Annotated in this window: 56 protein-coding genes (1 of these 56 running past the window's edge); 21 read left to right on the top strand and 35 right to left on the bottom strand. The window is 64.1% G+C overall.

The genetic code is table 11. The features are described 5' to 3' along the window. The 4 genes from H8A95_RS04380 to H8A95_RS04365 form a co-directional block, all read right to left on the bottom strand. Positions 1–686, bottom strand: partial view of an efflux RND transporter periplasmic adaptor subunit gene (locus tag H8A95_RS04380; RefSeq protein WP_229182078.1) — the 5' portion only. It extends 421 nt beyond the left edge of the window; only the first 686 of its 1,107 coding nucleotides appear in the window; the start codon lies at positions 684–686; the stop codon falls past the left edge of the window. Between the two features lie 287 nt (positions 687–973). Beyond that, entirely contained in the window at positions 974–2,299 is a 1,326-nt protein-coding gene (locus tag H8A95_RS04375; protein WP_229182077.1) for an MFS transporter, read from the bottom strand. Positions 2,300–2,516: 217 nt separating this feature from the next. Continuing rightward, a complete protein-coding gene (locus tag H8A95_RS04370; RefSeq protein WP_229182076.1) occupies positions 2,517–3,680 on the bottom strand; it encodes a winged helix-turn-helix domain-containing protein in 1,164 nt (387 codons plus the stop codon). A gap of 68 nt (positions 3,681–3,748) precedes the next feature. Next, entirely contained in the window at positions 3,749–4,027 is a 279-nt protein-coding gene (locus H8A95_RS04365) for a hypothetical protein (RefSeq protein ID WP_229182075.1), read from the bottom strand. Positions 4,028–4,188: 161 nt separating this feature from the next. On the opposite strand from H8A95_RS04365, the gene H8A95_RS04360 reads away from it, so the two are divergent. Beyond that, the gene (locus H8A95_RS04360) at positions 4,189–4,818 is read left to right on the top strand and encodes an OmpA family protein (protein WP_229182074.1); all 630 of its coding nucleotides are present in this window, start codon (positions 4,189–4,191) and stop codon (positions 4,816–4,818) included. 61 nt (positions 4,819–4,879) lie between these two features. On the opposite strand, the gene H8A95_RS04355 is transcribed toward H8A95_RS04360, so the two are convergent. Continuing rightward, complete coding sequence (locus tag H8A95_RS04355; protein WP_229182073.1) at positions 4,880–6,139, bottom strand: phospholipid carrier-dependent glycosyltransferase; 1,260 nt, start codon at positions 6,137–6,139, stop codon at positions 4,880–4,882. A gap of 281 nt (positions 6,140–6,420) precedes the next feature. On the opposite strand from H8A95_RS04355, the gene H8A95_RS04350 reads away from it, so the two are divergent. Together H8A95_RS04350 and H8A95_RS04345 are read left to right on the top strand one after the other, a co-directional pair. Beyond that, positions 6,421–7,125 (top strand): FecR family protein, encoded by a 705-nt coding sequence (locus H8A95_RS04350; RefSeq protein ID WP_229182072.1) that lies wholly within the window; start codon positions 6,421–6,423, stop codon positions 7,123–7,125. 2 nt (positions 7,126–7,127) lie between these two features. Then, positions 7,128–8,294, top strand: coding sequence for a hypothetical protein (locus tag H8A95_RS04345; protein WP_229182071.1), 1,167 nt, complete (start codon positions 7,128–7,130; stop codon positions 8,292–8,294). Here the strand turns inward: H8A95_RS04345 and H8A95_RS04340 are convergent. Continuing rightward, complete coding sequence (locus H8A95_RS04340) at positions 8,284–8,460, bottom strand: hypothetical protein (RefSeq protein WP_229182070.1); 177 nt, start codon at positions 8,458–8,460, stop codon at positions 8,284–8,286. The two genes, H8A95_RS04345 and H8A95_RS04340, sit on opposite strands and share 11 nt — an antisense overlap. 391 nt (positions 8,461–8,851) lie before the next feature. Further along, a complete protein-coding gene (locus H8A95_RS04335) occupies positions 8,852–9,181 on the bottom strand; it encodes a hypothetical protein (RefSeq protein ID WP_229182069.1) in 330 nt (109 codons plus the stop codon). Between the two features lie 200 nt (positions 9,182–9,381). On the opposite strand from H8A95_RS04335, the gene H8A95_RS04330 reads away from it, so the two are divergent. Further along, positions 9,382–9,705: a hypothetical protein gene (locus H8A95_RS04330; protein WP_229182068.1), complete on the top strand. Its 324-nt coding sequence runs from the start codon at positions 9,382–9,384 to the stop codon at positions 9,703–9,705. 96 nt (positions 9,706–9,801) lie between these two features. Here the strand turns inward: H8A95_RS04330 and H8A95_RS04325 are convergent, their stop codons facing one another. Further along, positions 9,802–11,466, bottom strand: a complete 1,665-nt coding sequence (locus tag H8A95_RS04325) for a glycosyltransferase family 39 protein (RefSeq protein ID WP_229182102.1) — start codon at positions 11,464–11,466, stop codon at positions 9,802–9,804. 204 nt (positions 11,467–11,670) lie between these two features. On the opposite strand from H8A95_RS04325, the gene H8A95_RS04320 reads away from it, so the two are divergent. The 3 genes from H8A95_RS04320 to H8A95_RS04310 all read left to right on the top strand — a co-directional run bounded on the left by H8A95_RS04320 (position 11,671) and on the right by H8A95_RS04310 (position 14,113). Further along, positions 11,671–11,823: a hypothetical protein gene (locus H8A95_RS04320; protein ID WP_229182067.1), complete on the top strand. Its 153-nt coding sequence runs from the start codon at positions 11,671–11,673 to the stop codon at positions 11,821–11,823. A 179-nt stretch (positions 11,824–12,002) separates the two neighbouring features. Then, complete coding sequence (locus H8A95_RS04315) at positions 12,003–12,674, top strand: response regulator (RefSeq protein ID WP_229182066.1); 672 nt, start codon at positions 12,003–12,005, stop codon at positions 12,672–12,674. Continuing rightward, the gene (locus tag H8A95_RS04310) at positions 12,674–14,113 is read left to right on the top strand and encodes a sensor histidine kinase (RefSeq protein WP_229182101.1); all 1,440 of its coding nucleotides are present in this window, start codon (positions 12,674–12,676) and stop codon (positions 14,111–14,113) included. Before H8A95_RS04315 ends, H8A95_RS04310 begins: the two co-directional genes overlap by 1 nt. A gap of 70 nt (positions 14,114–14,183) precedes the next feature. Here H8A95_RS04310 and H8A95_RS04305 read toward each other — a convergent pair whose 3' ends face one another. Then, positions 14,184–14,621 carry a VOC family protein gene (locus tag H8A95_RS04305; RefSeq protein ID WP_229182065.1) on the bottom strand — a complete coding sequence of 146 codons (438 nt, stop codon included), beginning with the start codon at positions 14,619–14,621 and terminating at the stop codon, positions 14,184–14,186. 103 nt (positions 14,622–14,724) lie between these two features. After that, on the bottom strand, positions 14,725–15,735 hold the full coding sequence (locus H8A95_RS04300; protein WP_229182064.1) for an alpha/beta hydrolase: 1,011 nt from the start codon (positions 15,733–15,735) through the stop codon (positions 14,725–14,727). Between the two features lie 216 nt (positions 15,736–15,951). Here H8A95_RS04300 and H8A95_RS04295 point away from each other — a divergent pair, with 216 nt between their 5' ends. Continuing rightward, positions 15,952–17,478, top strand: a complete 1,527-nt coding sequence (locus H8A95_RS04295) for an amidohydrolase family protein (protein WP_229182063.1) — start codon at positions 15,952–15,954, stop codon at positions 17,476–17,478. 130 nt (positions 17,479–17,608) lie between these two features. Here the strand turns inward: H8A95_RS04295 and H8A95_RS04290 are convergent, their stop codons facing one another. Both H8A95_RS04290 and H8A95_RS04285 read right to left on the bottom strand, forming a co-directional pair. Then, positions 17,609–18,346 carry an enoyl-CoA hydratase/isomerase family protein gene (locus H8A95_RS04290; RefSeq protein ID WP_229182062.1) on the bottom strand — a complete coding sequence of 246 codons (738 nt, stop codon included), beginning with the start codon at positions 18,344–18,346 and terminating at the stop codon, positions 17,609–17,611. 140 nt (positions 18,347–18,486) lie between these two features. After that, on the bottom strand, positions 18,487–19,005 hold the full coding sequence (locus H8A95_RS04285) for a cupin domain-containing protein (RefSeq protein ID WP_229182061.1): 519 nt from the start codon (positions 19,003–19,005) through the stop codon (positions 18,487–18,489). A 162-nt stretch (positions 19,006–19,167) separates the two neighbouring features. Between H8A95_RS04285 and H8A95_RS04280 the strand changes: the two genes are divergently transcribed. Next, positions 19,168–19,383, top strand: coding sequence for a CsbD family protein (locus H8A95_RS04280; protein ID WP_229182060.1), 216 nt, complete (start codon positions 19,168–19,170; stop codon positions 19,381–19,383). Positions 19,384–19,440: 57 nt separating this feature from the next. Here H8A95_RS04280 and H8A95_RS04275 read toward each other — a convergent pair whose 3' ends face one another. From H8A95_RS04275 to ggt, 3 genes are read right to left on the bottom strand one after another with little or no spacing between them, the layout of a single operon-like run. After that, positions 19,441–20,448 (bottom strand): D-2-hydroxyacid dehydrogenase family protein, encoded by a 1,008-nt coding sequence (locus H8A95_RS04275; RefSeq protein WP_229182059.1) that lies wholly within the window; start codon positions 20,446–20,448, stop codon positions 19,441–19,443. A gap of 46 nt (positions 20,449–20,494) precedes the next feature. After that, on the bottom strand, positions 20,495–20,953 hold the full coding sequence (locus H8A95_RS04270) for an FKBP-type peptidyl-prolyl cis-trans isomerase (protein WP_229182058.1): 459 nt from the start codon (positions 20,951–20,953) through the stop codon (positions 20,495–20,497). A 35-nt stretch (positions 20,954–20,988) separates the two neighbouring features. Then, positions 20,989–22,575: a gamma-glutamyltransferase gene (gene ggt / locus H8A95_RS04265; protein WP_229182057.1), complete on the bottom strand. Its 1,587-nt coding sequence runs from the start codon at positions 22,573–22,575 to the stop codon at positions 20,989–20,991. 171 nt (positions 22,576–22,746) lie between these two features. On the opposite strand from ggt, the gene trhO reads away from it, so the two are divergent. Then, positions 22,747–23,499 carry an oxygen-dependent tRNA uridine(34) hydroxylase TrhO gene (gene trhO, locus H8A95_RS04260; RefSeq protein WP_229182056.1) on the top strand — a complete coding sequence of 251 codons (753 nt, stop codon included), beginning with the start codon at positions 22,747–22,749 and terminating at the stop codon, positions 23,497–23,499. Then, a complete protein-coding gene (locus tag H8A95_RS04255; protein ID WP_163160512.1) occupies positions 23,492–23,707 on the top strand; it encodes a SlyX family protein in 216 nt (71 codons plus the stop codon). Before trhO ends, H8A95_RS04255 begins: the two co-directional genes overlap by 8 nt. A 32-nt stretch (positions 23,708–23,739) precedes the next feature. Here the strand turns inward: H8A95_RS04255 and H8A95_RS04250 are convergent, their stop codons facing one another. After that, positions 23,740–24,627 carry a LysR family transcriptional regulator gene (locus H8A95_RS04250; protein WP_229182055.1) on the bottom strand — a complete coding sequence of 296 codons (888 nt, stop codon included), beginning with the start codon at positions 24,625–24,627 and terminating at the stop codon, positions 23,740–23,742. Positions 24,628–25,023: 396 nt separating this feature from the next. Here H8A95_RS04250 and H8A95_RS04245 point away from each other — a divergent pair, with 396 nt between their 5' ends. The 3 genes from H8A95_RS04245 to H8A95_RS04235 are packed head-to-tail and all read left to right on the top strand — an operon-like array spanning position 25,024 to position 27,426. Beyond that, positions 25,024–25,437: a TadE/TadG family type IV pilus assembly protein gene (locus tag H8A95_RS04245; protein ID WP_229182054.1), complete on the top strand. Its 414-nt coding sequence runs from the start codon at positions 25,024–25,026 to the stop codon at positions 25,435–25,437. A gap of 1 nt (position 25,438) precedes the next feature. Next, a complete protein-coding gene (locus H8A95_RS04240; protein WP_229182053.1) occupies positions 25,439–27,109 on the top strand; it encodes a pilus assembly protein TadG-related protein in 1,671 nt (556 codons plus the stop codon). Between the two features lie 26 nt (positions 27,110–27,135). Beyond that, entirely contained in the window at positions 27,136–27,426 is a 291-nt protein-coding gene (locus tag H8A95_RS04235) for a PilZ domain-containing protein (RefSeq protein WP_229182052.1), read from the top strand. Between the two features lie 94 nt (positions 27,427–27,520). Here H8A95_RS04235 and H8A95_RS04230 read toward each other — a convergent pair whose 3' ends face one another. Beyond that, a complete protein-coding gene (locus tag H8A95_RS04230) occupies positions 27,521–27,706 on the bottom strand; it encodes a hypothetical protein (RefSeq protein WP_229182051.1) in 186 nt (61 codons plus the stop codon). Between the two features lie 136 nt (positions 27,707–27,842). Between H8A95_RS04230 and hemE the strand changes: the two genes are divergently transcribed. Continuing rightward, complete coding sequence (gene hemE, locus H8A95_RS04225; protein ID WP_229182050.1) at positions 27,843–28,889, top strand: uroporphyrinogen decarboxylase; 1,047 nt, start codon at positions 27,843–27,845, stop codon at positions 28,887–28,889. An 80-nt stretch (positions 28,890–28,969) separates the two neighbouring features. Here the strand turns inward: hemE and H8A95_RS04220 are convergent, their stop codons facing one another. From H8A95_RS04220 to H8A95_RS04195, 6 genes are all read right to left on the bottom strand, one after another. Beyond that, positions 28,970–30,598, bottom strand: a complete 1,629-nt coding sequence (locus H8A95_RS04220; protein WP_229182049.1) for a GMC family oxidoreductase — start codon at positions 30,596–30,598, stop codon at positions 28,970–28,972. 220 nt (positions 30,599–30,818) lie between these two features. Then, positions 30,819–31,631 (bottom strand): GntR family transcriptional regulator, encoded by an 813-nt coding sequence (locus tag H8A95_RS04215; protein WP_229182048.1) that lies wholly within the window; start codon positions 31,629–31,631, stop codon positions 30,819–30,821. A gap of 127 nt (positions 31,632–31,758) precedes the next feature. After that, positions 31,759–32,088: a 2Fe-2S iron-sulfur cluster-binding protein gene (locus H8A95_RS04210; RefSeq protein WP_229182047.1), complete on the bottom strand. Its 330-nt coding sequence runs from the start codon at positions 32,086–32,088 to the stop codon at positions 31,759–31,761. 12 nt (positions 32,089–32,100) lie between these two features. Continuing rightward, entirely contained in the window at positions 32,101–32,397 is a 297-nt protein-coding gene (locus H8A95_RS04205) for a ferredoxin (protein ID WP_229182046.1), read from the bottom strand. 3 nt (positions 32,398–32,400) lie between these two features. After that, entirely contained in the window at positions 32,401–32,745 is a 345-nt protein-coding gene (locus tag H8A95_RS04200; RefSeq protein ID WP_163160520.1) for a 2Fe-2S iron-sulfur cluster-binding protein, read from the bottom strand. Between the two features lie 20 nt (positions 32,746–32,765). Continuing rightward, a complete protein-coding gene (locus H8A95_RS04195) occupies positions 32,766–33,533 on the bottom strand; it encodes an iron-containing redox enzyme family protein (RefSeq protein WP_163160521.1) in 768 nt (255 codons plus the stop codon). A 308-nt stretch (positions 33,534–33,841) separates the two neighbouring features. On the opposite strand from H8A95_RS04195, the gene H8A95_RS04190 reads away from it, so the two are divergent. Genes H8A95_RS04190 through H8A95_RS04180 form a run of 3 tightly spaced genes read left to right on the top strand, consistent with a single transcriptional unit; the run spans position 33,842 to position 37,412 of the window. Next, a complete protein-coding gene (locus tag H8A95_RS04190; protein ID WP_229182045.1) occupies positions 33,842–35,383 on the top strand; it encodes a hypothetical protein in 1,542 nt (513 codons plus the stop codon). A 10-nt stretch (positions 35,384–35,393) separates the two neighbouring features. Next, the gene (locus tag H8A95_RS04185) at positions 35,394–36,899 is read left to right on the top strand and encodes an aldehyde dehydrogenase family protein (protein ID WP_229182044.1); all 1,506 of its coding nucleotides are present in this window, start codon (positions 35,394–35,396) and stop codon (positions 36,897–36,899) included. A gap of 39 nt (positions 36,900–36,938) precedes the next feature. After that, on the top strand, positions 36,939–37,412 hold the full coding sequence (locus tag H8A95_RS04180) for a GlcG/HbpS family heme-binding protein (protein WP_229182043.1): 474 nt from the start codon (positions 36,939–36,941) through the stop codon (positions 37,410–37,412). Here H8A95_RS04180 and mhpA read toward each other — a convergent pair. Continuing rightward, positions 37,402–39,018, bottom strand: a complete 1,617-nt coding sequence (gene mhpA / locus H8A95_RS04175; protein ID WP_229182042.1) for a bifunctional 3-(3-hydroxy-phenyl)propionate/3-hydroxycinnamic acid hydroxylase MhpA — start codon at positions 39,016–39,018, stop codon at positions 37,402–37,404. The two genes, H8A95_RS04180 and mhpA, sit on opposite strands and share 11 nt — an antisense overlap. 1 nt (position 39,019) lies before the next feature. Next, entirely contained in the window at positions 39,020–40,015 is a 996-nt protein-coding gene (locus H8A95_RS04170; RefSeq protein ID WP_229182041.1) for a VOC family protein, read from the bottom strand. 298 nt (positions 40,016–40,313) lie between these two features. Between H8A95_RS04170 and H8A95_RS04165 the strand changes: the two genes are divergently transcribed. Beyond that, the gene (locus tag H8A95_RS04165; RefSeq protein ID WP_229182040.1) at positions 40,314–42,275 is read left to right on the top strand and encodes a putative bifunctional diguanylate cyclase/phosphodiesterase; all 1,962 of its coding nucleotides are present in this window, start codon (positions 40,314–40,316) and stop codon (positions 42,273–42,275) included. Positions 42,276–42,310: 35 nt separating this feature from the next. Here the strand turns inward: H8A95_RS04165 and H8A95_RS04160 are convergent, their stop codons facing one another. The 7 genes from H8A95_RS04160 to H8A95_RS04130 form a co-directional block, all read right to left on the bottom strand. Then, the gene (locus tag H8A95_RS04160) at positions 42,311–43,291 is read right to left on the bottom strand and encodes a PDR/VanB family oxidoreductase (protein WP_229182039.1); all 981 of its coding nucleotides are present in this window, start codon (positions 43,289–43,291) and stop codon (positions 42,311–42,313) included. A gap of 12 nt (positions 43,292–43,303) precedes the next feature. Then, positions 43,304–44,050 (bottom strand): GntR family transcriptional regulator, encoded by a 747-nt coding sequence (locus tag H8A95_RS04155; RefSeq protein WP_229182038.1) that lies wholly within the window; start codon positions 44,048–44,050, stop codon positions 43,304–43,306. 5 nt (positions 44,051–44,055) lie between these two features. Continuing rightward, complete coding sequence (locus tag H8A95_RS04150; RefSeq protein WP_229182037.1) at positions 44,056–45,105, bottom strand: aromatic ring-hydroxylating dioxygenase subunit alpha; 1,050 nt, start codon at positions 45,103–45,105, stop codon at positions 44,056–44,058. A gap of 324 nt (positions 45,106–45,429) precedes the next feature. Next, complete coding sequence (locus H8A95_RS04145) at positions 45,430–46,386, bottom strand: DUF2778 domain-containing protein (RefSeq protein ID WP_229182036.1); 957 nt, start codon at positions 46,384–46,386, stop codon at positions 45,430–45,432. Between the two features lie 302 nt (positions 46,387–46,688). Then, positions 46,689–49,070 carry a putative bifunctional diguanylate cyclase/phosphodiesterase gene (locus tag H8A95_RS04140; RefSeq protein ID WP_229182035.1) on the bottom strand — a complete coding sequence of 794 codons (2,382 nt, stop codon included), beginning with the start codon at positions 49,068–49,070 and terminating at the stop codon, positions 46,689–46,691. A 146-nt stretch (positions 49,071–49,216) separates the two neighbouring features. Beyond that, entirely contained in the window at positions 49,217–49,627 is a 411-nt protein-coding gene (locus H8A95_RS04135) for a DOPA 4,5-dioxygenase family protein (RefSeq protein ID WP_229182034.1), read from the bottom strand. A gap of 23 nt (positions 49,628–49,650) precedes the next feature. Then, positions 49,651–50,271, bottom strand: a complete 621-nt coding sequence (locus H8A95_RS04130; protein ID WP_229182032.1) for a class I SAM-dependent methyltransferase — start codon at positions 50,269–50,271, stop codon at positions 49,651–49,653. Between the two features lie 185 nt (positions 50,272–50,456). Here H8A95_RS04130 and H8A95_RS04125 point away from each other — a divergent pair, with 185 nt between their 5' ends. Continuing rightward, complete coding sequence (locus H8A95_RS04125; RefSeq protein WP_229182030.1) at positions 50,457–51,161, top strand: hypothetical protein; 705 nt, start codon at positions 50,457–50,459, stop codon at positions 51,159–51,161. A gap of 22 nt (positions 51,162–51,183) precedes the next feature. Here H8A95_RS04125 and H8A95_RS04120 read toward each other — a convergent pair whose 3' ends face one another. After that, entirely contained in the window at positions 51,184–51,837 is a 654-nt protein-coding gene (locus H8A95_RS04120) for a PilZ domain-containing protein (protein WP_229182028.1), read from the bottom strand. A 409-nt stretch (positions 51,838–52,246) separates the two neighbouring features. Between H8A95_RS04120 and H8A95_RS04115 the strand changes: the two genes are divergently transcribed. Next, positions 52,247–53,059, top strand: a complete 813-nt coding sequence (locus tag H8A95_RS04115) for an enoyl-CoA hydratase (RefSeq protein WP_229182027.1) — start codon at positions 52,247–52,249, stop codon at positions 53,057–53,059. A 295-nt stretch (positions 53,060–53,354) separates the two neighbouring features. Here H8A95_RS04115 and H8A95_RS04110 read toward each other — a convergent pair whose 3' ends face one another. Both H8A95_RS04110 and H8A95_RS04105 read right to left on the bottom strand, forming a co-directional pair. Beyond that, the gene (locus H8A95_RS04110) at positions 53,355–54,137 is read right to left on the bottom strand and encodes an SDR family NAD(P)-dependent oxidoreductase (protein ID WP_229182025.1); all 783 of its coding nucleotides are present in this window, start codon (positions 54,135–54,137) and stop codon (positions 53,355–53,357) included. 84 nt (positions 54,138–54,221) lie between these two features. Continuing rightward, entirely contained in the window at positions 54,222–55,145 is a 924-nt protein-coding gene (locus H8A95_RS04105) for a DUF1932 domain-containing protein (protein ID WP_233286907.1), read from the bottom strand. Positions 55,146–55,262 lie beyond the last annotated feature (117 nt).

Here is a 55,262-nt window from a genome sequence, read left to right as displayed (position 1 = left end):
GACCTGGCACGAGCGAGAAGCGTCTCGGGGATCGCGACGACGGCTTCCTTCTCACCAAGTCGGGCGACACGGATCGAGGCCTGGCCCGCGGCAACCACCTGGCCCGGCTCGATCATGGTCGCTGTGACGACACCCCGGGTGTCGGCCACCAGCGTTGCGTAAGAGAGGGAGTTCTTGGTCAGCTCGACCGAGCGCTCGGCGCGGTTCAGCCGCGCGCGCGCCTCGTCGCCGGCGGCCTTGGCGGAATCGAGCGCCGCATCGGTGGTCCAGCCCTTGACCTTCAGATCCTTGGCGCGCTGCTCGGCGGCCGCGGCCTGCGCCAGCACGCCGGTGGCAGCGCGAAATTCCGCCTCCGCCTGCTCGGCCTGCAGCTTCAGGTCGACCTCGTCGAGGGTGGCCAAGGGCTGGTCGACGTCGACTGTCTGTCCGACTTCGACCAGCCGCTTGGCCACCTTGCCGGCAACCCGGAAGCCCATATCGGCTTCGATACGGGGCTTGATGGTGCCGACAAAGCTGCGCTCGGGGGTTTCGGCTTCGTAATGGACGGTCGCCACCAGCACGGGGCGTCCCGGATCGGCGGTTTCGGCCGCCTTTTCGTTGCAGCCGGTCAATGCGAACACCGCAAAAGCTAACGATGCTCCCGTCAAGAGCCTGTAATAGCTCGAGAAAATGGAACGGCCGAACATCTGAAATCTCCATCGGGCTGACGATTGATGAAGAGTATCGATTTATCACTGATGAATGTCAATATTCATCAGTAGTAACCAATTCGTGAGATCGGCCTCGATCGGCACGGAATCAGCAAGGATTTGAGGGGGTGTAGCCCGGATGGAGCGGAGCGAAATCCGGGACGTCACCAATGCGGCGCGGTCCCGGATTACGCGGAGCCTGTCACCGGGCGCACATTCGCGCGACCGGTTGGCTCCATCCGGGCTACGACGACCCGGCGGACATATAGCTTGTGAGGCGCGAGTTACTTCGCTTCCACGAACTCGGTCTTGGTCTCGTGGCTGCCGAGGAACACCAGGAGCCCGCCGATCAGCGGCAGCAATGACAGCACCAATAGACCGGTCGAGGTGCTGCCGGTCGCCTCCTTGACCCAGCCGATCAGATAGGGTCCGCCGAAGCCTGCGAGGTTGCCGATCGAGTTGATCAACGCGATTGCGCCGGCGGCGGCAGTGCCGGACAGCCAGGCGGTCGGCAGCGTCCAGAACACCGCAAACGTGCAGAAGATTCCGATCGCGGCGACCGTCAGCACGACCATCGTCATGATCGGATCGGTGATGTAGCTGGAGACGGCGAGCGCCAGCGCCGTCAGCAGCAGCGGCGCGCCGACATGAAACACGCGCTCGCGCGCGGCATCCGAACGGCGTGCCCACAGGATCATCGCGACGGTGCCGAATGCATAGGGGATCGCGGTGACGAAGCCGGTCTGCGCGTTGGTCAGGCCGAACGCCTTGACGATCTGCGGCAGCCAGAACTGCATGCCGTAGAGCGCGGCGACGAAGCCGAAATAGATCGCGCTGAGCGCCAGCACCTTCGGCGAGGACAGGGCCTCGAACAGCGTGAAGTGCTTGGCCGCCTGCTTCGCCGCGACCTCGGCATCGAGCTTCGACTTCAGCCATGCCTTCTGCTCGGCCGAGAGCCAGTCGGCCTTCTCCGGCCGGTCGGTCAGATAAAACCAGGTGACGATGCCGAGCAGCACCGAGGGCACGCCCTCGATGATGAACAGCCACTGCCAGCCCTTCAGACCCATGACGCCGTCGAGCCCGAGCAGAAGGCCCGAGATCGGCGCGCCGATCGCCGTCGAGACCGGGACGGCGATCGCGAAGGCGGCGAGGAAGCGCGCGCGATATTCGGCCGGATACCAGTAGGTGAGATAGAGAATGATGCCGGGGAAGAAGCCGGCCTCGGCGACGCCGAGGAAAAAGCGCAGCGCATAGAAGCTGTGATCGTCATAGACCGCCGCCATCAGAGCCGAGAGGATGCCCCAGCTCACCATGATGCGGGCGATCCACTTGCTGGCGCCGAACTTCTCGAGCGCCAGATTGCTCGGTACCTCGAAGATGAAATAGCCGATGAAGAAGATGCCGGCGCCGAACGAGAACACAAGCGGTGAGAACTTCAGCTCCGCGTTCATGGTGAGCGCGGCGAAGCTGAGATTGACGCGATCGAGATAGGAGAAGAAGTAGGCCAGGATCAGGAACGGGATCAGCCGCCAGGAGATCGCGCGGATCGTGGACGTCTCGACCTCGCTGCGGGCGCCGCCATCAGGCGCAAGGGTTGCGGTCCGGCTCATCAGTTTCCCCCCAAAGCTGTGGCTTGCCCTGAGGATTATTGGCTGGCCCGGCATTGGGCAATGGCAAAAACTCGTAGCGCACAGCGCAATCGGGAACCCGGGCTTCCGCCCCGCCGGCCATCACCGAGCGAAGCGAAGCAATCCATAGCGCAGCAAATGGAGAGGTGGATTGCTTCGTCGCTCCGCTTCTCGCAATGACGAACGGAGAGGACCGCTCTCAATCCGCGAGCTGGAATCGCTCGAAGCGGTCGAGCTCCTCCTCGATACGGCGCTTCAGCTCCTTGCGCGAGGCCGGCTTCTTGCCGTTGCCGACCCAGCTCCATTTCTGCATCAGGAGCTTCTTGTTCTGCCGGTCGGTCTTCAGGTCGAGGGCGGCAACGATGTCGTCGCCGACCAGCACCGGCAGCGCGAAATAGCCGAACAGGCGCTTCTCCTTCGGCACATAGGCCTCGAAGCGGTGGCCGTAGCCGAAGAACAGCTCCGTGCGCTTGCGCTGGATGATCAGGGGATCGAACGGCGAGAGGATGTGAACCAGGGAAGGATCGCCCTCGCCGGCCGCCTCCAGCACCTCGGGCCGCGCCCAATGCTCCTGCTTGCCGGCGCCATCGAGCGCGATCCGGACCAGCTCCTTGCGGCGCACCCTCGCCTCGATCAGGCTGCGAACCGCCTTCTTGCTCGGCGCATCGAGATGGCAGATCGAATCCAGGCTGACGATGCCCTGCGAGCGCAGCGCGCGGTCGAGCAGATAGGTTGTCCGGGCCGAGGCCGGTGCGGGCTTCGGCGGCTCGTCCCAGCCGAAATGCCTGCTCATCAGCTCGTAGGTCTTCAGCATGCCGGCGCGCTCGCTGATCGTGACCACGCCGCCATAGAAGGCGAGCTGCAACGCGCGCTTGGAGGGTTTCCGGCTCTGCCAGAGATGCTCCTTCTCGGTCAGCACGTCGTCTTCGATGTCGCGGATGGTCAGTGGTCCCTCGCGCAGCAGCCGCATGATCTTGCGGGTATCCGCGGGGGTCACCGACGAGAACCATTTGTGGCCGTCGCGCTTGTGCGCCTTCATCGCCGGCAGGAAGATCCCGATATCTTTCGACGGCACGTAGGACAGCGCGTGCGTCCAGTATTCGAACACGCTCTTGTCCCGGCTCTGCGCCTGCTTGAGGTCGGCGCGGCGGTAATCCGGAATCCGGGTGAACAGGATGTGGTGATGGCAGCGCTCGATCACGTTGATGGTGTCGATCTGCACATAGCCGAGATGGTCGACAGCGGCCGCCACGGCTGACGCTCCTTCCCCGAACGGCGCCTGTGTATCGAGCCGCTGCGCGCGCAGCCAGATGTGGCGGGCGGCGGCATTGTTCAGGGATAAGGGTTCGGCGGCGCGGGGCATTGCCCGGGCAATGTAGTGAGATTCGCGCAGGTGTGGAGAGCCGCGCGGTGGAAATCAGCCCCGCATCATCATGCCTGCTCTGGCGTACCAGCTATTCCGGCCTGCCAGGCCGATCCGACAGCCCGCCGCAGCCAGGGAACGTCTGCCATCGCCGCCGCGAGCGCGGCGCTTTCCTCATGGAAGACCCGGGACGAGTGGCCGCCAATTGGAAACCAGCCGCGGCCATCTTCCACGTCCCGCCGATATTCCTCGAAGCCGATGCTGCCTTCCGGGCGCAGGAAGATATCGACGCAGCGCGTGGCGTCCTCGTCATTGATCGAGCGAAGGACGCGATTGACGTGGGCCATGCTGCCCTCCCTCTCCGCAGTCTACCCCCGGTTGGCACAAGGGGGCGCGGCACAACAAACCGTGACCCAGATCACATTCCGGACTTTGAACCGGTCCTAGGTTCCCAGCATCAAAATGACAGCAAGCCGGATCGGCTGGCCCAGATCCAAGGACGAAAACCATGACCCGCTCTCTTTCCATGTCTCTTTTGACAATCGGCGCCGCGCTGTCGATGACGGCGGGCGTTGCACTGGCCGGCAGCGACACCATTCCGGCCGCCCAGATCCTCAATGCGCTGAAGCCGAAGTCCACCACCCGCAGCCTCTCCGGCACGCAGGTCGACCCGGCCGCAACGGCCAGGGAGACGAGCTTCCTCAACACCGTTCGCAACCGGCAGACCCGTTCGCTTTCGCTCGGCGAACGCCAGGAGATCGCCGATATCGCCGCCAACAAGCCGAAGATCGATCTGGAGATTCACTTCGACTACAACTCGGCCGATATCAGCAAGGGCTCGACCCAGGCGGTGCAGGAGCTAGGCAAGGCGCTGTCGGACGCCAGCATGAAGGGCTCCACCTTTGTCCTCGCCGGCCATACCGACGCCATCGGTGGCGAGGCCTATAATCAGGACCTCTCGGAGCGCCGCGCCGACACCATCAAGACCTATCTGGTCGAGCACTACGGCCTGAACGGCTCCGATCTCGTGACCGTCGGCTACGGCAAGACCCGGCCGAAGGACCCGAACGCGCCGATGGACCCGACCAATCGCCGCGTGCAGGTCGTCAACATGGATACCAAGACGGCGCAGCAGTAATCTCCCGCGCTCCCGATCCGCCAGCCATGCCGGGCAGGCGGATCGCTTGTTTCAGAGAGATTCAAATCCAGCTCTGGAACAGCATCAGCCGATTGAAAGTCGTCATCGACGTCCCGACGAATGCGGCCGTGACCGGCAGCATCGCGATGAATCCCGCGCATCCCACTGCCACGAAAGCCCATAGCAGCCAGTGCGGTGCGCCCTTGCGCGTCAAGGCGTAGACCAGCACGAAGCTCGAAGTCGTCGCGGCCGGAAGATAGTAGTAGATGAAGCCGAGCGTGCGCGGCAGCAGCGCCCAGGCGAGATACGGGCCAAGGTAGAACGCAAGCACGAGAAACGCATCGCGGTTGCGCCCGACGATCCAGCCTTGCAGCGCGACGATCAGCGCGATCAACGCCGGCCACAGCACCAGCGGATTGCCGAGGAACACGATCGCGGCGAACCGGTCATCGCCGACCTTCTCGAACAGGTACCAGACCGGGCGCATCTGGAACGGCCAGGACGGCCACGAGCTCATATAGGTGTGGCCCGCGATCGCGGTCGTGGTGTTGTCGGCAAAGATGCGGCGCTGCGCCTCCATGATGTCGCTGAACGAGAGGCCGTAGAGCGGCACGAAGGTCGCGAGATAGGCGGCAGCCGGAATCAGCACGAAACAGGCGATGACGTGCGGAAGACGAAAATCCGGCCAGAGGTCCGGCCGGTACCAATCCTCCGCATTGGCGTCGGCAAAGCGCGTCCGCCAGCCCTGCAACAGGCGGATCACAACTACGATCGCGACGCAGGTCGCGAGCACGAACAGCCCGCTCCATTTGCACGCACACGCAAACCCCGCGGCCAATCCCGCCAGCGCGAAAGCGGCGTGCGGCCGCGCTTGCCGGAAGCCGTGGATGAACGCCGCAATCGCGAACAGGCAGAAGGCGAGCGCGAAAATATCCAGCATCGCAATCCGCGACTGCACGAACAGCATCTGGTTGAAGAAGGCGAGCAGCATGGCCGCGACGGCGCGCTCCTGCGATGCGAACAGCGCCAGCGCGCCGAGATAGACGGCGACCAGCGCGAGCGCACCGAACAGCGCCGCGGGATAACGCCAACCCAACGGCACGTCGCCAAACGCCTTGATCGAGAGCGCGATGATCTGCTTGGCAAGCGGCGGATGCATCGGGTTGAGGATCGGGCCCTCGAGCACCGGCAGGAGCATCTGCCGTGCCGCCGGCACGTAATGCACCTCATCGAAATAGAGCTTGTCCGGCGTGGTGATCCCGAGCAGCAGCACGACATGGGCGATGACGAAGATGATCGCCGCGACAACCGCCGCGCGCATGGCGGGACGCCGCAGACCTGAGGGAGATTTGGATGCAATGATCAAAGGGCGAGCACGCTGCGAGGAGAACGAGTGTGAGCGAAGTGTGAGCTATCGCGCCGTTGCACGCGACGAGTGTGACCTGTGTGATCGGAACTCACTTTCACATCCGCAGCGTTGAACGTATTCGAATCGACCGACACTAACCATCCAGTCACCTCGGGGGAGTTTGTGACATATATACAATATCAGATGCATGGCCGATCCGGTACGATGACAGTGTTCAGTCGATCGGTATTGCAATGAATTCGCCTCGCAGCCTTTTCTCCCTGCTTGCACTCGGTCTTGCCGTCGCACTGACGGCGCATCCCGCCCAGGCGCAGACACGCGTCGGCGAAGCGGCGATGGTGAAGAACGAGGTGGTCCGCGTCGCAGCCGCCACCACACCGATCAATGTCGGCGATGCGCTGCTGCGCGATGAGACGGTGCGCACCGGTCTCGAAAGCGCCGCGCGGCTGGTGATGGCCGACAGCACCAACCTCTCGCTCGGGCCGAATGCCTCACTCAAGCTCGATCGCACCGTGTTCGACGACGAGCATCATTATCGCGATGTCGCGATCCGCCTGACGTCGGGTGCGTTCCGCTTCGTCACCGGCCACTCTGACAAGGCCGCCTACAAGATCGTCACGCCGCTTGCGACCATCGGCGTTCGCGGCACGATCCTCGATATTCTGTCACAGCGCGGCAAGACCACCGTGGTGTTGCAGGAAGGCGCATCGACGGTGTGTACGTCGAACCGGCAGTGCATCGATCTGACCCAACCCGGCGACACCGCGATCATCACCTCGAGCGGCGGCCGCACCACGATCCAGAAGACCAACAACCCGCCCTGGACCTTTGCCGCGACTTGTAGCCAGGCCGCAGGGCTCTGCACCGTCACCCAGTTCGCCGATGCGACACCGGTGACGCCGCCGGTCGACGACACCGGCATGCTGTGCGGACGGTGACAATGGCACGGCGCATCCATTACGTGGCCCTGTCGACTGCCCTGACGTTGGCGCTGTCGCTCGCGATGTTGCAGGCGCTGGCTGCGCCGGCCCAGGCTCAGACTCCAAGGCCGAACTGCACGTCGCTTCCCGATACCAACCTGTCAGCGTCTGTGTCGTCGAACTGTGGAGCGACCCCCACACCGACGCCCACTCCCACGCCGACACCTACTCCCACGCCAACACCGACGCCCACGCCGACACCAACGCCGAGCCCGTCGCCGACGCCGATCACCGGCGCGCCGTCGAGCGGCAGTTCGATCAACGGCCTCGCCGATCAGCGCTTCAACCAGATGATCACCAACCGCGTGCTCGGCTCGGTGCTGCTCGGCGTCAACGAGCAGGTCAATTGCGACGACTGCATCAGCGCGTTCGGCTCGGCCGGGTCGTTCTCGGCCGGCATCCATGGCCGCAAGACCATCACGCCGAATTTGTCGCTGCTCGCCGGCATCGCCTACACGCAATATGGCGAGGGCGGCTACAACGTCACCAGCGCGCCGATCGGCGCCTTCGCGCTGCGCTACGACTTCGTCGACTGGGGCTCGTCGCGCCCGTTCTTCGACATCGGCACCATCCTGTCGCCGTCCGAGAAGGTGCGCTACACTCGCAACTATGCGACAAGCCTCGGCCCGGTGTGGGTCACCAGCCAGACCTCGAGCGAGAATTACGGCGTGTACGGTCGCGCGGGCTGGATCAACCGGCTGTCGGCGCGTGACGAGGTCGCAGCGTCCGTCGAGGTCTGGCAACTGTGGCAGCGGGTCAAGGGCTACAGCGATCCCGCCATGGCCTTCAATCCGTTCGACGCCACCATCGCCGACGGCACCGACCGCACCAGCCTGGTCAAGATCGGCGGCCAGTGGACGCATCTGTTCGGATCGAACATCGAAACCAATATCAATGGCGGCTGGGTGCAATCCTTCGCCACCCATTCCGGGATCGTCGCCACCGTCACCGGCGACGGGACCATCGTGCCGACGATCGGCAACCAGGGCTGGTTCGAATATGGCGGCCGCGTCGGCTTCCGCATCACCAAGGGCTGGATCGCCGACATCTTCCTGAACGGCACCGCCGGGCCTCAGCCGGTCGGCAACACGCTTCACGGCGGCGTCGGGCTGCGGATCAGTTATTAGGACGGGGCTTCCGGTCCGGACGTGCATCGCCCAACAGCCGGAGCAGCGCCAGCAGCGACGTGAAGAACATGGTGAACACCATGATCACGACGATCGCTGCACGGATATCCTGCAAACGCCAGGACTGGCCCGCAGCGTCGACGATCTCACCGGACTGACCCAGCATCCAGGGCACACATGCGTGATGCCGCCGGAGACGCCCGCCGCAAGGATGACCGCGATGGCCGGCCAGATCACCGCGTCCAGCTTCGATCCAAAGACGTAACCGTCAACCCGGTCGCGCATCACCCTGCCCCACACAATCGCCACGCATACCTACCGATCGACGGTAATCAATCGGTTCGGCGGCGACAAGGCGGCCCGGCAATCGATCCGCGGCCACGGGGCCGGCACTGAATTGCAGGTCGGCTCTCACATGTTCAAGACATGTGGGCGCAAGGTCCGGATGACTTCTCACAGCGTTGCGGAGACAGCGGATCATTCTCGCCGGTCAGCGGCGGTGATGTGCAGCCAGTTGGGCGCCGTCGCCGACTTGCAGCGACGACGCCCAACTTCGTTCAATCGTTATCCCAGTAGCCATCCGAGTATCCCTCCCGATACCCGGATGTATAACCGTGATCATATCCGCCCGGATATTCGCCGCCATAATCGTAGACGTGACGATGGTAGTGGACGACAGGGGCAGGCGAATAATAGCCCCTCTCGTAGACATAGGCCGGAGCTGCCCGGGCAGTCATGGTGGAGCCCAGCAGGGCGCCGACGGCGAGGCCGCCAACAATGCCAACAGCCACGGCATCTCCGCGCCTGCCACCCGCCGCAGCTTCTGTCGACGCGAGACTCCCCATGACGATCACGGCGACGGCCGAGACAACAGCTACTCGTTTCATTCAAGCATATCCCTATTTGAGTTCAGGTGCCGCGCCGGCCGATGGCAGCGATCGACTATCGGGCTTACCGCAGGATGACATCGCGGCGGGACCAGCGTTCTCCGACGCGCCACCGCGCCATTCGGATTATTTGGTCGAATCCTCCGCGCCGAATGGCCGGGTATGCGGCGAACAAGGCTCCCTAGAACGTGACGAGGTCCTTGATCTCGATCCTGACAAATCGCGGCACGACCCGTCTCGCCACGAAATCGTTCCAATCCTTGAACTTCGACTTTGCCCTCGCCTCCGTGATTGCGGTAACGCCGCGGACGCTGAGGTGCGGAATCTTCACCAACTCGCTGACGGGAGCGGTGTTGAGGTTGACCCTTTCGACTCGACTGGCCGCCTCTCGCGTCGCGGGCGCCTGGTGGCTCAAACCGGTCTTTGATGAAGATGTCTGTGCGAATGCAGTAGCACCGATTACACCGCAAACGCCCAGGCTGATGCAAACCGACCTGATAAGCATGGACCGCTATCCTTCGTGATATGACGCCCTTGACCCCGGCTGCCGATAAAGCGGCCATCGATTACCGCAAGATTACCGTCGCGATCGTCGCTGCGACATTCTGGCGATGAGTCTGTCAGCGCATCAAGACGAACAGGTTTTGCGACTCCATGATTCTGTCTGCCGATATCTTGCCCGCACCAACATCATTGGCGAGGCTTGAGGATGTGCTGTCCGGCTCGCGAAGCGGCGCCACCAGGAATGCAACGAGGTTTCGTTTGACGCCCGGAATTCCGAACAAGCTCGATTGAACGGAAAATTCGCGCCTGACATAGCTTCCGGCCTGGACTGCCATTCGCTCAGTCCATTCAATGCAATCGTACTGATCATCGAAGCACAGCGCTGCCCAGCCACGCTCCGGTGTCACCTCGTGAGGCAATGCCAATGAATATTGGTACGCGAAAGGGTCCCCATAGTGCGGGTGATCGGAGCTGTAGAAGGCCACCGCAAGCCCAAGGCTGTCGTTGCCGCCGACGATTGAAAGCGGGATGCCGATCTGCTCGTGCCACAGGCGGGTGAGTTCGTCCGCCGCCTGGTGGTAAAAGCTTCGTCCCTCTTCATAGCCGTGGCTGTTGCGGTAGAGGGCATGGACCGGGGCCGCGATCACGGCAGCAACAATCGCTATTCCGGCAACGAAGAGCGCTGCATTGACCGTGTAGAAGCGCTCGATCCGGTAGCTTGTGCTGCAAACGACAGGCACGGCAAGCAGAAATAATCCCTGAAGCGCCCACAGCGACGGAAGGTCGGTGCAAAGGAATACGGATATGGCGACAGGAAGAACGATCGTGCCGATCGCGACGTGGCAGATCAGCTTCAGATTCGGATCCGACGCCGCGATGTCCCGAGGCAGGCGCTTTATGCGATATCCGGCGATCAGCACCCACGTCACGGCGGACACACTCACTGCCGCAGCAAGGCCTAGCAGGAAATTGGCGGCGTCCTGCAACGACGTCAGGAAATCGGCCCGTACATGCGTCGCCGCATAGTAGACCGGCTCAGCGCCTGTCTCGGCCAACCACTGAAGATGCGGACATAGCGCAAGCAACCCGACCGCGGTGGAGATCCAGGGCGAACTGGACGTGAGATAAGCACGTCGCGCGGGGTGAATGATGGCCGACAACGCGAAGCTCGCCACCAGAAAGATCGAATAGTATTTGCCGAGCATTGCGAGAGACGCCGCGAACCCGGCGGCAATCGCCCAGAGCGGCGCCCGTGTTTCAAAGGCGCGGAGGAAGCAGTAGGTGGCAAGCGGCCAGACAGCGAGCAACACGGCATTGGCGTTGAAGCGCTGCGCATGAAACTGGTATGCCGGAGTCAGCATCAGCAGGAGCAGCACGATCAGGCGCTTGTGTCCGGTCACGAACCTTGTTGCAATGAGGTCCACGAACCACAATGCCAGCGCCGCATTTGTCATCGCCATCAGCTGCAACGACCAGTCGGTGAGCGGAAAGACCGAGGTCCACGCGCCGGCAATCCACCCCATCAGCGGCGGGTGCTTGGGATACCCCCACGCGAAATGCCGTCCATACGTCCAGGTCTCCAGCACGTCGGGATGCAGGCCGGCACCGTGATAGGCCACTGACAGATACAGCGTCCAGACGCTGACGAAGCAGGCGAGGAGCAGTGGCACCGACCACCCCGCCTCTACTCCCTCCAGCCATCGATTGAACGGACGGCGCCAAGACGCCGGGCTGCGATCTGACCGCTTGGCCATCGCTGAGAACGCAAAATCGACCGGCATATCGTTCGGAAGCCTGGGACGGAGATCGGAAAGCGCGATGCGAGCCGCGTTGTCCGACATGCTTTTCACAGCGACCATTACGACAGCCTGACGTGACCCTGCTCACGCCTCTGTCGACGTATTGTTGCGCGCGCCGACGCGCCGTCATTCGTCGGTCATGTTGATCGACCTCTCTGGCGGGGACGTCGCCGAGAGGAGATGCGCATGCGACAGCTCGCGATCATGACGCTGAATGGCTTTGGAGCGCTGAGGTGTGCCCGTGCCGGTTACGGGGCAGCCGTAGCCGCAGGGGCCGTCGGCGGCTCGGCGATCGGCGCGTTGGCCGGTGCGGCGCCCTCGATGAGTCTTTCGGACTGACGCGCATCGGGTGCCGATCCGATCACCACCGCCATTCCCGAAAGCCGATCGAGCCCCTGAGGAAAAAGGTCAATTATATCAATGCACCCGAGTGGACACCGCAGTTTTCTTGCTGGCCGTAATCTTATTGTAATCCATCCGTAATGGTAGAAACATTGGTTTACACTTGGGAGAATGTGGTGCGAGTTCTGGTCGTGGAGGATGACCCTCAGCTTGGGCCCTGGCTGCGGGACACTCTGGGAACGGCCTTCGGTTCATCTGACATGGTCACAACGCTCGAGGAGGGTCGTGCCGCAGTCGCGGTGCGGAACTTCGAACTCGTCGTGATCGACCGGGGACTGCCGGATGGCGACGGTTTGGCGTTGCTGCGCGACCTGAAGCAACAGAAGCCCAGCCCTGCCACCATCGTGCTGACGGCGCTTGATGATCCGATCGATATTGCGCGCGCCCTGGACGAAGGGGCGGACGACTATGTGGCAAAGCCGTTTGAACCGATCGAGCTGGTTGCGCGAGCAAAGGCCGTGCTTCGACGGCTCTTTCTGGACCGAGGAGCGATCGTTCGCATCGGCAATTTGAGCTACGACGTCCTCAATCGCGAAGTCTGCGTCGATCATACGCCCATTGTCGTCCCACGGCGTGAACTGGCGATCCTGGAAGCAATGGTCCGGCGAATAGGCCGCGTCGTCCTGCGCGAGACGCTTGAAGTTGCCGCCTATAGTTTTGACGATGAGATTCAATCAAACGCGATCGAGGCACACGTGTCGCGGTTGCGCCGACGCCTGCGCGCGGCCAACTGCAAGATCGTCATCAAACCGGTCCGCGGCCTCGGATATCTCTTGAGTGGTGAATGATGATGTTGAAGTGGCAAACGCTCAGGCGCAGCCATCGCTCGATTGCGGTGCTGTCCGCGACGCTGATCGGCGCGGTCACGACCATCATGCTGCTCTGCGCAGCCGCCCTGCTCATCCGATTTGGCGGTGACGACGATGGCACCTGGGCGGCCGCCGACGTCGCCGACGCGTTGAAGGAGGCCGTCACACGCAACGAAGCCGGGCAACTCGCGCTCAAGCCGACGTCGCGGCTGGACGAGATCACCCGCAATTTCCCGACATTCTGGTATGTCGTATCCGACAAGAATGGAGAGGTCAGCTACGGCCCGATACCAAAGTGGCGTCCGCCGAAGACTCAGACGTCCCGTGACGGGACGAGTTTCCTCGCCTACGCGTTCGACGGCGAAACCACGAAGCTGAAGAAGATGGCCGCGGTCAGAAATACGCCCGTGGGTGAGGTGTGGATTGAAACCGGCGGCGTGGTCTATACGGCAAGCCAATTGACGACCGGAATGCTCACCGATGCCACGATCGTTGCGCTCCCGATCATCCTTGTCCTGGCAGCTACGGCGATTACCGCGATGGTTTTCGTGCCGACGCTGATTGCGCGTCCTGTCCGAGCCGTCGCGGCGGCCGCAGAGATGATCGATGGGGTTTCAGATGGCCGACGACTGCCGGAAGAAGATGCACCGGCCGAACTCTTGCCTCTCGTGGTGGCGTTCAATCGCGCGTTATCGCGAATAGACGTCGCTTCGAGGGCGCAACGAAACTTCCTGTCGAATGCGGCACACGAACTTCGCACTCCGTTGACCAATGCCCGCACCATCCTTGAGCTGGTCCAGGACCCTGCGTTGCGTACCAAGCTGATATCCGAGAACCAAAAGCTGTCATCGATCGTCACCATGCTCCTCCAGTTGGCGCGTATCTCGGCCGAACCGGCCGAACTGGTCGAAATGGATCTTGCGGCACTTGCGCGCAGGGTTGCGGCCGAACACGTGCCGATGGCATTGAAGAACGGAAGTGATGTCGAATTCGCCGAGCCTCCACACCCGGTCTGGGTGCGTGGCTCGGAAGCCGCCATCGCGGTCGCGCTCTCGAATCTGATCCGAAACGCCGTGACCCACGGAGAAGCTGGCGGCTCCGTCCTCATCAGGGTCGGAGCACCCGCGCGGTTGAGCGTGATCGACTTCGGATCCGGTCTCCAACTTGGTGAGCCCGAACTTCTGCTTGAGCCCTTCAGGCGCGGAAGCACGCGCACGGAAGGGACAGGATTGGGGCTTTCGATCGTCTCCCAGGTGATGACCACCCACAACGGCAGCGTTTCTCTCTCCGAGACGCCCGGAGGCGGCGCCACGGTCGACCTGAACTTTCCGCCCTGTCGGCAATCCGACTCGCCTCTGGGAAGAAAAGCCGTCCACACCATGACCAACGCACGGCCGGACGGCATCTCCGCTGCCTGAACTCCAGTCGCAATCCGCCGAGCGGATTGCGAGCTGTCGCTTATTCTAGAATGGCCGCATGTGCGGCAGCTCAGGCGGTGGCCGCGGCGATCTGCGCCTTCGTTGCAGCCTCGACGTCCATCCACATCACTTCCCAGATGTGACCGTCGAGATCCTCGAAGCTGCGCCCATACATGAAGCCATAATCCTGCTTCGGCGACGGATCGGCGCTGCCGCCCGCGCCCTTCGCCTTGGTCACGTAGCCGTCGACGGCCTCGCGGCTCTCGGCGGAGAGGCAGATCAGCACCTCGCTCGTGGTCCTGGCATCGGCGATCGTCTTCGGCGTGAACTGCCGGAATTTATCGTGGGTCAGCAGCATGACGAAAATGGTCTCGGAAATCACCATGCAGGAGGCGGTATGGTCGGAGAATTGCGGATTCTTCGTCGCACCGACCGCCTCATAGAAGGCAGTGGCATTGGCGAGGTTGCTGACCGGCAGGTTGACGAAGATCATTGTCGGCGTGGCCATCAGAGGCGCTCCTGTTCGTGGGGTTATGACCCGAGGACGAACCGGATAGCCGCTTCCCGACATCGTCGCGCAAATTTTCTTGCGGCGTCCTGTCGCAGGCGTCTCACGTCACGATCGGTGTCGGCATGGTCAGAAACGCCCGGGTCACGTGCCAGAACAGCTCCCGATTGGTGGCGAGCGCCACCGAATGTGCGGTGCCGGGCAGGATGATGAACTGCCGATCACCGTTCGGCAGCTTGTTGAAGAACTCCTCGAGATCGGGCACCGCCGCGATCCCGTCATACTCGCCGCGGACCAGCAGCACCGGTGCCAACACCTTCTCCGGATGCACCACCGGCAGATTGGCGGTCATGTCGAGATAGGTGCCGGTCGGGATCTGATCGCCGAACTGCATCTCGGCATCGGCCAGCGCTTCCATCACGGCGGGGTCCGACGTGCCCGGCTTGTCGCGGGTCGCGATCGAGCGGATCATGTCGCGGTCGCGCTTGCGCATGTTGTGGCTGCGGTAATAGGCAAGCTGCTCGGCGCGCTTGGCCAGCGTCGGCGAGCCCTCGCCCTTGTAGGTGAAGGCGGCGAACACCAGCCGGTCGATGCGCTCGGGCGCGGCCATCGCGAACGCACCCGCCCGCGGCGCGCCGGAGGATTCGCCGACGAAGTGATATTTCGTTTGCCCGGTCTCGCGCGCGATCACCTCGACAGCCGCTTTGAGATCCTCGACGCCACTGGCGATATCCGCATTGCCCGACGTGCGGCCCGACTTGCCGTAATTTTCATGGTCCATGGTCCAGCAATCGAAGCCGTAGCGCGCAAATGTGTTCAGCAATGAATACTCGCCCTTGCCGGGCACCGTGAGGTCGAACGCCCGCGATGTCACCGACGAGCCGTGGACGAAGAACACCACGGGCCGCGCCGGCTCGCCCGGCTTCGGCGCACCGACCCGCTTGCGGAACATCCACAAGGGGATGTCGCCCTTCTTCGCCCAGTATTCGTTGCTCCATATTTCTCCCTCGGCGGGAACTGCGGTCGCGGCCTGCGCCGTGCGGAACGCGCCGGCGGCGCTTGCAACGCCGATGCCCTTGATGATGGTGCGCCGCGAATGATCTGACAGCGTCATGGTTCGCTCCCTTCCGGATTTCTTCGTCCGATCCGGTGCGATGGAGCATAGCAGCGCGCATGTCCGGTTGCGCGGCGGGCACATCTCGCGGCCGCCGATACGATGCACGATTTTGTGAACGCGGCTTCCAGCAATCGGCGCGGACGACGAACGGACTTGGTCCTAGTCTCCGCAGCGGTCCGACCGGAAAAATCCGGCGAGAAGCGGGAGCGAAGAATGAGCAGCAATCTCACCGACGAAGAACTTGCCGCCTTGATGCCCTCCGAACTGTGCCAGCACCAGACGCCGATCCCGACCCAGATCGTCTCCAGCGACGAATTCTATCCCGACCCGCAGAACGAACGGCAGCGCGAGGTCGAGGCGCGGTTGCTCGCGATGGCCGACGATCTCGGCCGCAAGCAGGGGCTCGATCGCCGAAAATTCTTCCAGACCGCGGCCGGCATGGCCGCCTCCTTCGTCGCGATGAACCAGGTCTACGGCGAGCTGTTCGACGTGACGCCGGCGGAAGCCGCAACGCCCGCGATGGCGCAAGAGCGCGCCAACGGGCTGAAGGACCAGTTCATCATGGACATGCACACGCATTTCCTGCGCGACGACACCCGCATCATGGGCTTCGTGGAAATGCGCAAGGCGGTCGGAAAGGCCGGCTGGAACAAGGAGCTCAACGATCACGAGCAGACCATCGAGGATCTGAAGTTCAACAACTACAAGAAGGAGATGTTTCTCGATTCCGACACCAAGATCGCGCTGATCTCCTCGGCGCCGTCGGACATCGAGCAGGACTGGTTCCTGACCAACGAGCAGATGGCCGATGCGCGCAAGAAGATGAACGACGAGGCCGGCTCGCGCCGCGTGTTCTGTCACGCGATCTTCACGCCCGGGCAGCCCGGCTGGCTCGACAAGCTCGATGCTGCGCTGGCGCTGAGGCCGGAATCCTGCAAGGGCTACACGATCGGCGACAACACCCACAAGGAGATCAGCCGCTACCCGTGGCGGCTGGACGACGAGAAGGTCGCCTACAAGGGCTATGAGAAGATGGTGAAGGCGGGCATCAAGAATATCTGCGTCCACAAGGGACTGTTCCCGCCCGGGATCGAGAAGCAATGTCCGAATCTGCGCGGCTTCGCCGACGTCGCCGATGTCGGCCAGGCGGCCAAGGACTGGCCGCAGCTCAACTTCATCATCTATCACTCGGCCTATCGCCATGTCGGCGGCGATCCGAAGGTCGCGCTCGCGGAGTTCGAACGCACCGGCCGGATCGCCTGGACCTCCGACCTTGCCGACATCCCGGCGCAGTATGGCGTCAACAATGTCTATGGCGATGTCGGGCAATTGTTCGCCACCACGCTGGTCGCCGAGCCCAATGTCTGCGCCGCGCTGATGGGCACCCTGATCAAGGGCCTCGGCGTCGACCACATTTGCTGGGGCACCGATGCGCTGTGGACCGGTGCGCCGCAATGGCAGATCGAGGGCCTGCGGCGGCTCGAGATCCCCGAAATGATGCAGAAGAAGTTCGGCTACGCGCCGCTTGGTCCCGCCGACGGACCGGTGAAGACCGCGATCTTCGGCGACAACAATGCGCGGCTCTACAACATCCAGCCGAAGCGCGCGATGCTCGACATCAAGGGCGACCGCTTCGCGATGATGAAGGCGCAGTATGAGAAGGCGGGCCCCGAGCCGTCACACACGCGCTACGGCTATGTGGTGCCGAATGGTCTGATCGATCACCGGGTGTTTGCGTAGTCTCTCCACGTCATTCCGGGGCTCGCGAAGCGAGAACCCGGAATCCATTTCACCGCTGAACTTGTGGTGATGGATTCCGGGCTCGACGCTACGCGTCGCCCCGGAATGACGAAAATGGTGAGGGCTCGCCCTACTTCCCCGTAAACCTCGGCTTCCGCTTCTCGCTGAATGCCTTGACACCTTCCTTGAGGTCGTCGCTGTCTCGCACTTCGTCAAGCAGCCGCCGCACGTCGGCGACCGTCTCCAGCGGCCCCTTCGGCATGGCTTCACGGGCCAGCTTCTTCAGCGCACGGACCACCAACGGCGCATTGCCGGCGATCTTCGCGGCCATCTGCTGTGCCATCGCGACGTGTTGTCCCTTCGGCACGACCTTGTTGACGAAACCGATCTGGAAGGCGCGTTCCGCCGACATCTCCTCGCCGACCAGAAGAAACTCCATGGCGATCTTGTGCGGCATCCGTGCCATCACCGACGAGACCCCTCCGGCCGTCGTGCCGATCTTGCCCTCGGGATAAATGAAGCGCGTCGTCTCGGAGGCGACGCACAGATCGGCCATCTGAACCAGCACGAAGGCCCCGCCGACCACCCAGCCCGACGTCGCCGCAATGACCGGCTTGTCGAGATCGACGCCCAGGCCGGGCACCGCGTGCCACATATTGACGGGAAGGTCGGCGACATCGGCGCCGACGGAGAAATACTTCTCTTCCGAGGAAGCCAGCACCGCGACGCGATCGTCGCTGTCCCGAAACCGTAGCCAGGCGTCACGCAACTCCGTACACAACGCGTTGTTGAGCGCGTTGTGCTTCTCGTTGCGGGTCATCGTGATGGTGGCGACGTGATCCGCGCTCTCGTAACGAACGAGCGTCATGCTGGCCTCCTCCCTATACCGTCATTCCGGGACACGCAAAGCGTGAACCCGGACTCTCGAGATTCCCCGGTGCGCAATTGCGCACCTGAGGTTCGATGCTGCGCATCGCCCCGGAATGACGTTGCAGCTCAGCTGCAACGTCATTTCTTCTCGTCGGGATGCCGGTGCACCGGATCGACCCACAGCACGCTCTCCGGCTTCTCGACCGGCTCGATGTCGAGATTGATCGCGACCGCTTCGCCGTCGGAGCGCACCAGCACGCATTCCAGCACCTCGTCCGGACTGGCGTTGATCTCCTGATGCGGCACGTAGGGCGGCACGAAGATGAAATCGCCGGGACCGGCTTCGGCAGTGAACTGCAGCTTCTCGCCCCAGCGCATGCGCGCCTTGCCCTTCACCACATAGATGATGCTTTCGAGATGGCCGTGATGATGCGCGCCGGTCTTGGCGTCCGGCTTGATGCTGACGGTGCCCGCCCACAATTTCTGCGCGCCGACGCGGGCGAAATTGATCGCGGCCTTGCGGTCCATGCCGGCGGTCGACGGCACGTTCGGATCGAGCTGGTTGCCCGGAATCACGCGGACGCCGTCGTGCTTCCAGCGCTCGTCGTCGTGATGATCATGGTCGTGAGAATGGGTGTGATCGTGGGAACCGCTCATCGTTCTTGCTTTCGTTGGCCAGATTTCGTGCGTGGAACGCTACCGAAAAGCATGCGCGCAGGCGAGCGGAAAATCGGAACATTGCCAAGTCGGAACATCGCCAAATCGGAACATGACGATGTCCCGGCGCGTTGCATCAGGGTATTCCAAAGGAGTCATTTCATGAGTAGCACGACCGACAAGATCAAGGGCAGCGCCAACGAGGCGATCGGCAGGTTCAAACGGCGTCTTGGCAAGGTCACCGGTTCTCCGGCGATGCAGGGCCGAGGTGCGATCCTGCAAGCCAAGGGCAAGGGCCAGAAGGCGCTCGGCGGAGCCAAGAGGATCGTCAGACATGCAGTCAACAGGGTGACCGCAGCGGCTCACTGGACTCGCTGAACGATAGATGAGACGGCCGGTCCATCGAGCCGGCCGTTCGAGCATTGGCGGCGCTGGTCAGCTGCGCGGGCGCGGATGTGTCGGCACATCCGAATGTGCCAGCACATCCGGATTGACCACGTTGGTCGGCGTACCGGCGGCATAGGCCAAGATCTGATCGAAGATATCGGTGAACTGGATCTCGTATTCGTCGCGCGAGACGTAGCCGAGATGCGGCGTGCAGACCACATTGTCCATGTTGAGCAGCGGGTCCGACGTGTCGCGCAGCGGCTCCTTCTCGTAGACATCGATAGCTGCCATGCCGGGGCGGCCTGCGCGCAGCGCATTGACCAGCGCACCCGGCTCGATCAGCGGCGCGCGGCTGGTGTTGACGATCAGCGCGGTCGCTTTCATCCGCGCGAGGTCTTCCGCCTTGACGATGCCGCGCGTCGCGTCGACCAGCCGCATATGCAGCGACAGCACGTCACAACGGGCAAAGAAATCGGCCTTGCTTGCCGCGGTCTCGTAGCCGTCGGCACGCGCCTTCACCATCGCCGGCTCGCGCGCCCAAACCAGCACGTTCATTCCGAACGCCCTGCCGTAGCCCGCGACCACGGCGCCGATACGCCCATAGCCGTAGATGCCGAGCGTCTTGCCGCGCAGGGTATGGCCGACGCCGATCTGCCATTTGCCGGCCTTCAGCGCCGCCATCTGTTGCGGGATCGCGCGCATCGCCGCGAGGATCATGCCCCAGGTGAACTCGGCGGTGGCGTAAGACGGCGTGTCGGCATGCTGGCTCGACGACACGATGATGCCGAGCCGCGTGCAGGCGTCGATGTCGATATGCGGATAGACGCTGCGCTGGCTGATCAGCTTCAGCTTCGGCAGACGCTCGAGCAGCGACGCGCGGATCTGGGTGCGTTCGCGGATCAGGACCAGCGCGTCGGTGTCGCGCAGCCGCTCGGTGAGCGTATCGACGTCCTGGACATGATCGTTCCAGATCGTGACGTCATGGCCGTCGAGCTTGTGGAAGCAATCGAGGGTGCGCAGCGTGTCGAAATAATCGTCGAGGATCGAGATCTTCATCGCTGCGCCCCTCTTGTCGTGGGCCGGTTACTTGACGGCCGCTAGCCTACTTTACACCAAGCAGTTCGACGTCGAACATCAGCGTTGCATTCGGCGGGATCACGCCGCCGGCGCCGCGCGCGCCATAGCCGAGGTTCGGCGGGATGATCAGCGTGCGCTTGCCGCCGACCTTCATGGAGGCGACGCCCTCGTCCCAACCCTTGATCACGTGACCCTGGCCGATCGGAAACTCGAACGGCTCGTTGCGGTCGACGGAGGAGTCGAATTTCTTGCCCTTCTGGCCGTTCTCGTAGAGCCAGCCGGTATAGTGCATGACGCAGGTCTGGCCGGCCTTCGGCGAGGCGCCGGTGCCGACCTTGCTGTCGATGATCTGGAGGCCTGAAGCTGTGGTCATGGGCTTTCCTGCAGTTTGAGCCATTGCCGTTTCGCCGGCAACGGACGTGGAGACTGCCGCCGCAAGGCCGGCAAACGCAGTCTTGATGATCGTGCGTCGTGAAGATTGCATCCTGGACGTCCTTCCTTGATTGATGTCGATCTCGATCAGTAGCCGAGTGCGCAGCCGTCCTTGCGCGGATCGGAGCCGCCGGTCAGCGTGCCCTTGTCCCAATCGATCCAGATCCCCTGGCCGCCGCCGAGCGGCGCCACCACGCTGGTGGTCTGGTGGCCGATCTTCTTCAGACCCTCGACGATCTCCGCCGGCACCGAGTCCTCGAGCTGGTAGACGCCCTCGTAATGCAGGCCGCGCGGCATATCGATGGCCTCCTGGATGTCAAAGCCATAGTCCAGCATGTTGGTCAGCACGCGGGTCTGGCCGACCGGCTGATACTGCCCGCCCATCACGCCAAACGGCATCACCGCACGGCCGTTCCTGGTGGCCAATGACGGAATGATGGTGTGCAGCGGACGCTTGCCCGGCGCGATGCAGTTCGGATGGCCGGGCTGGATGCGGAAGCCGCCGGCGCGGTTTTGCAACAGGATGCCGGTCTTGTCGGAGACGATCGCCGAGCCGAACGAATGCGCGATCGAGTTGATGAACGAGCAGACGTTGCGATCCTTATCGACCACCGTGATGTAGACCGTCGACGGGTTCATCGGCGGTGCGACGTTCGGCAGTTCGAGCAGCCGGTCCATCCGGATATTCTTGATGTGCTCGTCGGCGAACTCCCTGGAGAGGATGCCGGCAACGTCGACATGCGCGTGCTGGGGGTCGCCGATATACTGCTCGCGCATCATGTAGGCGATGCGCGCCGCCTCGGCCTCGAGGTGGAAGCGCTCGACGCTGAGCGGCTTGAACTTGGTCAGGTCGAAGCGCGACAGGATGTTGAGCATCACCAGCATGGTGATGCCGGGGCCGTTCGGCGGGCACTGCCAGACGTCGTGGCCCTTGTACATCGTGCCGATCGGCAAGGTCGTCTCGGTCGAATGCGCGGCGAAGTCTTCCAGCGTGTGCAGCCCGCCGATGCCGCGCAGCGTGTCGACCATGTCGGCGGCGATCTCGCCGCTATAGAAGGCGTCGCGGCCCTTTTGCGCGATCTCGCGCAGCGTCTTGCCGAGCTCGGGCTGGCGGATCACGTCGCCGACGACCGCGGGCTTGCCGTGCGGCAGCAGATAGCGCTCGGTGTTGGTGCCGTTCTTCAGCTTCTCGAAGCCGTTCTTCCAGTCGAAGGCGATGCGCGGAGCGACCACATAGCCCTCTTCGGCGGCCTTGATCGCGGGCTGCAGCAGCCGGTCGAAGCCGAACTTGCCGTGATCCCTGAGGATCGCGTCCCAGGCATCGATCGCGCCGGGAACGCTGACGGCATGCGCCGAGGTCAGCGGCACCGAATGGATCTTGCGTTCGAGGTACCAGTCGGCGGTGGCCGCCATCGGCGCCCGGCCGCTGCCGTTGTAGGACGTGATCTTGCCCTCGCCCTTCGGCTGGATCAGCGCGAAGCAGTCGCCGCCGATGCCGGTCGATTGCGGCTCGATGACGCCGAGCAGTGCGCAGGCGGCGACCGCAGCGTCCGCCGCCGTGCCGCCCTCGCGCATCACCTCGATGGCCACCAGCGCCGCCTCCGGATGCGACGTCGCCACCATCGCGTTCTGGGCGTGGACCGTGGAACGGCCGGCGAAGTGGAAATTCCTCATAACGGAGAGCTCGCTTGATCGTGATGGTCTGATGCTGTAGCGGCGGAAGGATGCAGGTACATGGCACATTCATCCCCGGCAGGGCAATGCATGGCATGCCAGAGGAATTATCCCGATAATGCATGGCTTTGCGGGGTTTCGCCGGCCTGGCCGGCCTGATAAACCCCGGCCATGCCCCTCAAGGTCGCCGCCTTCTACCAGTTCGCCGCGCTGCCCGACTTCCGCGCACTGCGCGAGCCGCTGCGCGCACGCTGTGCCGAGCTCGATCTCAAGGGCAGCGTGCTGCTCGCCCATGAGGGCATCAACGGCACCATTGCCGGCACCGACGAAGCCATCGATGACTTCATCGCGGAGCTCAGGCACGGGCCGCTGTTCGGCGGCCGCCTCCACAATCTTGAGCTGAAATTCTCCGAAGCCGCGCAGATGCCGTTCCAACGGCTCAAGGTGCGGCTGAAGAAGGAGATCGTGACGCTCGGCGACACCACGATCGATCCGACGCGGCAGGTCGGCACCTATGTCGATCCAGCCGACTGGAATGACCTGATGGCGGCGCCCGACGTCATGGTGCTCGACACCCGCAACGCGTTCGAGGTCGCGATGGGTACCTTCGAAGGCGCGGTGAATCCCAGGATCGCGAGCTTTGGACAATTCAGGGAATTTGCCGCGCGGCACCTCGATCCGGCGAAGCACCGCAGGATTGCGATGTTCTGCACCGGCGGCATCCGCTGCGAGAAGGCGAGCGCCTATCTGCTCGCGCAAGGATTTGGCGAGGTCTATCACCTCAAGGGCGGCATCCTCAGATATCTCGAGGAAACCCCGCAGCAGGACAGCCGCTGGCGCGGCGACTGCTTTGTGTTCGACGAACGTGTCGCGCTTGGCCACGGCCTGTCCGAGCGTGGAGACCGGGACGCCGTCCATGAGTGACGCGGCAAAACTGAGCGAGCGGATCGACGCGCTGGAGGTCCGCCTGACCTACCAGGACGAAGCCATCGAGACGCTGAACCAGACCATCACGGCGCAATGGAAGCAGATCGACGCGCTAACCCGCCAAATCGCCGAACTGCGCGACCGGCTTCAGGAGGCCGAACGCCAAGGTCCAGGCCCGGCCAACGAGCGACCACCGCATTATTGATCGGTGCCGCCGGAATGCGGCGGCACACCGCACTACATGTTGCTCACCTGACGCATGGGCTTCGCGCCGCTGAAGAACAGGCTGGACAACCGCTGCACCATCGCCGTCGCGCGGCTTCCCTCGAGCCCCGGGCGCACACACAGCAGGCGCTTCTGCAACGGAAGCTCCGGAAGATAATAGTCCTTCGCCGAGATCAACGAAGACGGGATCATCCGCTCGGGGCATGCCGTCAGGCCGTATCCGGCCCGTGCGGCTTCGAGTCGCAGTTGGTGGTTCGGGCTCCTGAACACGATTTTGTAGGAAATGTTGTGCTTGGTGAGCGTCCGGATCATCCAGTCGTCACCCGGCCACGCCAGGATCGGGATCGGGGCGCCCGGCCGCAGAACAAAATCGCGTGACCGGACCCACACCGAGCGCTCGTCGGCCTCGGCGGCGATCGTCACCTCGTGTTCGTTCTCCAGCGAAGGGTTGCTGTAGACGAAGGCGATGTCGACGTAGCCGTCGATCAATCCTCTGATGACGATCGGCGACATGTCGGCGTGAACCAGCACATCGGCGAGTGCGTCGGCCGGATGGAGCTTGAGGAATTCCTCGGCAAGCATCGTGCTAATTCCCAGCCGCAACGGCTGGGGTCCTTCATGATTGCCGCCGAGCCGAAGCAGTTGGTCGTTGGCTTCGAGGATTCGCCTTGCCTGCTGCACGGCGACCTTGCCGAGCTCAGTGGTTGTCGTGCCGTTTGCCGTTCTAACGAACAGCGCGCCACCGACCAGGCTCTGCAGTCGCTTGACCTGCGAACTGATCGCCGGCTGACTGAGGCCGAGACGTTCGCCGGCCTTCGATAGACTTCCCGTCTCTGCAATCGCAACGACGGTACGAACGATCTCAGTAGGAATATTCAAATGCTGACGTGGTCTGTGCATCGCGAGCCCTCCAATCTCAGCACGGGACGCAATTACGTTCTCCAGTATGTGATTCAGCTATACTAACATTTGGTTGCACTTTCGTTTAGTTTCAATTTGACGCGATGCCACTGCAATTGCAGATCATATGTATTGTTACGTGCATTGCCACGTAATGCTACGGTATCGGACGACTACATCTGCACACACACGCAGCACCACGGCACCGTCGGCCCCCGGGTTTCTGCGGACATGGCATCCAAGATTCTGATCGCCCCATAACGTACCGCGCCCCCAATCAGTTCTGGGGCTGCCATTCGCCTGAATTGCCGTCACTGATTCGCGGAAGCGTTTTCATAGTTTTCCTTAATCAAAGCCTCGCAACGTGACGCCGTAGCTTGCGTTTCGAGGTGTGCCATGACCAGGTTATTTCGCTGTCGAAGCGGCGCTTCAGCTGTTGAATTTGCGCTGATGCTGCCGCTGTTTCTCGCCTTCATTTTCGGCATCATCGTTTTCGGCTCCTATCTCGCCATGGTGCATGGCGTCCAGCAACTCGCCGCCGAAGCGGCGCGGTCGTCCATCGCTGGAATGACCGACACCGAACGCAACAGCCTCGCGACGAATTACGTCACCGCCAACGCATCGACCTATCCGCTGCTCGTTGCCAGCAATCTCACGGTCAATGCCGCGCCGTCCCCATCGAACGCCAACGTCTACGTCGTGACGGTCAACTACAACGCGGCCGGCAACTTCATCTACAGCCTTCCTTTCATACCCAAGCCTGCGAGCACCATCGCCCGCTCCGCGGCTATTCAGTACGGAGGGTTCTAGGATGGGAGGCATCCTCATGCTGATGCGGCGCTTCAGCGCCGACGAGCGGGGAAACTTTGCGATGATCTCAGCCGGCCTGATGACGCTCGTCATCGGGTGCGCCGGGCTTGCAATCGACCTCGGCTCGATCTTCGCCGACCGGCGCAAGACGCAGAGCACCGCCGACCTCGCCGCGATCTTTGCCGCCGCCAACCTGAGCAATCCGGTCAACGCCGCCACCGCGACGGTGACGCAGAACAACTATCCGGCCAGCGCGCTGGTCAAGGTCGAGACAGGGACCTACACCGCCAACAGCGCCATCGCGCCGCAGTCCCGGTTCGTGACCCCGGCGGTCGGCATTCCCAATGCCGCGCGCGTCACGCTGAACACGCAGACCCCGCTCTACTTCGCGCGCTATCTGACCGGCGCGAACAGCTTCACCATCAAGACGACCGCCACCGCGACATCGACCGAAATGGCCACGTTCGAGATCGGCTCAAGGCTGCTCTCGGTCAATGGCGGCGTGATCAATGCACTGCTCGGCTCGATGCTCGGCACCTCGCTGTCGCTCTCGGTGATGGACTACAATTCGCTGATCAGCGCCAAGATCGACGCACTGGACTTCCTGTCGGCGCTGGCAACCCGGGTCAACCTGACCGGCGTCACCTATAGCGACCTGCTGAGCAGCAACGTCAAGGTCGGCGATCTCATGGCCGCCGCGCTGACCACACAGCAGATCACCAACGGCGCGACCGCAGCGACAACCGCACTGTCGACGATCTCGCAGGCCGTCACCGGCTCCTCAACCAAGATTTCGCCGGGTACCCTGATCGACCTCGGTCCCTTTGCCAACCTCACGGTCGGGCAGAAACCGAAGGTCGGCGCCAGCGTCTCGGTATTCGACCTCATCAACACGGTGGCGCAGATCGCCAACGGCAGCAATCAGATCGCAACCTCGGTGAATTTCGGCCTGCCCGGTATCGCCAACGTGTCCGTGATGGCAACGATCGGCGAGCGCCCCGTCGGCTCGAGCTGGATCGCGATAGGCACCCAGGGCGTCAGCGTCCACACCGCGCAGACCAGGATCCTGGCCACGATCACCGTGCTCGGCTCCGGCAGCGTTTCTACGATCAACCTCCCGGTCTATGTCGAGGTCGCCTCAGGTACCGCGACGCTGAACGCAGTGTCCTGCGGCCATCCGGACATCAGCACCTCGCAGGTCACGATCGGCGTGACGCCGGGGATCGTGGACGCCTGGATCGGCAACGTCACGGCCGCCGACATGACCAACTTCACCACCAAGCCCAATCCGCCGCCCGCGATGCTGGTCAATCTCGGTCTCGTCACCGTCACCGGCCTCGCCCATGCCGGCATGGGCAACACCACGCCGACCAACGTCAATTTCAGCTACAGCGACATCCAGTCGGGGACCAAGAAGACGGTGACGACGACGAACTTCCTGTCATCGCTGACAGGAACCCTGCTCGGCGACCTCTCGCTCACCATCAATGTCGGCCCGCTCGGGCTTCCGATCCCGGGGTTGGGCGCGCTGGTGATGGGTATCCTGAACGCCGTGACGAGCCCGATCGATCAGGTGCTGGCGTCGTTGCTCTCGACGCTCGGCATCGGGCTCGGCCAGGTCGACGTCTGGGTGCTGGGCATCCGCTGCGACGGCGCAGTGCTGGTGAACTGAGGCGCGATCGGGGGTAGGAGACCGCCGTGAGTACAACAATAAGAAGATACAAGACCGACAGCCAGCGAACGCCCCTGATGAAGCGCGGAGCGATCTTCTTCCGCAACACCAGCGTGGACTGCCTCGTGCTCAACATCTCGACCGGAGGCGCAGGGCTCGCCGTGGAGAGCGACGCCGCAATCCCGTTCGCATTCGATCTCGAGATCGAGAGCGAGCCGATCCGGCGGCACTGCATTCTGGTCTGGCGTCTGGAGCGCCGGCTCGGCGTGACGTTTGAATTCGACCGGATGCAGCGCCCCGAAGGCGGCCCGATCTAGCCTGCTCCGACGACCACGATATGCGGGCGGCCAATCGTTCCCCGGCTGGTCGAACTCATTTGCATCGTGGTTAGCATCCGCTGGGATATACCAGCTAATTGTCCCGATTGCCGTCGTGCTTCGACGGCGCGGGCTGCGTCACGCTGACCGGGTCGGAGGCCGGAAAGGTTTCCTCCAATCCCTCATTCAGCCGGGAGCGCGCCTTGCGGTCGACAGCCCGCGCCTCGTGCGGCTTCTCGGCATGCTTGTCATGCGGGGCAGGATCGAATTTCTCGGCCATCTCGTCACTCCTTTCCCCGAAATAGCTGCCGAGGACAACGCGCCCGCGCAAACAGGGGTTCCAGAACCGCCTTGGCCCATTGCGCCGCAGCGTGTATCAGGGGCGCAAATTTTGACCGTGCTCAGGAACTAGCCACGTGCCCCAGGATCCCACCAAGAAGCCATTCATCGACGTCCTGTCGGGCCACCGGCAGGCCGTGCCGCCGCTCTGGATGATGCGGCAGGCCGGACGCTATTTGCCCGAATACCGCGAGCTGCGCGCCAAGGCGGGCGGCTTCCTCGATCTCTGCTTCACGCCCGAATTCGCGACCGAGGTCACGCTGCAGCCGATCCGCAGGTTCAACTTCGATGCCGCGATCATCTTCTCCGACATCCTGGTGATCCCCTACGCGCTCGGCCGTTCGGTACGCTTCGAGGCAGGCGAAGGGCCGCGGCTCGATCCGCTGGCGACGCCTGGCGAGATCGCGACACTGGCTACCGAGGCCAATTTCGACCAGCTCGAGCCGGTGTTCGAAGCGCTGCGCCGGGTCCGGCGCGAGCTTGCGCCCGAGATTGCGCTGATCGGCTTTTGCGGCGCGCCGTGGACGGTTGCGACCTACATGGTGGCCGGACAAGGCACGCCGGACCAGGCCCCCGCGCGGATGCTCGCCTATCGCCATCCGGACGCGTTCGCCAGGATCATCGACGTCCTGGTCGAGAACTCGATTCACTATCTGGTGGGTCAGTTGAAGGCCGGCGCCGACTGCCTGCAGATCTTCGACACCTGGGCCGGCGTGCTGCCGCCGCGCGAGTTCGCCCGCTGGTCGATCGAGCCGACCCGGCGCATCGTTGCCGGGGTGCGCAAGCAGGTCCCCGGTGCCAGGATCATCGGGTTTCCGCGCGGTGCCGCGGGCATGCTGCCGACCTATGTCGAGCAAACCGGCGTCGATGCCGTCTCGATCGATTGGACAACCGAACCGTCAATGGTCCGCGAGCGCGTACAGAGCCGCGTCACGGTGCAGGGCAATCTCGATCCGCTGGCCCTGATTGCGGGCGGCGCCACGCTCGACCGCGCGGTGGACGACGTGCTGGAGAATTTCGGCAAGGGCCGGCTGATCTTCAATCTCGGCCACGGCATCCTCCAGGAGACGCCGATCGCCCATGTCGAGCAGATGGTCGCGCGGGTCCGCGCGTATAAGGGCTGAGGCCTCGTAGCCCACTCCATCACCGTCATCCTGAGGAGCGCGCGAGAGCACGCCCCTCAGGATGACGGAACTGAGGACTCCTACCGCGCGTCCTCCAAAATCATGTCCGACGCTTTCTCCGCGATCATGATCGTCGGCGCATTGGTATTGCCCGACATCAGGTCCGGCATGATCGAGGCATCGATCACGCGCAGACCATCGACGCCGCGCACCTTGAGCCGCTGGTCGACGACCGCGAGCGGATCGTTGCCCATCCGGCAGGTCGAGGTCGGATGATAGACCGTGCTGCCGGTGCGCCGACAGAATTCGAGCAGATCGTCGTCGCTGACCACCTTGGCGCCGGGATCGACCTCCCCGACCGAGTATGTTTTCAGCGCCGGTGCGGCCAGGATCTTGCGCAGGATGCGGATGCCGTCGATGAAGGCGCGGCGATCGGTCTCGGTCGCGAGATAGTTGATGCGGATCTCCGGCGGCACGCCCGGATCCGCGCTCTTGATCTTGAGCGAGCCGCGGCTCTCCGGGCGCAGCTGGCAGACCGAGGCCGTGAAGCCCGAGAACGGATGCAACTGCTCGCCCATCTTGTCGGTCGAGAACGGCAGGAAATGGATCTGGATGTCGGGCGACGCCAGCCGCGGGCTGGTCTTGAAGAACGCGCCGGACGTTCCGGCAGCGATCGTCAGCGGCCCCTTGCGCAGCGCCGCGTAGCGCAGGCCGGCCATGACGCGGCGCACCGGATTGTTGACAACGTCGTTCAGCGTGACGCTCTGCGCGCAGCGTGTGACGATGCGCACTTGCATGTGATCCTGCAAATCGTTGCCGACGCCGGGTGCATCGAGCACGATCTCGATGCCGTGCTGCTTCAACAGATCGGCCGGGCCGACGCCGGAGAGCTGCAGCAATTGCGGCGAGTTGTACGCGCCGCTCGACACCAGCACCTCCCTGCGTGCCTTGGCGGTGCACAGCTGCCCGTTCTGCCTGTATGTGACGCCGCTCGCGCGCTTGCCGTCGAACAGGACGCGCTGCGCCAGCGCCGACGTCTCGACATGCAGATTGCCGCGTGTCAGCGCCGGCCGCAGATAGGACCGCGCCGTCGAGGCACGCCGGCCGCGCCGTGTCGTGGTCTGGAAGAAGCCCGCGCCCTCCTGGGTCGCGCCATTGAAATCCGGATTGGTGGGAATGCCGACCTCGGCCGCGGCATGCACGAAGGCCTCGGACAGCGGATCGTGATGCCGCCAGTCCGACACCGGCAGCGGGCCGCCGGCACCGTGATATTTGTCGCCGCCGCGTTGCTGATCCTCCGCCTTCCTGAAATAGGGCAAGACGTCGTCATAGCCCCAGCCGGCATTGCCGCGCTGCCGCCAGCGATCGTAGTCCTCGTGCTGGCCGCGCACATAGAGCAGACCGTTGATCGAGCTGGAGCCGCCGAGCACCTTGCCGCGCGGCTGGAACACCTGCCGCCCGTTCAGGCCGGGCTCCGGCTCGGTCTGATACATCCAGTTGACGGATTTTTCCTTGAACAGCTTGCCGTAGCCGAGCGGGACATGGATCCAGATGTTGGTGTCTTTCGGACCAGCCTCGAGCAACAGCACCGAGTGCTTGCCATCGGCACTCAGGCGGTTGGCGAGCACGCAGCCGGCCGAGCCGGCGCCGACGATGACGTAGTCAAATTCGGCGACGTCGTTCGGCGACGCGCCATGCTTGTTGTTCATTCGTTTCCCCCGGGCCATGCGGCACGGCCGGCTGATCGCGACGGGAGTTGATATCCCCAACGGAACGCATGCGCGCTCCGCCGCGTCTCCGCTCGGCTCCAAGAGACGTAGCGAGCGTGGCAGACGCGGTCAAGAAAGATAGCGCCGCGATCCCTGGAGGTACAACCGGACCTCCGCTCGCCGGATCAGCATCTGCAAGCGCGTCGGCGCTTCGGCTGCGTCAACTCTCGGTCTTTTTCCGCCGCGTGGCGGTCCGCTGCGGGCTTCTGCGCGCAGGCTTGACCGCAACGCCTTGAGCCGCATTCGATCCGGACGGCAGACCGTATTTCGCCGACATCGCCTCCAGCGAGGCGCCCTCATCCGGCACATGCAGGCTCGAGAGAAAATCCGCCCCCGCCCGCATCACATGCTCGGCCGCGAGCGTGGCCGCAGCACGCTCGTCGCCGGCGATGATGGCGCGCAGGATCGCGGCATGCTCATCCCAGGTGCGGGCCTGGCGCACCGGATCGGTCGGTGAGAACAGCATCGCCGTGCGTTCGCGCAGCCGCTTCAGCAAATCCGCGAGCACGCGGTTGCGGCCGGCCTCCGCCAGTTCATGGTGGAATTGCTGGTTGAGATCCGACAACAGGTCGTAGCGCCGCCCGGCGACCGCCTCGTTGCCCTGCTTCAACACTGCCGCGATCCGCTTGATGATGCTCTCCTCGCGACGACGCGCAGCGAGGCGCGCATTTTGGCCCTCGAGCACCGCGCGCACCTCGATCGTCTCGCGCGCTTCCTCATCGCTCATCGTGACGACGGAGGCACCGCGCCGCGCGGTCACCTCGACGAGCCCCTCGGACTCCAGCACGCGGATCGCCTCGCGCACGGGATTGCGGGAAACACCGAGCTCGTCGGCAAGGCGGCCCTCGACCAGCCGCTCGCCGGGCTTCAGCCGCCGGCTCAGAATCGCCTGCCGCAACTCCTCGATGACCCTGCCGTGGAGGGAGAGGTAATCGTCGCCGAGACGTTTGGAGCTTCCGAGCCTGCCTGCCATGAACTGACCTGTCCGGCCGCGCTTCGCTCAACGCATGGACACGGGAGGTCCAACGAGCTGCCAGAGTCCTGGCCAAATGACCGCAATTGCGTATTTAGACCGCCGGCTGCATGCCATCAAGCCGCGCTCATTCGCCGTCAACAGCTACAGGTCGAGCCGGCTGCGCCACGGCTTTCGGCACCCACGACACGCTCACGCTGCCGGTGAGAAAGGTCTGGCACGCCATCCGATAGCCCGCAGCAAACTGCTCGTCGGTGAGGTGCTTTCGCTCCTTCGGCTTGATCGCATCGGTGTTCTCGATGCCTTTCTCGATCAGGCATTTGCAGGTTCCGCACAGGCCGCCGCCGCACTTGAACGGGATGCCGCCCTGCTCGCGCAGCGAGACACGCAGCAGATTGCTGTTCTCCGCCGCGGACACGGTTTTCCCGCCATTGGTCAGAAACGTGACTTCGATCATCCCGGCATCCGCTCAGCGCTTGCGCAGCTTCGTGTCCATGTGACCGAACGTGACGAGGTGCTCGAGCTCGTGCAGCGCACGCTCGGGCGTTTCGAACTTTTCGAGGAATTTCGAGGGCACCTCGTTCACGATCGGCGGCGACCAGGCCTCGTCGATCACCTTGACCTTGGTCTCCGCGACCAGCTCGGCAATCACGAACGTTGCTTTCCTGATGCCGTAGAACAGGTAGTCATAGGCCGCGAGCGGGCGCAGGCCCTCGACGATCTCGGTGCGAAACTGTCCCGGCTTGCTCGTCAGTATCACATACATCGCTCACGGCCTCCCAACCGCGCTACCTGCCGGCGCGACGACGTCGACCAGCGGGGTCGCCTCCTGTGACAGTTCAACGTCATGCGTGAGCCAGAGCTGGCAGGCGAGGCGATACCCCTGATCGATCCTGGCACCGAGGCGCTTCTTTTCTTTCCAGTTCGGCTCCGGCAAATGCTCGCCGCCCTTGATGATCAGCGACGCGCACTTCCCGCATTTCCCCATCCCGCAGCCGTAAAGGAAGTTGGGATAGGGAAACTGGCGGATGCCGGCGCGAACGACGAGGTTGGTGTTCTCCTTGACCTCGCCGACAAAGGTCTCGCCGTTGCGGTGAAAAACCACGTTGGGCATCGCGCCGCTCCCCTTGCGGATCACGCCTGCAACAGCACGCGCTCTTCAGCGGTGACGCCGCTGGCGAGATCGAGCTCAGCCATCGCAATGTCATTCGCGACATAGTCGTGGTACAGCGCAGTGGTGTAGAGCAGCCGCATCTGCGCGCCGATCTCGCAGATCTTGAGGCAACGCTGCTGCAGCTCGACCGTGTTGGCGTGCTCGAGCACGATCTGGTAGCCGCGTTCGCCGTGAATCTCGTCCGACACGATGTGAAGGTCGAAGAACTCAACCTCCTCGTCGGTGAACTTGTACTTCTCGCGCAGGGTCGGCGTCTGCTTGCGATAGATCGAGGGCACCTGCGATTCCAGACCGACCACGAGGCCGGCCACCGCGACGATCGGATCCTCGCGCATCGCCACCGAATAGCACCAGCTCTGCAGCCCGCGCGTGGTCGGCGTCATGTTGTCGGGATCCTTGACGCGCGCCGCGGTCGTGCCGCAGGCCTCCGCGAAGCGGATCAGCAGATCGGTGTGACGATCGCCCCCGATCTCTTCCTCATACATGTTGGCGAGCAGGAAGTCCTTGGCCTCCTGGTACTGCTCGGGCATCCGCGCGTAGATGTAGCCGAGGTAATCGGCGAACGGACCGACATAGTGGTAGTGGTTCTCGGCCCAGCGCGCGAGATGCGCGCGGCTCAGCTTGCCGCTGGCCCAGGCGACGCTGAACGGAGCCTTGTTGGCGCTCTTTCCCTTGATGGCATTTTCGAGAGCCGCTCGAAATTCCACGTGATCCATCAGCTTTTGCATCGTGGCGCTCCTGTGCCGTGAAGAATTGCCGCCCAGGCAATGGGCGCCCGGTCGCATTCTGAGTTTCATTATTGTATACTGTATACGATTTTTGCGACTGTCGTCAACACCCAGGATTGAGGTTCCCGCCTCTTCATCCCACCGATATCGCGCATCGCGCCGCCGCTATTTTATGCTTCCTCTGCATAAATTGCGACCAAGGACGCTTCCTGCCCTTGCGCATCGCCTGGATCGCAGGCCTGCAATTTGATCTTGCCATTCTTGAATACAGTATACATTATTTGCGCGACAGAGGGGAAACAACAACCATGCAGCACGTTCCGATCGTTGCCGCGCACTGGGTCTATTTGCTCGGCGTCGCCGTCATCGTTCTCACCATGATCTGGCGCGCCAACGTCGTGGTGCCATCGGTGATCGCAACGCTGCTGGTCGCGTTTGCATGGACGCACAGCCCGGTTGCGGCACTCGCCAGCGTCTTCAACGCGAGCTTCACCGCGGCCAAGGAGCTCTTCAACATCTTCCTGGTGATCGCGTTGATGACCGCGCTGCTGAACGCGCTCAAGGTGCTGCGCTCGGACATTCGCATGGTCGAACCGTTCCGGGCCGTGATGAAGACCGGACACACCGCCTACTTCGTGCTCGCCGCCATCACCTACGTGATCTCGCTGTTCTTCTGGCCGACGCCGGCAGTGCCGCTGGTCTCCGCGGTGCTGCTGCCCGCGGCGATTGCGGCCGGCCTGTCGCCGCTCGGCGGCGCCATTGCGATCGCGATCGCCGGACAAGGCATGGCGCTGTCGTCGGACTACGTGATCGGCGTCGCACCCGGGATCAGCGCCAAGGCGGCCGGCGCTGCGGTCAGCGCCGCCACCGTCGCGGACCGTGCGCTGGTGCTCTCCCTCATCACCGGCGGAATAGCGTTGACGCTCGCCTATCTCTCGATCCGCAAGTCGATCACCAAGCCCGACGACACGCTGCTGGAACGTTGGCAGGCGCAGTCCAGCAACGGCGAATTGGCACGGCTGGAGCAGGAGGGCACCTTCGACAAAGCGGAGATCGCACGCGCCACCGCGGAGGGCCAGCGGCCGTTCGCGACCCAGGCGCAGATCGACAAGGAGCTTGCGAAGCTGCCGCCCCGCCGCGAGGGCTGGTCGAAATTCTTTGCGGTCGCAACGCCGCTTGCCTTTCTTTGCGTCATCGCGGTGATGGTGCTCGCCAAGCTCGGCATCGGCCATGACCTCAAGGGCGGCGACGCCGCAGCCCTGGTCGGCGGCGTCGCCGCGATCCTGATGATCTGCGCATCCTTCATCACCGACAACCTGCGCAAGTTCCTCGACACCAGCGCCGATCACGTCACCGAAGGCTTCGTCTTCGCATTCAAGGCGATGGGCTCCGTGCTGCCGATCGCGGGCTTCTTCTTTCTCGGCGCCGAGCCGGGCCTGTCCGCGCCGATCCTCGGCGTGCCCGCAGCGCAGGCGCCGAGCCTCCTGTTCGAACTGATCCAAACCGCACAAGGCTGGATCCCGAGCAACCAGTTTTTCGTCGCCTTCGGCATCCTGATCTCAGGCATGATCACCGGCATCGACGGCTCGGGCTTTGCCGGCTTGCCGCTGACGGGCTCACTGTCGGGCGCGCTGGCACCATCGGTCGGGATGGAGCCCGCGACGCTCGCCGCGATCGGCCAGATGGGCGCGGTGTGGACCGGCGGCGGCACCCTTGTCGCGTGGTCGTCGCTGATCGCAGTGGCCGGCTTCGCACGCGTCCCCGTGTTCCAGATCGTGCGGACCGCGATGGTCCCGGTCTTGACCGGGCTGGCGATATCGACCGCTTGCGCGGTCCTGATCTGGCATTGAGGAGAATCCCGTGACGATAATCGAAACGACCGCACGCAGCTCGCGCCCCTCCGCGGAGGACACAGCGGGGATCGAGGAATTTCCCAACCTGATCGCCGGCGAGCGGATCCCCAGCGCCTCGGGAAGGCTGTTCGCGAACGTCAATCCCGCCGACAACAGCGACCTGGCCGGCCGCTTCCAGCAGTCGACCGCCGCCGAAGCAGAAGCGGCCGTCAATGCCGCGGCCGCCGCGTTCGAAGGCTGGAGGCGGACGTCGATCTCCAGGCGCGCCGCCATCCTGAACCGGGCCGCCGATCATCTCGAGACGCATGCGGATGGCATCGCGCGGGAGATGACACGGGAAATGGGCAAATCGCTCGGCCTCGCCCGCGACGAGGTGCTGCGCTCGGCACAGACCCTGCGGTTCTACGCTGTCGAGGGACAGTCGCTGACCGGCGAGGTGTTTCCGAACGACGATCCGGACATGACGGTCTATACGCTGCGCGAGCCGCTCGGCGTCGTGTCGGTGATCACGCCCTGGAATTTTCCGATTTCGATCCCGGCGCGCAAGATCGCGCCGGCCCTCATCACCGGCAATACGGTGGTGTTCAAGCCGTCGTCGGATGCGCCGCTCAGCGGCTATCGACTGGCGGAAGCACTGATTGCGGCAGGCCTGCCGAAAGGCGTGCTCAACTTCATCACCGGCGGGGCCGGCGAGATCGGGCCTGCGATCACCGAGCCATCGGTGATCCGCGCGATTTCCTTCACCGGATCGACGACGGCAGGCGAACAGATCTGCCGCGCGGTCGGCTTCACGACCCGCACCCAGATGGAGCTCGGCGGCAAGAATCCGCTGATCGTGATGGACGACGCCGATCTCGACCTGGCGGTCGACCTGACCGTCAAGGGCGGCTTCTCACTGGCCGGCCAGGCCTGTACCGGCACCAGCCGGGTCCTGGTCATGAAGCAGGTGCGGGCCGAGTTCACGGCTCGGCTCCTCGCCAAAGTGAAGGCGATCAAGATCGGCAGCGGCCTCACGACCGGGGTGGAGATGGGGCCGCTGGCTACGGCCAGGCAGCTCGACACCGTACTGCGCTATGTTGCAATCGGAAGGAAGGAAGCCACGCACCTTCATGGCGGCGACCGGCTCACGGGTGCTGCCTATGACGGCGGATACTTCGTGTCACCTGCAATCTTCACCGATGTGACCCAGGACATGACGATCGCACGCGAAGAGATCTTCGGCCCTGTGATCGCGATCATCGAGGTCGACGGCTATGCCGATGCGATCGCCAAGGCCAATGCCAGCGAATACGGCCTGTCGGCCGCGATCGTGACCCGCAACCCGCGCGTCATGCATGATTTCGCCAACGACATCCAGTCCGGCACCGTGAAGATCAACCGCACCACCACGGGCAATCTGATCAACGCGCCGTTCGGCGGATTGAAACGGTCGAGCACCTCGACCTTCCGCGAGTCCGGCCGCACCGGCCTTGAATTCTACACCCAGATCAAAACGGTCTACCGCGGCGCTTGAGCCGCCGTCGACGGTCCACCCCAATCCCGAAAGACAGCGATGAAACAGTCGTTCAAGCTTGAACTTGCCGAAGCCCGCCACATGATCGCCGCGGCGATCCGGAAATCCGCAGAGATCGGCGTTGCGGAGACAGTTTGCGTCACCGACGAAGGCGGCTACCCGCTGGCGCTGGAGCGGATGGACGGTGCGCGGATCACCGGCCCGCAGATTGCCTGGAACAAGGCGTTCACTGCGGCCGGACACAAGCGCTCCACCCATCTGTTCAACCAGCCGCCAAGCGGACCGGCCCTCCCCGGCAACGAGGCCTTCGGCATCCAGTGGAGCTTCGACGGAAAATTTGCCGTGTTCGTCGGCGGCTTTCCGATCGTCGTCGACGACGAGGTTGTCGGCGGCATCGGGCTGAGCGGCGGCAATGGCGAGCAGGACACCCAATGCGGCGTCGCGGCCTTGCAGGCCCTGCAAGAGCTGCTGCACGGTCACCGCGTGCTGGTCGCGGCCGACATCAAGAAGTGACAGGCGTCGCCGGGAATGACTGATGTCTCGCGCCGAGACCCTCGAACAGCTGCGCGACAAGCCCGTTGAGCTCATCGGCGCCATCAGCGGCACCGAAGACGTAGCGATCAGGCCGCACGATCACCGCTGCGGCGCGATGGTGCCGTATCCAGTCGGCGAACAGCCCGTCGCGCTCGACCACGCTCAGGATGCCGTCGGCTTCGGTGCTTTCGCCTGACGCGGTGATGACGACGCGCTCGCCGGCGAGATGCCGCCAGGCGGCGCGGGACGCGTCCGACAGCCAAGCCATCGGCTCGGCGGCCGCCGTGACGATCGCAAATTCCGGCTTCAGCAGATCGTCGAGCCGGCATGTCTGCCCGTCCGGCGCCCGCACATGCGGCTGCACGAACAGCCGCCCGGCGAGTGCAGCATCGCGCGCGATCAGACCGGAGACGAGATCGGGAATGAATTTCTGCCTGATGGTTTCGGCCGTGCCGGCTTTCAGCTCGGCGCGCAGGCGCAGGTCGCGTGCGGCCGCGGCCACCGGATCGAGCTCGCCGATGATCTTGCCGAACTCCTTGGCGCTGGCGACGACGGCGCGGACATGCGGCTTGCGCTCGATCTCGTAGCTGTCGAGCAGCACCTCGTCGGCATCGCCGCGCAGCACCAGGCGGAGCTTCCAGGCCAGGTTCACGGCATCGCGGATGCCGGCGCACAGGCCTTGCCCGAGGAACGGCGGCGTCTGGTGCACGGCATCGCCCATCAGCAGCACGCGGCGGTCGCGCCAGCGTTGCCCAAGCAGCGCGTGGAAGCGATAGACCGCCGAGCGCCAGATCGTGAGGTCGGAGATATCGGTGAAGCCCTTGAGCAGCTTCACCACATTGTCGGGCGCACCGGCCGCTTCGGGATCCTCGCCCGGCAGCAGCTTGATCTCCCAGCGCCGCAGATTGCGCGGCCCCGGCACGAAGGTGCCGGGGCGCGACGGCCAGCAATACTGAAAGCTCTTGGCCGGCCGCCTGGCGGGATCGCTGGTCAGCGTATCGACCACCATCCACCATTCATCGAAGGCGAGATCATCAAGGCCGACGCCGAGCTGCTTGCGGACAAAGCTGTTGGCGCCGTCGCAGCCGACCAGATAGTGCGCGCTGATCAGGAATTCCTCGCCAGACTCGCGCTGTGCGGTCAGCGTGACCGCGTCGGCGTCCTGCCGCAGCGCCACGGCGGCGGCTAGGTAGACGTCGGCATGCGGATAGTCGCCGAGCTTGTCGCGCAGCGCCTGCTCGAGGTCCGGCTGCACGAAGGTGACGTTCGGAATCCAGCCGAGCGGAAACGGCGGCGGCATCGGGTCGAAGATCTTGATGATCTCGCCGTCGACACCGAGATAGTGCGAACCGTTATGCGGGGCGATCGCCTGCTCCATGAAATCGCCGAGCCCGATCGCCTGCAGCACGCGCAGCGCCTCGTGGTCGAGCGTGATCGCGCGCGGCTTGTCATAGATGCCGGCGACGCGCTCGACGACGGCGACCCTCAAGCCGGCTTTCGCGAGCAGATTGGCAAAGATGGCACCAACCGGCCCGAGGCCGACGATCGCCACATCATAGGCGGGATTTGCGGCGGACAATGCCATGCTACTTCGCGAGGTAGCTCTCGAGCGTCAGCGGCCTCGACTTCATTTGCGGCTCGCGGATCGCGACATCGGCAAACGGCGTCGCCTCCTCGAACCAGGCCTGGCGCGCCGGCAGTCCCCATGGAAACGAGATCTTGTGATCGGACGGGTCCCAGCCGATCGGCTCGTTCTCGATGTCCATGATCTGATAGTGGGTGTTGAACAGCTCGACGCGGTGCCCGTCGGGGTCGCGCATGTAGACATACATCGCGTGCCCCGGCCCGTGCCGCCCCGGGCCGCGCTCGACGGCCGCGCCATAACCGAGTTCACCGGCGAGATCGCAGGCGTTCAGCAGGTGATGCACCTCGGGCGCGAGGAACGCAAAATGATGCAGCCGCGGTCCGGCGCCGTTGAAGAACACGATGTCGTGCGGATTGCCCTTGCGTTGCAGGAACACGCCGCGCAGATCGAACGTACCCGCGGGCGCGACATATTCACTGAGCCGAAAGCCGGCCGCGGTGTAGAACTCGCTCGCCTTGCGCACCTCGGGCGTCAGCACCTGGTAATGATCGAGCCGCAGCGCCGAGCCGCCGGCATGGCGGGTGAACCGGGTGATCATGCGCGGCTCCACCGGCATCGTCGCGCAGAACTCCAGCGGCGTGCCGACCGGATCGGCAGCCTGCAGCGTGCGGCCCTGATACGGCACCTCGGCGCAGGCGGTCCGGCATCCCTGCGCTTCGAAGAACGCCTTGAGCCGGTCGAGGTCGTCGTCCTGAAAGACCCGCAAGCCGAGCCGCGCGCAGACGGCGCCCTCGCCCTTGCGCAACACAAGGCTGTGATGACAGGCCTCCTCGACGCCGCGGAAATAGAGCGCATCGCCCTCCTCCGCGGTCAGGATCAGCCCGATCACCTTTTCGTAGAACTGCCGGCTCGCCGCAAGGTCACACACGGTCAGGACGACATGGCTTGCCCGTGTGATCCGAAACCCGGGATCGTGGTTCGTGGTCGGGAGGCTCATGCGCACCCTTCTGGTCTTGCCGTTCGCGGAAATCCTGGTCGTTGCCACTCATTGCGAAAAACCGGCGGTGGATCAAGCAGGGTGGCGCTGGGCAGCCTTTGCCGGTCTGTGACGTCACATCGCTGGTCCGTGACGTCACATCACGCGTTTGTATCGATTTGTTAGCAATGCCCGCCCGTCGAACTGAACCGGGTCCCCGCGGTGGCACGGTCCGTTGTAATAGTTCATAGTTTGTCAAAGGTTTGCAGAGAATTCTTCGCCACTGCGCCATGGCCAAACCGCGCAAGAACGTAGTGAGATGCGTACCTATCTCAGATCATATTTCGCGACCTTGTTCGCGGGTGACCTCGCCGCCTTCGGCGCACCACCGACGGATGAAGCGCTAGCCGGCCACATCCGCGCCGAGCAGGTTTCGCTCGTGCTCGGCTATTCCTTCGGCATCATGCTGGCCAATGCCTGCAACGCGCTGGTGCTCGCGGTTGCGCTCTGGCAATCGGCCGATTGGGCCTTCGCGCTGGTGTGGGCGGCCGCGGTGAGCAGCGCCGCGCTGTTCTTCGGCTTGCAGGCGCGCGCATCGCGCCGCATCGCCAAGCCGCAATTCGTGTCGCGCCGTACCATGTACCGGCTGGTGCGCAATGCGCTCGCGCTCGGCACGGCCTGGGGCGTCGTCCCCGTCGCCTTCTTCGCCAACGCCTCGAGCGGCGCGCAATTGGTGATCACGTGTCTTTGCGCCGGAATGCTGGCCGGCGGCGCTTTCGCGTTCTCGACGATCCCGATCGCCGCGATTGCTTTCACCGGACCGATTTTCATCGGCACGGCGATCTGCCTCGGCAGGGACGGCGACTTCATCTATCTCCTGATGGCCGTGCTGGTCCTGGTCTACGGCTCCGTGCTGCTGCGCGGCGTGTTCCTCAACGCATTCGAGTTCAGGCGGCGGATCATCGCCCAGCATGAGGCCGAACGGACGGTGCGCCAGGATCCGCTGACCCATCTGCCGAACCGCGTTGCCTTCAACGAGGCGCTCAACGGCGCGCTGAACCGGCTGTCGCGCTCCGGCGAGGAATTTGCCGTGCTGCTGCTCGATCTCGATCGCTTCAAGGAGATCAACGACAGGTACGGTCATCCGGCAGGCGACGAGTTTCTGGTGCAGGTTGCGGCCCGGTTGCAGCGTTGCACGCGCGCGGCCGAGCATGTCGCGCGGATCGGCGGCGACGAGTTCGCGCTGATCATGTCCAATCTGACCAGGCCCGAGGACGCGCTCGCGATCGCCGAACGGTTCGTCGCGGCCTTTGCCGAACCGTTCCCGATCGACGGCTTCGAGATCACCGGCGCGATCAGCCTCGGCATCGTGCTCGCGCCACGTGACGGCACCACCTCGCACGACCTGCTCAAGCATGTCGACATCGCGCTCTACCGGGCGAAGAAATCCGGCTCCGGCACGATCTGCTTCTTCGAGGCCGGCGACGACCAATCGGCGCGCGACCGCCGCGCCTTGCAGCGCGATCTGGAACATGCCATCGAGGCGGACCAGCTGTTCCTCGTCTACCAGCCGTTCCTCGACATCCGCAAAGGCCGCGTCACCGGCTTCGAGGCGCTGCTGCGCTGGCAACATCCGACGCGTGGCCTGATCCCGCCGACCGTGTTCATTCCGATCGCCGAGGAGAGCGGGTTGATCCACCAGCTCGGCGAGTGGGTGATCCGCCGCGCCTGCGCGATGCTGTCGCGCTGGCCTGACGACATCAGGGTCGCGGTGAATTTCTCCGCGGTCCAGTTCCAGAATGTGAGCATCCTGCAGACCATCGTCGAGGCGCTTGACGCGGCGAACGTCGCGCCAAACCGGCTCGAGATCGAAATCACCGAGTCGATGCTGATCTCGAAATACGGATCGGCGCCCGCGATCCTGAACGGGCTGCTCGAGCTCGGGCTGACGGTCGCGCTCGACGATTTCGGCACCGGCTTCTCGTCGCTGACCTATTTGCGCAAGCTGCCGTTCAGCCGCATCAAGATCGACCAATCCTTCATCCGGGACATGCTGACCCAGCCGGATTGCGCCGCGATCGTCAAATCGGTGATCGGCCTCGCGCAGGACTTGCAGATCGGCGTCGTCGCCGAAGGCGTCGAGACCGCGGACCAGCTCGAATATCTGCGCCAGACCAGCTGCGACGAAGTCCAGGGCTATTTGATCGGCCGGCCGATGTCTGCCAGCGAGATATCAGCCTTGCTCGATCACGACCCGCAGCACTCGGTGCACGCGGCGTAGCCTGACCGGGGCGCCCGCGCACTGGTCCAAGCTCGTCAGATCGTGTCGGCGCGATGCAGGGTGTCCACCGTGATGGTGCCGCGGGCACGCGAAACACACGCGCAGATCTTGCGGCTCTCCTGCTTCTGATGGTCGCTGAAGAACACGTCGCGATGGTCGATTTCGCCGTCGACGTCGATCACATCGAGCGCACAGACGCCGCATTCGCCGCGCCGGCAGTCGCTCAACACCTCATGGCCGGCATCATTGAGCACGTCCAGCATCGAGCGATCGTGCGGGATCACGAACTCGGTTCCCTCTCCCCTGAGCCGCACGCGGAACGCCTCGGTCGGCAACAGCCCGCTCGATCCAAAGGTCTCGTAGCGCAGATCAGTCATCGGGCGGCCGGACGCTTCCCAGGCGCGCCGCGCCGCATCCAGCATCCGCATCGGGCCGCAGAACAACGCCATCGTGTCCTGCGGTAGACTTGCGAAAACACTGTCGAGGTCGAGCCGCCGGCCTTTGTCGCCGGCATGGACGATGAGGCGGTCGCCGAGCAGGCCTTCAAGCAATTCGAGATAGGCCGCGTCGCTGCGCGTGCGCACGGCATAATGCAGCGTCACGCCGGTGTCGCGACGGGCCAGCGCCTGTGCCGCGCCGACGATCGGCGTGATGCCGACGCCGCCCGCGATCAGGCAGAACTGCCGCCGCGTCCAGTCGAGCTGCACCAGCGAGGCGGGCTGCGTGATGTTGAGCCGCGCCCCGGGCGCGAGCGACCACATGTAGCGCGAGCCGCCGCGGGAATCCGGTGCATGCCGCACCGCGATCCGATAGCCCTGCGGATCGACTTCGCCGACCAGCGAATAGGAGCGGGTTTGCGGCTGACCGTCGATGGTGACGCCGACATCGATATGGCTGCCGACCGGATAGGGTGCGGCGGCGAAATTATCGGGCCGCAGCAGGAATTCGCGGATCGCGGGCGTGAGGTCGCGGGTCGCAAGCAACGTCGCGGACGTCCAGGTTTCAATGAATCGCATGGCGCGCTCCGTTCAGCCGGCCGAGATCAGCGCCATCGCCGGCAGCAGATCGAGATGGGTGCGGTTGCGCAGCGCCAGCCGCAGATTGCGTGCCGCAAGCCGGGCATGCTCGCGCATGATCGCCTCGGCACGCGCGCCCTCGCGGTTCTCGATGGCGTCGACCACCACGCGATGATGGTCCTGCCCGATCAGCAAGATCTGGCGTGCCTCGGGCAACGCCGATTGCGCCATCACGAAGCCGCTCGGCGAGGCGAACGGCAGCGCCGAGGCGCGGTCGATCTGCCGGATCAGCGGCGGACTGCGCGACAGCTCGGCCAGCAGCACGTGGAAGCGGGCGTTGAGCGCGACATAGGACGAAAACGCTTCCATCGAGATCGGTTCCCGCCGCACCAGGCCGTCGATCTCATCGAGGCATTGCTTCAGCGGCTCGAGATCGCGCGACGAGACGCCGCGCTCGGCGGCAAAGCGTGCGGCCAATCCCTCCAGCGTGCCGCGCAGTTCGATCGAATCGAGAATGTCGCGCTCGGAAAATGCCTTGACCATGAAGCCGCCGGACGGGATCGCCTCGAGCAGGCCTTCCTCCTCCAGCCGCACCAGTGCCATCCGCACCGGCGTGCGGGACACCCCGGTGACCTCGACCGCCTGCAATTCCGAGATGCGCTCGCCCGGCCGCAGGCCGCCCGAAACGATCAGTTCACGCAGCGCGAGCTGCGCGCGCACCGTCTGCGACACTGAACGCTCGGCTTCGCGCTCCGCCATGCCGTCTACTCCGCTGCCTGCAGCTGCTGCGGCGGGTTTTCCTTCGCCACCATGCGGTCGATGACGCGCCGCGCCCACATCGCGCCGGCATCGATGTTGAGGTTGTAGAATATGCGGTCTGGATTCTCGTCCATCGCGCGCTGCTGCGCTTCCAGGATGATCTCGTCCTCGTGGAAGATGCCGGCGACGCCGTCGCGGATTTCGCTGGTGAGACGCTGCTCGGTGATCCGGTGATTGCGGACGAAGGCCCAGAAGTAATGGCAGGTCTTCTCGGTCTCCGGCGTGATGGTGTTGAGCACATAGCCATTGACGCCCTGCGAGCGATCGCCCTCGGGCGCGCCCGATCCGGCCGGCGCGACGCCGACGTCGATATTGACGGTGCACGGCGCCTCGAAGCGGATGATCTGCCAGCGATCGACCGGGCCTGACTTCTGCAATTGCTTGGCCCAGAACGGCGGCGGCTCGATGCCCTGCATCCAGCGCGTCACGGTGACGGTCTTCTCGCCATGGGTGACGTCGAACGGCGCTTCGGCGACGGCATCGTTACCGATGCTCGAACCATGCACGAAGGTCTCGTGCGTCAGGTCCATGAGATTGTCGACGACGAGGCGATAGTCGCATTTGACGTGAATGGTCTTGCCGTCGCCGGCCCAGGCCGGATCGTGGTTCCAGTGCATGTCGGGCACCAGCGCCGGATCAGCGAGCGCGGGATCGCCCATCCAGAGCCAGATGAAGCGGTGACGCTCGACGACGGGATAGGCGCGCACGCAGGCCGATGGATTGATCGTCTCCTGCGAGGGCATGAAGGTGCAGCGGCCCTGCGCATTGTATTTCAGGCCATGATAGCCGCAGACCACGGTGTCGCCATCGAGCCGGCCCTTGGAGAGCGGCACCAGGCGATGCCAGCAGGCATCCTCGAGCGCCACGACCTCGCCGTCGCCCTTCCGGTACATCACGACATGCTTGCCGCAGATCGTCCGCGGCAGCAGCGCGTGCTTGATCTCGGCATCCCAGCCGGCCGCATACCAAGCGTTAATTGGAAAGGGTTTTGGCATCAGTCGCCCTCTTGGAGTATTGGAGAATACTCTGTGTATACATTATCTCCGATTTCGTGGCAAATTACAGTATTATATTACCATGTTCTAGATTTATGTATACATTCTCAAGGTAACTGGTACCCGATGCAACCGACACCGCATGATCGACCGACTTTCCGATCGACACGACCGCACAGCGTTTGGGGGCTCGAGAGCCACGAGCGTCTCGTCCGCGCGTTCCGCCGCACCGATAGCGCATCGTCCAGCACCTTTCGGGGCCGGCACGAGGAGACACTGACGATTGTTGGCAGAGTTGAAGCGCAGGCAGCGCGCGTTGGCGGCTTACGAGTTCGACGGCGAGCGGCTTGAAGCCGACTGCGTGTCCTTGATGTTGATCACGACCGCAATGCGCTTGATCGTACCGTTGCGGTAGGCCTGCAGGAATCTGTCGTAATGCTTGACCGAGATGCAGCCGTTGGAGTCGCCGTTCGGCCCGAGCATATAGCTGTGAACCAGCAGGCCGACACGCCCGAACGTCTCGCTGCCATCGACCGGTGTCATGCGCAACGCGGGCACGCCGTGGAACAGCTTTTCGCGCGGCTTCATCTCATAGATGCCGGGTGGCGTTGCACCCGCGTTACGGGCGTTCACGTGCGCCGGATCGTCGAGCAGATTGCCGAGCCCCGAATGCGCTTCGAACTTCGTGCCGTCGGGCATGTACACGATGCGGCCCGTGATGTCGTAGACCGCCGTGGTGCTGTCATAACCGAGCTTGCCGAGATCCGGGCTCGGGCCGGACAACAAGCCGTCATTCGGGTCGATCGAGGCCAGTTGCAGCTTGCCCGGCATCAAGTCGGCGATCTTCTGCAGAAATGTCCGGTTGTCGCCCTGCTGCACCGGCGCCTGAGGCGGCAGCGGCTGATCGTTGCGCGCAAGCAGATTGGCCTCCGCCGGCCGCGATCGTGGCATCGGCACAGCGGATGTCGTCGTGGTCGTGGCGGCGACCGACGCCGTCGCCGGCTCGCTGCTCGGCAGTTCGGTCTGCGTGTCGCGCAGCTGGCCGCCCAGCGCCTCTTCGATCTGACTGAACTCGGAATTGAAATCGCCGCGGCTCGAACGGAATCCGCGGCGCAGTGGATAATACAGCGAAGCCGTGTTGATCGTGGAGCGTGAGCCGAAGCGATCGTCGAAATTCAATGAGGCGGTGGTATTGGCGAATGCCGGTCCGTGCAGCCAAGCGGTGGGATCAATGCCGGCCATCCAGGCGGCAAGGCCAGACGACAGGACGAGCGCGCTCATGGCGAACGTCGTGCTGCCCACCAGAGACATGCCGCGGCTCGACTTACGCCCGGCAGCTTTCGTCGTACGTTGACCCATCATCCCCAAGTTCGGTGCTCTGGAGCCTGTTACCCGGCCCACGTGGGATTCACCGATCACTCATCATATCAGGGAATTAGAGTAAGGCATAATCGAGACGAAGCCGGCAACGACAGGTTTTTTAAACGTTTTTCGGATGGAAAGTGCCGGGGAATCAGCCTTGAATCAGCCCTGGACGGGCTGAAACGGCCAAAACAGTCCCGATTCGGGACAATTCCGGCGACTCAAGCGATCTTTTCCTCCCAGAGGGTGAGGACCGGGACCGGCTTCCCGATCGCATAACCCTGGGCGTAGTCGACCCCGATCTGGCGCAGCTCGTCCAGGATCGCGAGGCTCTCGACGAATTCCGCGACCACCTGCTTCTGCATGATCTTCGCGGTCTTGGTGATCATCTCGACCATCGCGCGATCGACCTTGCTGTTCAGGATCTCCTTCACGAACGAACCGTCGATCTTGATGATGTCGACCGGCAGGTGCTTCAGATAGGCGATCGAGGACATGCCGGTGCCGAAATCGTCGAGCGAGAAGCTGCAGCCGATCTCGCGCAACCGCGCGATGAACTTCTGCGCCTCGTCGAGATTGGAGATTGCGCTGGTCTCGGTGATCTCGAAACACACCAAGGCCGGCGAAACGTCGTGCTGCGCGAACAGCCCTGCGACGAAGTCGACGAAGTCGCCGTCACCGATGGTGGCGCCGGAGAGATTGATGGCGTAGCTCGCAATCTTGCGCGGGTGATGCTTGCGCTCGGCGATGATCTCGAAGGCACGACGAACCACCCAGCGATCGATCAGCGGCATCAGCCCGTAGCGTTCGGCCGCGGGCAGGAAGCTGCCGGGCGGCACCAGGGCGCCGCTTTCGTCGCGCAGGCGCAGCAGCAGCTCGCGGCGGTCGTTGCGCTTCAGCGTACCATTCAGCGGGCGAATCTCCTGCTCGTAAAGGCAGAAGCGGCCCTCGTCCAATCCCTTGCGGATGCGATTAACCCAGCTCATCTCGGCAACACGGACCGCCATGCCGGTATCCGACGGACGGTGCTCCTGGACGCGGTTGCGTCCCTTGTCCTTGGCGAGGAAACAGGCGACGTCGGCGAGCCGCAACGCGTCCTGCACGCCGGCGCTATCGGCGAGCCCGACCAGGCCGATGCTCGCGCTGATCCGGAAGCTCGAGCCCTCATGGACGAAGCTCGACTGCTCGACCACCGCCCTGATCCGCTCCGCGACGTCGGCAGCGGCCTCATGCGCGGCGGAGCCGTCGTCGCGCAGCAGAATGCCGAACTCGTCGCCGCCAAGCCGCGCGACCAGCCCGCTGCCGCCGACCTCGGCCGCCAGCAACCTCGCCACCTGCTTCAGCAGCCGGTCGCCCGCCATGTGGCCGCAGGTGTCGTTGACGATCTTGAACTGATCGAGGTCGATCAGCATCAGATCGGCGCCGGCGACCGGCGAGCCCGACATCGTCTTGTGCAGCTCGAACTCGAATTGCCGCCGGTTTGCGAGCCCGGTGAGCGCGTCATGGGAGGCGGCCCACGCCAATTCCTCGACCAGCCGCCGCTCGGCGGTCATGTCGTGAATGATCATGACGCGGCCGGCGGGCTCGCCGGCGTGCACGATCGGGGTCTCGACCACCGAGACCGGCACGCTGGAATGATCCGCGCGGACCAGCAGCCGCTGCTGCGGGCGGCTTTCGCCATCGACATCCGCGCTCTGGAACGATCCCTGCACCGGCTGCTCGGCGATGCTGAACAGCGATGAAAGCTGCCAGCCGGTCACGTCCTGCCCCAACGTGATCAGCCGCTGCGCGGCGGCGTTCATGTAGCCGACGCGATCGTCCGGCGTGGTGACGATGACGGCGTCGCCGATCGAAGCCAGCGTGAGCTGGGCGCGCTCCTTCTCGACGGCAAGCGCGGTCTCGGCAAGCCAGCGCCGCCACAGCATCCGCCGCGTATGGACCAGCACGATCCCGGCAAGGCAGGCCGCGATCACGAGATTGACCAGCAGCAGCAGCGCAGAGACCTGACGCGACGCCTTCCCCAGATGATCGGAGAAATCGACGGCGAGCGTGGTCATCGCGGCGTCGACCGTTCCGATCCGCTCGGCCCAATGCTTGATGGTCGCAGCCGACGGATCGTGCAGCGCGGCGTCGTTCGCGGCATCGTTCCTGATCTCGATCAGCTGATCGAGCAGCGCATCCGAATTGCGCCATGCCGTCACCGCGCCGGCAACGTGGTGCATCTTGCGGAAATATTTGAACAGCCAGATCAGGCCGCCAATATCGTCATCATGATTGCCTGCCTTGGCAAACGCGACCCGGGCCACGGCATCGTTGTTGCCTGGCGCTTCCAGGGCGCGCCGCGCCGTGCGATCGGCCAGCGGCACCGCGATCGCGGCATCGAACTTCTGCAGATAGAGCGGCGCGCCGGTGCTGATATAGATTTGGAGGTCGTGAATGGCGTCCTTCTGGCCCTTCGACCAGAGGCTCTCGCCGGCAACATAGGCCCGCACCGCGGACATCACCTGCAGGCTGCCAGCCGTCAGGCCGCCCATCAGCAGCACGATGGCTAGCAGAGGCCCCACCACGCGCCACAGTGACCAGCTTCGAAACGAAAAAAACATGCCCAATGCGCCCGACCCTGAAATTGTCGGGTAAGCCTAGGAATGGCGGCTTAACCTCACGTTGCAAAACGCGATGAGTTTGAAACGACTTGGTTGTAGTACAATTGCGTCAAACTTTACGCATGCCGACGATCCCGCGGCGAGGCTCAGTGGCGCAATGTCGGCGACGTGTTCGGCACCGGCGCCTGCTCCATCTCGGCCTCTTCGGGCAGCTTGTCGGCATGGACGGCAAGCGGCGTGCCGATCCAGAGCGGATCGTCGCGATGATCGCGGCGCGGATTGGTCGTGTTGGGATGGACCAGGATGCTCAGGCTGCCATGGTTCAGCATCAGCCATGGCACCAGCGTCGGAAACAGCTCGGCCGCAAACGCCACCTGGTACATGGCCTGATCGTGCGGGCCGACCTTGACGTCGTGCCAGCGCCCGAGGGTGACCAGGAAGCGCTCGCCCATCCAGTTGCGCAGCCGCTCGGCCTCGCCGCGGCTGGTCGCGGGGTCGTAGTAGACATGGGCGTGGTAGCTCGCGATCTCGCCGATCGTCCGTGGCGCGTCCGTCATCTCATCTCTCCTTCGGCGATGTGTCACTTCCGCCGCAGCACACTGAACTGGAACGACTGCGTCGCGCCCCAGGGCGTGACGTGCCGATGCGGCACCTCGGCGATCAGCTCGAACGCCGGACCAATGGTCCGGCTGAGCGTTGCGGGATCATAGCGCGCTACCGGCAGACCGCTGCATTTCTCCGGACCGTCCAGCGCGAAGGTGCCGATCACGGCGTGGCCGCCCGCCCTGACGCCGCGATGCAGCCGGTCGAGATAGGCCACGCGATCGGTCTCCTCGACGAGAAAATGAAATGCTGCACGATCGTGCCAGATGTCGAAGGCCTGCTGCGGCTGCCACACCGTCGCATCATCAGCGATCCAACGTACTTTGGCGCCCGTTCCGCCGATCCGCTCCCGCGCGCTCGCCAGCGCCGCCTCGGAGAGGTCGAGCACCGTCAGATCGTGGAAACCACTCGTGAGCAGCGCATCGACGAGGCGCGAGGCCCCGCCCCCGACGTCGATGATCGCCGCGTCGCGGCCCGGCGCGATGGATTCGATCAGGCCGAGCGATGGCTGCGGGTCGGCCTGCGACCAGCTCACCTGCCGCTCACCCTTGGTCTGGTAGACGGTCTGCCAATGCGATTGGCGATCAGATGCAGTCATGGCGATCAATCCCGACGGCGGCAGCAACCTGCGTTGCGCCCGATTAACCATGAGCTAGGCGCGGCGGTTTCCTACGTCAACCGGCAGCAGCAGGCACGCGCTGCCGCGTGACCGCAAATGCCGCATTTGCATCGCCGCAATTTCCCTCTAACCTGACGCACAGGTTGAGATCGGGGCGCCCGGGGATGGCCAATTTCGGCTGGACACGCGTCAACAAGCCTTCACCCGCGGAGGACGCCGCCAGCGACTTGCGCGGCCTCACCGATCCCTGCGCGTTTCTCGCCGCGCTCGACAAGGTGGTGCCGCGCTATCTGGATCTCGCCGACAACGGCGTGCTGGTCTATCCCGCCTGCAAGCGCAAGTCCGGCGACCTGCTCGGCGATAACAGAGCGATCTGGGAGCACACCCGGCTCGAAGCGATGCGCTATATTCCGATGGTGCCGCGACAAGACACCTCGCTGCTGACCGATCCGTCCCGTCAACCCGAGATGATCGATGCCTTCCTGCGCCAGCGCGCGCACGACAACACCGTGGTGGATTTCACGGGCACCGCGATCGAGGACTACGGAATCTCGATCTATGCGGCGCTGAACTGGCTGAACCATTGCGGCGCCCTCGTGAGCGCCGATCCGCAAAAATTCTCCGGCACATTGCGAAGTTTCCGCAAGGTCATGGTGGTCGCCCGGCAATGGTGGGCGATCGATGGCGCGGCGGAGCGCTGCCGGCAGATGCTGGAGGCGGGCGAGCGGCCGCCGCTGGTGTTCTTCCTGCTATGGGCTGAATGCACCAATCTGGCGCGGGAAATCGCGATCGCGGCGGCCGGTACGGCGGCGACCGAGGAAAATGTCTCGCGCATGCGCGCAGCCGATGATCCGGAAGAAATGACGTAGCGATGCCGGCGGCGTCCGGCCGTCAGGCAACAGGGTCCGCGTCGGCGGACACCACCAGTAGTTCCTTGGATTTGCGCGCGATCAGGCGAGCCAACTCGCTCTGCTTGTAGGTCTCGACGAACTTGATGGCGAAGCCGTTCGGCAGATGCCGCACCACGCGCCCGACGCAGGCGCCGATCGCAAGCGGCATGCCGATCGGCGGCTGCACCTCGGAGGACACCGCCGCGCCCGACAGCGACATGTCGATGATGAAGCAGCTCTGCATGGTGCCGTCCGCCAGCGTCAGCATCGCATGCGGCGCGACCGGCACGAACCGCGGATTGTTGCGCGCCTCGCGGACGCTCGGATCCTTTTGCTTCTTCTCGATCCAGGTCAGCTTGTCGGCGAACTTCTCGCGCTTGGCATGCGTCATCTCGAGCTCGAGCAGGAAGCTGCCGCTCATCGTGTCGGTGATGCAGCCTTCGAACTTGCCGAACTCCTCGAAATACGATGTCAGCCGGTCGCCGATCTTGCCGACGACAGGCACGTCCACGATCATCCGGAACGGCGAGACGCGCGTGGTGCGGCAGGCGAAGGTACGCAGCTTGCCCTGCGCATCGTACCAGTTCGGCAGCGTGTAGCTGCCGTTGACGATGATCCTGACCGCGCGTTGCTTGAGAAACTTTTCGACAGACACGACTGGACCTCGCCCGAGGCGATCTGAGTGCACGGAGGTCTGGGGTTGACCGAGATCCATGGTCGGTCTGGTGGCGGGGACATCCGTTACCGACGCGATACCAGCGGGAAGGCTGCTGGTTGCGTCCCAGCGCGTCGCGCATCGTCCTGGCGCGCAGGTGCGTACAGTCATACCGTCGAAAGACTAGGAAAAAGTTAAGCCGGGACAGAGCGCGGGCGGCGCACTCTATGGCGCAACCCTTTCGCGTCAGTTTATTTTGCGAGCCGTACAACTACCGGGAGATTTGCCGCACGCCGATGCAATCGCGCCGTGCCCTAAACCGGCTGCCTCGGCTCGCAACCGGGTGCTAGCCTTGATCCCAGCCTCAACCTTGAAGCCAGCCTTGGCCGAAATCAGACCGGATCCTCATATGCCAAACATCTCAGACAAGTCGCTTGCCGACGGCAAGATCCTGCAAAGCGTGGTCGACGGCGTCGGCGTCATCACCTTCAACAATCCCGACAAGCGCAATGCGATGTCGCTGGAGATGTGGGAAGGGCTCGGCGAGGCGCTGATCGCCCTGCGCGACGATCCGGCTGTCCGTGTCGTGGTCCTGGTCGGCGCCGGCGACAAGGCTTTCGTGTCAGGCGCCGATATCAGCCAGTTCGAGAAGACCCGCCATAACGCGGAAGCCTCCGAGGAATATTCACGGCGCAGCGCCGCCCAGCGCGCTTTGCTCGCCGACTACCCGAAGCCGACGATCGCCTGCATCCGCGGCTTCTGTCTCGGCGGCGGCATGCAGGTCGCGATGCTGACCGACATCCGCATCTCCGGCGCAAGCGGCCAGTTCGGCATTCCCGCCGCCAAGCTCGGCATCGCCTATGGCTATGACGGCTTGCGCCATCTGGTGTCGCTGGTCGGCCCGTCCTGGGCCCGACTGATCATGTATACCGGCATGCGGATCGACTCCGCGGAAGCGCTGCGGATCGGCCTCGTCGATCGTGTGCTGCCGGATGCCGAGCTTTGGGACGCGACCATGGAAATCGCGCGCACCATTTCGGGCAACGCGCCGCTGGCGATCAAGGCCGCCAAGATCACCATCGCGCAGGTGCTGAAGGATCCCGCAGATCGCGACATGGCCGCGATCCGGCAGATCGGCATCGATTGCATGGACAGCGCCGATTTCCGCGAAGGCCGCAACGCCTTCATGGAAAAGCGCAAGCCGCAGTTCAAGGGCCGGTAGCGACGTCCTCATTTTGACCTGTCATCGCCGGGCTTCAACCGGGCGATGACAGGTGTAGTGGCTGGGGTGACGCGCCTCCATCCGCTCGTCATTCCCCGGTGCGCAATTGCACACCTGAGGGCTCGCGAAGCGAGAGCCCGGAATCCATTCCACCACAATCTATGCAGCGCGATGGATTCCGGGCTCGTGCTTCGCACGCCCCGGAATGACGAAGGGAGACGATGCTCAGCCTGGTCGACCGCCGGCCGCCGGTGGCTACTTTGCATGGGGTTGTTTTCGATATTTTGGCAGCGCCCTACTTCTTCTCGTGCACCGGCACGGTGTAATTGAGGATCAACCGCCCGCCGTCCGGATAAATGGTCTGGCCGGTGATATAGGAGGCGTCGTCGCTGGCGAGGAAGGCCACGACGGAGGCGACCTCGCTCGGCTCGCCGCAGCGGCCGGCCGGCGTACGCGACAGCACGCTGCGCCGCGCGTCCTCCGACGAGAAGATTGCGGTTGCCACCATCTCGGTCAGGATCGTGCCGGGCCCGACCGCCACGACGCGAATGCCGTGCGGCGCCAGTGCCACCGCAGCCACCGAGGTGAGCTGCTTCATCGCGCCCTTGGACATCGCGTAGGTCGCAAGCGAGGGGATCGCGAGCAGCGCGTTGACCGAGGACATGTTGACGACGACGCCGCCACCGCCCTGCGCGATCATCTGGCGCGCCGCGGCCTGGACGCCGAAGAACGCGCCCTTGAGGTTGATCCCCATCACGTCGTCGAACTCGGCCTCGCTGATGTCGAGGAAATCGCGGTTACGCGCGACGCCGGCATTGTTGACCATGACGTCGAGCCGGCCGAACTCCTTCACCGCCGTGGCGACGATGCGATCGACATCGGCGCGCTTGCTGACATCAGCTTCGACGGCCCGCAACCGATCCTCATGTCCGAGCTCGCGGGCGGCGTGGACGAGCCCGGCAGCGTCGACATCCGAGATGACGACCCTGGCGCCATCGGACAGGAAGCGCGCGGCGCAAGCCTTGCCGATGCCGCGCGCCGCGCCGGTGATGGCGACGACCTTGCCGGAATTCTTCATGGGAGTGCCTCCAGAGCAAAACTGTTCACGGAGCAATAGCGCATTGCGCGCCGGCAGGGAACGCGGCGGATTCTCCGCGCGACCTCAGGACTTGATGCGCGCGAGAATCCGGTCGGCTTCGATGCGCCAATCGGGACTGCGGGCGAAGTCCGGCGTTCCCTTCGGTCCGAACACGCCCTCGTCGGCAAGATCGGCGATCCAGCCCTGCCGCTCGGCGGTGCCTGACGCCGACCACGGCGTCAGCCCGGCCTCGCGCACGGTCTCCGCCACCTCGCGCACCTCCTCGGCACGGCGGCGGCCGTGCTCGATCACCCGCTGGAACAAATAGGCACCCTGCTTCTCCCAGTCGATGCCGGGAAAGGTCTCCTTGAGCGAGGCGAGCACCGCATCCTCGACGCCATAGGCGCGTGCGGTGGTGAAGCTCTCGATCACCATCGCTTCCAGCCCCTTGATCATGATGCTGCGGCACATCTTCACCGCTGAGGACACGCCAAGCTCGTCGCTCGTAACCCTCGCCGCGAAGCCGAGCGCGAGCAGCAGCGGCGCCAGTTCCCGCGCGCCCTGGCCGCCGAGCAGCAGCGGCACCTTGATCCGGTACGGCGGCAGCGAGGTCATCACCGCGCCCTCGACATAGCGGCCGCCGGCGCCGTCGATGCGGTTCGCCGCGCGTTGCTTGGCGCCGGGCGAGGCCGAATTGAAATCGAGAAACCAGGCGCCCTTGCGGATCGCGGGCGCGCAAGCCTCCGCCACCGGCACCGCCTGGCTCGCCGTCACCGCCGAGATGATGAAATCCGCCCGCGCCGCGAGATCGGCATGGGATTGCGCGAGCGCGACGCCGATCTCCGCCGCGTGCGTGCGCAGCGGCGCCCCCTGCGCGCGGTCGAGCTTGATATCGTAGGCGGAGACCTTCACATTCTGCTTGCGTAGATCCTCAGCCAGGATGCGGCCGACCTCGCCATAGCCGAGCATGCCGATCTGCCACTGCCGCGGATCGCTGGAGATTGTCATCGGTTCAAGTCCCGTGTTGTGTCGTCAAACGGCTCGTCGACCGCGACGCAAGATCAGGTCAGAGCGCGCCCGGCGCCGGCACCCGGCGCCTTGCGCGGCGCGAGCGTCCCCTGGTCG

Source organism: Bradyrhizobium oropedii, from assembly GCF_020889685.1.
Lineage (GTDB): Bacteria > Pseudomonadota > Alphaproteobacteria > Rhizobiales > Xanthobacteraceae > Bradyrhizobium > Bradyrhizobium oropedii.
The sequence above is the reverse complement of the archived record's forward strand: the minus strand, read 5'-3'. Positions and strand labels throughout refer to the sequence as shown.

What these genes read in the sequence shown, in the direction of transcription:
- H8A95_RS04375 (WP_229182077.1), bottom strand. Translation starts at nt 2,299, where the DNA reads ATGAGCCGGACCGCAACCCTTGCGCCTGATGGCGGCGCCCGCAGCGAG.
- H8A95_RS04200 (WP_163160520.1), bottom strand. Translation starts at nt 32,745, where the DNA reads ATGCCCAACGTGGTTTTTCACCGCAACGGCGAGACCTTTGTCGGCGAG.
- H8A95_RS04245 (WP_229182054.1), top strand. Translation starts at nt 25,024, where the DNA reads ATGACCAGGTTATTTCGCTGTCGAAGCGGCGCTTCAGCTGTTGAATTT.
- H8A95_RS04255 (WP_163160512.1), top strand. Translation starts at nt 23,492, where the DNA reads ATGAGTGACGCGGCAAAACTGAGCGAGCGGATCGACGCGCTGGAGGTC.
- H8A95_RS04270 (WP_229182058.1), bottom strand. Translation starts at nt 20,953, where the DNA reads ATGCAATCTTCACGACGCACGATCATCAAGACTGCGTTTGCCGGCCTT.
- H8A95_RS04285 (WP_229182061.1), bottom strand. Translation starts at nt 19,005, where the DNA reads ATGAGCGGTTCCCACGATCACACCCATTCTCACGACCATGATCATCAC.
- H8A95_RS04125 (WP_229182030.1), top strand. Translation starts at nt 50,457, where the DNA reads ATGGCCAATTTCGGCTGGACACGCGTCAACAAGCCTTCACCCGCGGAG.
- mhpA (WP_229182042.1), bottom strand. Translation starts at nt 39,018, where the DNA reads ATGGCATTGTCCGCCGCAAATCCCGCCTATGATGTGGCGATCGTCGGC.
- H8A95_RS04240 (WP_229182053.1), top strand. Translation starts at nt 25,439, where the DNA reads ATGGGAGGCATCCTCATGCTGATGCGGCGCTTCAGCGCCGACGAGCGG.
- H8A95_RS04250 (WP_229182055.1), bottom strand. Translation starts at nt 24,627, where the DNA reads ATGCACAGACCACGTCAGCATTTGAATATTCCTACTGAGATCGTTCGT.
- H8A95_RS04295 (WP_229182063.1), top strand. Translation starts at nt 15,952, where the DNA reads ATGAGCAGCAATCTCACCGACGAAGAACTTGCCGCCTTGATGCCCTCC.
- H8A95_RS04310 (WP_229182101.1), top strand. Translation starts at nt 12,674, where the DNA reads ATGATGTTGAAGTGGCAAACGCTCAGGCGCAGCCATCGCTCGATTGCG.
- H8A95_RS04180 (WP_229182043.1), top strand. Translation starts at nt 36,939, where the DNA reads ATGAAACAGTCGTTCAAGCTTGAACTTGCCGAAGCCCGCCACATGATC.
- H8A95_RS04145 (WP_229182036.1), bottom strand. Translation starts at nt 46,386, where the DNA reads ATGAGCGCGCTCGTCCTGTCGTCTGGCCTTGCCGCCTGGATGGCCGGC.
- H8A95_RS04280 (WP_229182060.1), top strand. Translation starts at nt 19,168, where the DNA reads ATGAGTAGCACGACCGACAAGATCAAGGGCAGCGCCAACGAGGCGATC.
- H8A95_RS04195 (WP_163160521.1), bottom strand. Translation starts at nt 33,533, where the DNA reads ATGCAAAAGCTGATGGATCACGTGGAATTTCGAGCGGCTCTCGAAAAT.
- H8A95_RS04105 (WP_233286907.1), bottom strand. Translation starts at nt 55,145, where the DNA reads ATGACAATCTCCAGCGATCCGCGGCAGTGGCAGATCGGCATGCTCGGC.
- H8A95_RS04365 (WP_229182075.1), bottom strand. Translation starts at nt 4,027, where the DNA reads ATGGCCCACGTCAATCGCGTCCTTCGCTCGATCAATGACGAGGACGCC.
- H8A95_RS04305 (WP_229182065.1), bottom strand. Translation starts at nt 14,621, where the DNA reads ATGGCCACGCCGACAATGATCTTCGTCAACCTGCCGGTCAGCAACCTC.
- H8A95_RS04130 (WP_229182032.1), bottom strand. Translation starts at nt 50,271, where the DNA reads ATGACTGCATCTGATCGCCAATCGCATTGGCAGACCGTCTACCAGACC.
- H8A95_RS04160 (WP_229182039.1), bottom strand. Translation starts at nt 43,291, where the DNA reads ATGCGATTCATTGAAACCTGGACGTCCGCGACGTTGCTTGCGACCCGC.
- H8A95_RS04165 (WP_229182040.1), top strand. Translation starts at nt 40,314, where the DNA reads ATGCGTACCTATCTCAGATCATATTTCGCGACCTTGTTCGCGGGTGAC.
- H8A95_RS04320 (WP_229182067.1), top strand. Translation starts at nt 11,671, where the DNA reads ATGCGACAGCTCGCGATCATGACGCTGAATGGCTTTGGAGCGCTGAGG.
- H8A95_RS04360 (WP_229182074.1), top strand. Translation starts at nt 4,189, where the DNA reads ATGACCCGCTCTCTTTCCATGTCTCTTTTGACAATCGGCGCCGCGCTG.
- H8A95_RS04220 (WP_229182049.1), bottom strand. Translation starts at nt 30,598, where the DNA reads ATGAACAACAAGCATGGCGCGTCGCCGAACGACGTCGCCGAATTTGAC.
- H8A95_RS04170 (WP_229182041.1), bottom strand. Translation starts at nt 40,015, where the DNA reads ATGAGCCTCCCGACCACGAACCACGATCCCGGGTTTCGGATCACACGG.
- H8A95_RS04230 (WP_229182051.1), bottom strand. Translation starts at nt 27,706, where the DNA reads ATGGCCGAGAAATTCGATCCTGCCCCGCATGACAAGCATGCCGAGAAG.
- H8A95_RS04290 (WP_229182062.1), bottom strand. Translation starts at nt 18,346, where the DNA reads ATGACGCTCGTTCGTTACGAGAGCGCGGATCACGTCGCCACCATCACG.
- H8A95_RS04190 (WP_229182045.1), top strand. Translation starts at nt 33,842, where the DNA reads ATGCAGCACGTTCCGATCGTTGCCGCGCACTGGGTCTATTTGCTCGGC.
- H8A95_RS04275 (WP_229182059.1), bottom strand. Translation starts at nt 20,448, where the DNA reads ATGAAGATCTCGATCCTCGACGATTATTTCGACACGCTGCGCACCCTC.
- H8A95_RS04115 (WP_229182027.1), top strand. Translation starts at nt 52,247, where the DNA reads ATGCCAAACATCTCAGACAAGTCGCTTGCCGACGGCAAGATCCTGCAA.
- H8A95_RS04150 (WP_229182037.1), bottom strand. Translation starts at nt 45,105, where the DNA reads ATGCCAAAACCCTTTCCAATTAACGCTTGGTATGCGGCCGGCTGGGAT.
- H8A95_RS04155 (WP_229182038.1), bottom strand. Translation starts at nt 44,050, where the DNA reads ATGGCGGAGCGCGAAGCCGAGCGTTCAGTGTCGCAGACGGTGCGCGCG.
- H8A95_RS04370 (WP_229182076.1), bottom strand. Translation starts at nt 3,680, where the DNA reads ATGCCCCGCGCCGCCGAACCCTTATCCCTGAACAATGCCGCCGCCCGC.
- H8A95_RS04325 (WP_229182102.1), bottom strand. Translation starts at nt 11,466, where the DNA reads ATGCCGGTCGATTTTGCGTTCTCAGCGATGGCCAAGCGGTCAGATCGC.
- H8A95_RS04340 (WP_229182070.1), bottom strand. Translation starts at nt 8,460, where the DNA reads ATGCTGGGTCAGTCCGGTGAGATCGTCGACGCTGCGGGCCAGTCCTGG.
- H8A95_RS04215 (WP_229182048.1), bottom strand. Translation starts at nt 31,631, where the DNA reads ATGGCAGGCAGGCTCGGAAGCTCCAAACGTCTCGGCGACGATTACCTC.
- H8A95_RS04350 (WP_229182072.1), top strand. Translation starts at nt 6,421, where the DNA reads ATGAATTCGCCTCGCAGCCTTTTCTCCCTGCTTGCACTCGGTCTTGCC.
- ggt (WP_229182057.1), bottom strand. Translation starts at nt 22,575, where the DNA reads ATGAGGAATTTCCACTTCGCCGGCCGTTCCACGGTCCACGCCCAGAAC.
- H8A95_RS04355 (WP_229182073.1), bottom strand. Translation starts at nt 6,139, where the DNA reads ATGCGCGCGGCGGTTGTCGCGGCGATCATCTTCGTCATCGCCCATGTC.
- H8A95_RS04140 (WP_229182035.1), bottom strand. Translation starts at nt 49,070, where the DNA reads ATGTTTTTTTCGTTTCGAAGCTGGTCACTGTGGCGCGTGGTGGGGCCT.
- H8A95_RS04110 (WP_229182025.1), bottom strand. Translation starts at nt 54,137, where the DNA reads ATGAAGAATTCCGGCAAGGTCGTCGCCATCACCGGCGCGGCGCGCGGC.
- trhO (WP_229182056.1), top strand. Translation starts at nt 22,747, where the DNA reads ATGCCCCTCAAGGTCGCCGCCTTCTACCAGTTCGCCGCGCTGCCCGAC.
- H8A95_RS04135 (WP_229182034.1), bottom strand. Translation starts at nt 49,627, where the DNA reads ATGACGGACGCGCCACGGACGATCGGCGAGATCGCGAGCTACCACGCC.
- H8A95_RS04205 (WP_229182046.1), bottom strand. Translation starts at nt 32,397, where the DNA reads ATGTATGTGATACTGACGAGCAAGCCGGGACAGTTTCGCACCGAGATC.
- H8A95_RS04210 (WP_229182047.1), bottom strand. Translation starts at nt 32,088, where the DNA reads ATGATCGAAGTCACGTTTCTGACCAATGGCGGGAAAACCGTGTCCGCG.
- H8A95_RS04345 (WP_229182071.1), top strand. Translation starts at nt 7,128, where the DNA reads ATGGCACGGCGCATCCATTACGTGGCCCTGTCGACTGCCCTGACGTTG.
- H8A95_RS04300 (WP_229182064.1), bottom strand. Translation starts at nt 15,735, where the DNA reads ATGACGCTGTCAGATCATTCGCGGCGCACCATCATCAAGGGCATCGGC.
- H8A95_RS04335 (WP_229182069.1), bottom strand. Translation starts at nt 9,181, where the DNA reads ATGAAACGAGTAGCTGTTGTCTCGGCCGTCGCCGTGATCGTCATGGGG.